Source organism: Rathayibacter sp. AY1C7, from assembly GCF_002931865.1.
Lineage (GTDB): Bacteria > Actinomycetota > Actinomycetes > Actinomycetales > Microbacteriaceae > Rathayibacter.
This window is the reverse complement of record NZ_PSWB01000028.1, coordinates 1-46319: the sequence shown is the minus strand read 5'-3', so window position 1 is coordinate 46319 and position 46319 is coordinate 1. Positions and strand designations below refer to the sequence as shown.

Below are 46319 nucleotides of genomic sequence, written 5' to 3'. Positions count from 1 at the left end.
GATCGGCGGCTTCGCGATGACGGGGAGCGCGGCGGCGGCCGGCCCGGCCCGCCTCCGTGCCGGCCGCCGCCGCGCTCCCCGTCATCGCGAAGCCGCCGATCCGCAAGCTCGCGAAGGACCTCGACGTCGACCTCCTCGAGGTGCAGGCCACCGGCCTCGCCGGCGAGGTCACCCGCGACGACGTCATCCGCCACGCCTCCCAGGCCAGCGTCTTCCGCAACATCCAGACCCCCGCCTGGGGCGACGACCGCGAGGAGCGGATCCCCGTGCGCGGCGTCCGCAAGGCGATCGCCGCCGCGATGTCGACGAGCGCGTTCACCGCGCCCCACGTCAGCGTCTTCGTCGACGTCGACGCGACCCGCACCATGGAGTTCGTCAAGCGCCTCAAGAACTCGCCCGACTTCGCCGGCGTCAAGGTCTCGCCGCTGCTCATCATGGCCAAGGCCATCATCTGGGCCGTCCGCCGCAACCCCACCGTCAACTCCGCCTGGACCGACACCGAGATCGTCGTCCGCCACTACGTCAACCTCGGCATCGCCGCGGCCACCCCGCGCGGACTGCTCGTCCCCAACGTCAAGGACGCCCAGTCGATGAGCCTCCTCGAACTGGCCCAGGCCCTCGAGAAGCTCACCCTCGACGCCCGCGACGGCAAGACCACCGCCGCCGACATGCAGAACGGCACCATCACCATCACCAACATCGGCGTGTTCGGGATGGACACGGGCACCCCGATCCTGAACCCCGGCGAAGTCGCGATCATCGCCCTCGGCACGATCAAGCAGAAGCCCTGGGTCGTCGACGGCGAGGTCCGCCCCCGCTTCGTCACCACGGTCGGCGGCTCCTTCGACCACCGCGTCGTCGACGGCGACGTCGTCAGCCGCTTCGTCGCCGACGTCGCCAGCGTGCTGGAGGAACCGGCGCTGCTCTTGGATTGAGCGGGCGGTGCTAGATCGAGCGGATTCCTCCTTCGTCGTTATCCGCTCCGCGGTCGGCTGTACGAGGTGGGGCGTTTCGTGGAGCGGGGAGCGTACCGCTACGGCGAATCGCTGGAACGCGATTCGGCGGTGAGCTCGGCGGTGCTCGACTGAGCGGATTCCTCCTTCGTCGTCATCCGCTCCGCGGTCGGCTGTACGAGGTGGGGGCGTGTCGTGGAGCGGGGAGCGTACCGCTACGGCGAATCGCTGGAACGCGATTCGGCGGTCAGCTCGGCCCTGCGGGCGAGCGTGCGCTGACGTGGCTCGGCCCTGAGGGCGAGCGTGCACGGATGCGGCTCGGCCCTTCGCTGTCGAGGGAGGGCGGGTGGTCTCCGCTGAGGGTGCGGTGGGCGCCTGCGACGGCCCGGGGCACGGGCGGCGGCTGCGCCGGCGGGAGCGGGGAGAGCGGGGGAACGGCAGCGGTCAGCGGGGGGAGACGGCGAAGGAGTGCAGGGCGAGGGCGTCGCTCAGGCGGGCGGCGACGCGGGCGCCGCGGACGCTGGTGCCCTGGGGGTCCAGCGGCGGGCTGACGACGGCGGCGCCGAGGCGACCGGGAGCGGAGAGGACGAGGGCGCCCGAGACGCTCGACTTGGCGGGGACGCCGACCGCGCGCATCCAGCGGCCCGAGCCGTCGTAGACGCCGCACGTCGCCATGACCGCGACCACGTCGCGCGCGACCGAGGCCGGCACGACCCGCTCGCCGGTCCCCGGGTGCACGCCGCCGAACGCGAGCGTCGCGCCCATCGCGGCCAGGTCGCGGACGTCGACCAGCACGGCGCACGCCCGGGCGTACGCGGAGACGGCGTCGTCGGCGCTGCGGTGCAGGGTGCCCTCCGCGCGCATCAGGTGCGCGAGGGCGTGGTTCCGGTCGCCGAGGAGGTGCTCGTCGGCGGCGACGCTCTCGTCGACGGAGAGCGGGCGGCCGGCGAAGGCGGAGAGGCCGCGGAGGATCCGCTCGCTCCGGCCGTCGGCGTCGCCCCCGTCGACCAGGGCGGCGGTCAGCAGCGCTCCCGCGTTGACCATCGGGTTCGGCGGGCGCCCGGTGCCGCTCTCGAGCTTGAGGGCGTCGAAGGCCTCGCCGGTGGGCTCGATGCCGACGCGGTCGAGCGCGTCGCCGCCGGTGTCGAGGAGCGCGAGCGCGAACAGGAACGGCTTCACGGCCGACTGGATGCTGAACCGCGCCTCCGCGTCGGCGCTCGCGCGGACGGACCCGTCGGGCAGGACGAGCGCGATCGCGCAGAGTCCCGGATCGGCGTCCGCGAGCGCGGGGATGCTGTCGTCGACCTCGCCCCCGTCGTCCGGCAGCACCTCCCGGCGCAGCGCCTCGAGGTCGCAGGCCAGGGGATCGGGGAGGGGGCTCATCCGTCCACTCTGTCAGGGCGGGGAGCCCGTCGCGTCCCGGGTCTCAGACGAGCCCGAACTCCGCGTCCAGCGCGTCCAGCTCCGCGGCGAACGACGCGCGCAGACTCTCCTTCTCGTCGGCGGGCAGCCAGGAGGCCTCCGCTCCGGTGAGCGCCATCGCGCGCAGCTGAGCGGCGGTCGCGCCGATCGGGCCGGCGGCGAGGCGGTACTCGTCGGCGAGCGTGGTCGGGAACATCCCGGGATCGTCGGAGCACGGCACGACCCGCAGTCCCGCGTCGAGCATCGCCCGGATGGACGCGCGCCGCCAGGGCCGCCAGGAGCGGCGCGAGGTCGTCGAGGCGACGGTGAACACCACGCCCTGCTCGCGGACGCGCTCGACGACGGCGGGGTCCTCGAGGACGAAGTAGCCGTGGTCGATCCGGTCGCAGCCCAGCAGATCGAGGCAGGTCGTCGTGTCGGCCGCGGTCGGGGCGTGCTCGGAGGAGTGGGCGGTCCGTCCCAGGCCGGCCTCCCCGGCGAGGCGGTAGGCATCGGCGAAGCGCTCGGGCGGACCCGCCGTCTCGAGGTTGTCGAGCCCGATCCCCGCCACGTACTGGTGGGGGTGGCGGACGACCTCGCGGACCAGCTCGAGCGCCTCCTCCCCGCTGTGGCCCGCGGCCTGAGCCGGGACGGTTCGCGACGGGGCCCGCGGGACCGCGCAGCTCCGGGAAGCCGGACGCGGTCCCGCGGGTCGGACGCCGCTACGCCGTGAGCGCGACCGCCGTCCACGAGACGGGCGGGAGGGTCAGCGTCAGCACGCCGTCCTCGAGCGTCGCCGGGGCCTCGCGCAGGCGCACGCGGTCCTGGTCGTCACGCGTGTTCTTCGCGTAGGGGTCCTCGTCGAACAGGGCCACCGCCTCCGCGATGCTCGAGACTCCGAGGCCGCTGACGTCGACGGTGACTTCGATCGGCTCCGTCTGCGAGCGGTTCACCAGGAAGACGGCCGCGCGGCCCTCGTCGACGGTGGCGACGGAGTCGATGAGCGGAGCGTCGCCGTGACGGGCGGTCGAGTAGGTCCCCGCGTCGATCCGGGGGCGCAGCACCGAGCCGGAGGCCAGACGCGCGGTGGTCGAGAACGGGAAGAACGTGGTCTGGCGCCAGGCGGCTCCGCCCGGCTCGGTCATGATCGGCGCGATCACGTTGACGAGCTGCGCGAGGGAGGCGGAGGTGACCCGGTCGGAGTTCTTCAGCAGCGTGATCATCAGGTTGCCGAGGACGACGGCGTCGGCGACGGAGTAGACGTCCTCGAGCAGGCGCGGGGCGTAGGCCCACTCGCGGGTGCTCTGGTCGCCCTCGGCATCGGCCTTCTCCTTGGCCTGCCACTCCTCGAGGTACCAGACGTTCCACTCGTCGAAGGAGAGCTTGATGTCCTTCGTCTTCTTGAGCTTGAACTTCACGTGGTCCACGGTCGCCGCGACGGTGGCGATGAAGTACTCCATGTCGAGGGAGGAGGCGAGGAAGGAGCCGAGGTCTCCGTCGTACTCCTGGTAGTAGGCGTGGCACGAGACGTACTCGACGTCGTCGTACGCGTGCTCGAGGACCACGCGCTCCCACTCGCCGAAGGTCGGCATCGACGAGCTCGACGAGCCGCAGACGACCAGCTCGAGCGAGGGGTCGGCGATCTTGAGGGCCTTGGCGGTGCGGGAGGCGAGCTTGCCGTAGTCGTCGGCGCTCATGTGGCCGACCTGCCAGGGGCCGTCCATCTCGTTCCCGAGGCACCACATGCGGATGTCGTAGGGCTCGGTCCCGCCGTTGGCGATGCGCTGGTCGGCGAGAGCGGTGCCGGCCGGTCCGTTGGCGTACTCGAGGACGTCGAGCGCCTCGAGGACGCCGCGGGTGCCGAGGTTGACGGCGTACATGATCTCGCTGCCGGTCAGCTCCGCCCACTTGGCGAAGTCGTCCAGCCCGACCTCGTTGGTCTCGAGCGAGTGCCAGGCCAGGTCGCGGCGGCGGGGGCGCTCGGAGCGCGGGCCGACGCCGTCCTCCCAGCGGTAGCCCGAGACGAAGTTGCCGCCGGGGTAGCGGATCGTCGTGGTGCCCAGCTCCTTGACCAGCTCGACCACGTCGAGGCGGAAGCCGTCCTCGTTCGAGGCGGGGTGGCCGGGCTCGTAGATGCCGTCGTACACGCAGCGGCCGAGGTGCTCGACGAACGAGCCGAAGAGGCGCGGAGTGACGGGGGCGACGACCGCGGCGGGGTCGAGGCTGATGCGCGCGGTGGCGGCGGGGGCGTCGGTCATGAGGGCCTTTCGGGCTTCGGGCTCCCGCAGCGGGCTCGGCGGCGAGCGGTCTTTCTAACGTTGTACACGATGGTCCGCCCCGGCTCGGCCGCTGTCAAGAGCGGCACGGGGCCCACCCGCCTCGCTGCGTGCCGCTCCCGAGGTCGGCCGACCTCCTCCCGCGTCGACCCTCCCCGCCGCCGCTCAGCGCACCTGTGCTCGACTGGGCGGGTGCCCTCCTCCGATGCCGTCACCGACGCCTGCTCCGAGCTCGCCGACCGCGCCGACGCCCTCGCGGCGTCGCATCCCCGCCCGCGGGCGTTCCTCGCGGCCGTCGCGAAGGACGTCGCCGGCATCCGCAGTGCCCCGCTCGGCGCCCTCGACCTGGCGCACGGCGGCCGCAACCGGGTCCGGGGGAAGGGCTTCCGCCGCCCCTACGACGACGGCACCCGCGGCCAGGCCCGCCACTTCGCCGGCGTCGCGGGCGCCACGCTGTACCTCGGCGGCCCGCTCGCGCACCTGTTCCTCCGGACCGTCGGCGGCGACGTCCGCGGCTCGGCCGACGACCGGCTGACGACGCGGGCCGTGGAGTGGAGTCGGCTCCTCCGCCGCGGCGAGCTGGCCGTCGCGGACGCGGGAGCGTGGATCCGCCGCGAGATCTGCGGCAGCGGGACCTGCGCCTAGGCCCCGGCCGACGCCCGGCCGACCGGCGGGTCCTCCGCGATCGGCCGGCCCGCGGTCGACTCCCGGGCGACCACGGTGAACGCCGCCTCGTGGAGCGTCCCGGGGCCGGTGCGGGTGCCCTCGATCCGGGCCTGCAGCACCTCGACCGCGGTGCGCGCGATCTCGTCGCGCCCCGAGTCCACGGTGGAGAGGCTGGGGGAGGAGTAGCCCGCCTCGTCGATGTCGTCGAAGCCGATCACCGCCACCTCCTCGGGCACGCGGACCCCCGCCTCCTGGAGCGCGCGGACCGCGCCGAGTGCGAGGGTGTCGTTGAGCGCGAACACGGCGTCGAAGTCGAGCCCGGAGGCGAGCACGCGGCGCATCGCCTCGGCGCCGCCGGAGCGCCGCCACGGGCCCGAGACGCCGATCATCCGCTCGTCGTAGGCGATGCCGGCCTCGGCGAGCGCGGCGCGGTAGCCCTCGAGGCGGAGCGACGCCGAGCTGACCGCGGCGTCGGGGTGCGTCCCGAGCGCCACGATCCGGCGCCTTCCGGAGGCGAGCAGGTGCGCGGTGGCCGCGTGCGCCGCCGCAGTGTTCTGCATGGTGACGTGGTCGACCAGCCCGGTGAAGATCCGCTCGCCGAGCAGCACCAGGGGGAAGCCGACCGCGAGCGCGTCCTCGTCGGCGAGGCCCAGCGGGCTGAAGAGCAGCCCGTCGGTGAGCTGCCGGCGCTCGCTCGCCAGCACGCTCCGCTCGCGCTCGGGGTCGCCGCCGGTCTGCTCGATCAGCACCGTCAGCCCGCGCTCGTCGGCGGCGCGCATCACGCTGTCGGCGAGCTCGGCGAAGTAGGGGAGGCTCAGCTCCGGCAGGGCGAGGCCGATCACGCCGGTGCGGCCGCGGCGCAGGCTCCGCGCGGAGAGGTTGGGGCGGTAGCCCAGCTGCGCGATGGCCGCCTGCACCCGGGAGCGGGTGGCCGGGCGCACGTGCGGATAGTCGTTGATCACGTTCGAGACGGTCTTGATCGAGACGTCGGCGGCGCGGGCGACGTCGTGCAGCGTGACGGCCACGGTCCTCCCTCCGCTCGGCCCTCACGCTACCCCGGGGCTCCGCTCCGGCCTGTCGCGGATCGACGCCGGGGCGGCGTGCGGGCGGAGCGCGCCGCCGGAGCAGGACGCGCCCCGCGGCCGATCAGGTGTACCAGCTGGGCTCGGGGACGGTGTCGAGCAGGGCGAAGACGCCGACCTCGCGGCGCTTGTAGGGCAGCGGATCGTGCAGGGAGTGGGTGCGGAGGTTCCGCCAGTAGAGGTCGAGTCCGACCGAGCTGGCGGAGGCGCGGGCGCCGGTCAGCTCGAAGACGCGGGTCGCCGTCGCGAGGCCGTCCTCCACGATCCGCGCCTTGGCCGCGGCGATCCGCACGGCGATCTCGCCGCGGCGCCGAGGCGTCAGCTCCTCGCGCGGAGCGTGCAGCGCGGCCGAGAGCGCGGCCCCCGTCGCGTCGATCAGCGCCTCGTCGGCCCAGAGCCGGGACTGCAGGTCGCCGTATCCCTCGAGCACGTACCACTCGTCGCCGGCGCGCTCCTTGTCGTCGCCGCCGTACGGCCAGGCCCGGGTGCGCTCGCGGGTGTACTGCGCCGCGCGCTCGAGCGCTCCCTGCGCGATGCCGAGGTAGAACTCGGCGAAGACCTGCTGGATGACGGGCACGTTGAGGGTGTTGTAGACGAGCGGACGGTAGACCTTGTCGACGAAGCCGGCCGCCGCCGCCCACGGCACGCGGACGCCGCGGATCTCGACGGAGCCGGACTCGGTGAGCCGCTGGCCGAGGCTGTCCCAGTCGCGGCCGAAGACGATCCCCTCCTGATCGGTGGGGACGATCGCGAAGAGGTGGGTGTCCGTCCCCTCGAGCACCCCCTCGAGCACGGTCAGGTCGCTGACCACGCCGCCGGTCGAGAACGACTTGCGGCCGGTGAAGACCAGCTCGTCGCCCTCCTCCCGCACGGTGAGGTCGGAGTCGCGCGGGTTCACCGCGCCTCCGTAGAGGAGGTCCCCCTCGGTCGCGAGCTGCTCCACCGCGATGATCTGCTCAGGGGTCCCCACGAGGCGGGCCGCCCAGGCCCAGAGGTAGTGGTAGCCGAGCAGCTGGCCGATCGAGCCGTCGCCGCGCGCGACGGTGCGGACGACGCGGAGGGCGGTGGTCCACTCCTGGGCGCCGCCGCCGTGCTCGGCGGGCCCGAGCAGCGTGACGAGGCCGGCCGCCTTGAGCAGGGCGACCTCGGCGAAGGGGGCGGCGCCGGCGCGGTCGCGCTCGAGGGCGTCGGTCGCGAGCACGACGGCGACCTCCTCGGCGCGGACGAGCCAGGCGTCAGGGGAGTCGGGCCGGGGTGCGGCCGACCAGTGCTCGGCGGCGGCGCCGATCGTCGTCGCGGCGTCGGCGCCGGCAGTCGTGGGTGCGGTGGTGGTCACGGTGTCCTCGTCTCGTCGGGGGGCGGTGTGCAGCGACTGTGCCAGGGGCGAGGTGTCCGGAGCGAGGCGCGTGTCGCCCCGTGTCCGCGTGTGTCCGCGGATGACCGGCGGGCGCCTCCGCACGATTTTGACAATCGTTATCAATAGCCGTTAGCGTGGGGGCACCCGCCCGGCCCCTGACCCAGATCGGCTCACCGTGAAGACCCGCCTCCTCGCCCTCACCGCCCTCCTCGGCGGCACCGCGCTCGCCCTGAGCGGCTGCTCCGGAGCGGGCAGCGCCTCCGACAGCTCCTCCGCCGCCGCCGCGGGCGGGCCCGTGAAGGTCGTCGCGTCGACGAACGTCTACGGCGACCTCGTCTCGAGCATCGGCGGCGACCTGGTCGAGGTGACCAGCATCATCGACAGCCCGGACAAGGACCCGCACGAGTACGAGGCCACCGCCCGCGACCAGCTCGCCGTGTCCGGCGCGACCCTCGTGATCGAGAACGGCGGCGGCTACGACCACTTCCTCGACACCATGATCAGCGCGGCCGGCACCGAGGCCCCCGTCATCACGGCGACCGTGATCGCCGGCCTGGAGGACGTCCACGATCACGCGGAGGAGGAGTCGGAGGGCGGGCACGAGCACGCGGAGTTCAACGAGCACGTCTGGTACGACCTCTCGGTGATGAAGGAGGTCGCGGGGCGGATCGGCGACGAGCTCGCCGCGCTCGACCCCGACAACGCCTCCGCCTACTCGGCCAACCTCGCCACGCTCGACGAGGGGCTCGACGCCCTGATCGCCCGTGAGAGCGAGCTGAAGGGCACGCTCTCCGGCCGCTCCATCGCGATCACCGAGCCCGTCCCGCTGTACATGACCGATGCGCTCGGCCTGACCGACGCGACTCCCGAGGCCTTCAGCGAGGCGGTCGAGGAGGGCACCGACGTCCCCGCGACCACGCTCCAGGAGACGCTGGCGCTGTTCTCCGGCAAGGCCGTCGACGCGTTGATCTACAACGAGCAGACCGAGGGCGCGCAGACGGACGCGGTGCTCGACGCCGCGAAGGCCGCCGGGATCCCGGCCGTCCCCGTCACCGAGACGCTGCCCGAGGGCGACGACTACACCGGCTGGATGACCGCCAACCTCGACGCGATCGAGGGAGCCCTCTCCCAGTGAGCCACGACTCCCCGACCAGGCCCGTCTCCCCGGAGGCGGGCCCTTCGGCGTCCGTGCTGCGGCTGCGCGGCGCCGGCCTCCGCTTCGGCGACCGCGAGCTGTGGAGCGGCGTCGACCTCGACGTGCGCGCCGGCGAGTTCGTCGCGGTGCTCGGCGCGAACGGCTCCGGCAAGACGAGCCTCCTGCGCGCGGTGCTCGGCCAGCAGCAGCTGAGCGCGGGGGAGCTGCAGGTGCTCGGCGAGCCCGTGCACCGCGGCAACCGGCGCATCGGCTACATCCCGCAGCAGAAGCTCGCCGACGAGGGCACTCCGCTGCGCGCCCGCGATCTGCTCGGGCTCGGGATCGACGGCCACCGGTTCGGCCTGCCCCTGCCCTCCCGCTCCCGGCGTGCGGCCGTCGACGCGCTGCTCGAGGCCGTCGGCGCCACAGCCTTCGCCGACGCCCCCATCGGCAGCCTGTCCGGCGGCGAGCAGCAGCGCGTCCGCGTCGGCCAGGCGCTCGCGGGCGACCCGGCGCTCCTGCTCTGCGACGAGCCGCTGATCGCGCTCGACCTCGCCCACCAGCGAGCGGTCAGCGAGCTGATCGACCGGCACCGCCGCGAGCGGAACCTCGGCGTCCTCTTCGTCACGCACGACGTGAATCCGGTGCTCGGCATGGTCGACCGCGTGCTCTACCTCGCCGGCGGCCGGTTCCGGATCGGCACCCCCGACGAGGTCCTGCGCTCGGAGGTGCTCAGCGAGCTCTACGACGCACCCGTCGACGTGATCCGCGCCCGGGGCCGGGTCATCGTGGTCGGCGCCCCCGACCACTCGCACGTGCACGAGCACGAGGAGGGGCAGTCGTGACGGACGTCTGGTCGCAGATCTTCGACTTCTCCGACTACGGAGCGCTGCTGTCGCTGCTGATGAACTCGGTGATCGCCGGCGCGGTCCTCGGAGTGGTCGGCGGGCTCATCGGCGTCTTCGTGATGTCGCGCGACATGGCCTTCGCGGTCCACGGCATCAGCGAGCTCTCGTTCGCGGGGGCGTCCGCGGGGCTGCTGCTGGGCGTCGGCGTCGTCGAGGGATCGATCGTCGGCTCGCTGATCGCGGCCGTCCTGATCGGCGTGCTCGGCTCGCGCGCCCGCGACCGCAACTCGATCATCGCGGTTCTGATGCCGTTCGGACTCGGCATCGGCATCCTCTGCCTGGCCCTCTACCCGGGCCGTAGCGCGAACAAGTTCGGCCTGCTCACGGGTCAGATCGTCGCGGTCGACGACCCGCAGCTCGGGTGGCTGATCGGCATCTCGGTGGTCGTCCTCGTCGGTCTCGCGCTGATCTGGCGCCCCCTCACCTTCGCGAGCGTCGACGCCGACGTGGCGGCCGCGCGCGGCATCCCCACCCGGGCGCTCTCGATCGCGTTCATGCTCCTGCTCGGCCTCGCGGTCGCCGTCTCGGTGCAGATCGTCGGCTCGCTGCTCGTGCTCGCGATCCTGGTGACGCCGGCGGCCGCGGCACTGCGCCTGTCCGCCTCGCCGGTGATCGTGCCGCTGCTGAGCGTGCTCTTCGCCGTCGGCGCGCTGGTGGGCGGCATCCTGCTCGCGCTGGGCGGATCGATCCCGATCAGCCCCTACGTGACGACGATCTCGTTCGCGATCTACGCGGTCTGCCGGATCATCGGCCGCAAGGGCGTCCGGCGCTCCCGGCTCGCCGTCGGCGGGGGGCGGTAGCGTGGCCCGGGTCGTGCGGAGTGGAGGTGGTCCAGTGGTCAAGCGCAACACGTGGCAGCGCGAGGCGGTGCGCGAGGCTCTCGGGCGTCGCGAGGACTTCGTCAGCGCCCAGGGCCTGCACAGTGCGCTGCACGCCTCCGGCTCGCCGATCGGGCTCGCGACGGTCTACCGCGCGCTCTCGGACCTGGCCGTGGAGGGCGAGGCCGACTCACTGCAGTCGCCCGAGGGCGAGAGCCTCTACCGCGCCTGCACGCCGGGGACGCACCACCACCACCTGATCTGCCGCCGCTGCGGGCTGACGGTCGAGATCGCGGCCGACGAGGTCGAGGAGTGGGCGCGTTCGGTCGCGTCGCAGAACGGCTTCACGGACGCGCACCACGTCGTGGACGTCTTCGGGCTCTGCGCGGCCTGCACCGCGGGGCTCGCCGAGGCCTGAGGGTGGTCCGGCCGGGAGCCCGTCCGCGGGCGACCCTGGCCCGGCATTCGGCTCAGGCCGGAAGGAACACGCCGATCGACCGGTCCTTCACCACGGAGCCGGCGGGCAGCACCCGCCCGCTCATCGCGAGGTAGACGCCCGGCGGCAGCAGCTGCACGGCGGCCACCGCGGTGCCGAGGTTGAACGCGGCGTCGCTGTCGAGCATCCGTGCGGGCTGCATCGCGCCGGTGAGGACGACCACCCGATCGCGGACGACGCCGAGGGCCTCGGCCGTCGCGGTCATCGTGTCGGTGCCGTGGGTGAGGACGATCCGGTCCTCCTCGGCGGCGAGCACCCGCTCGCGGATGAGGGCCCGATCGGCGTCGTCGAGCTCGAGGCTGTCCTTGGCGAGGACCTCCTCGACGCGGAACTCGAGCGTGGTGAGCACCGGGGCGAGCAGGCGCGGCACCATCGGGGCGCCGATCTCGAGCTCGCCCGCGAGCGAGTACTCCTTGTCGACGGTGCCACCGGTGGTGAGGACGAGGATGCGGTCAGTCACGCGATCAGACTAGGCGCCGCCTCCGACACCGGCACGTTCGTGCGCAGTGGCCGCGCCACGGCGGCGGCGGCGGCCCGCATCGGGAACGATGGAGCGCATGACATCCTCCTCCCCGTCCCTCCTCCGCACCGGCGCCAAGGTGCTCCTCGGCTCCGCCCTCCTCTTCGCGGGGGTGAGCCACCTCACCCGCAAGCGGGAGGAGTTCCAGGCGCAGGTGCCCGAGTGGGTGCCGCTGGACAAGGACGCGGTCGTGCTCGCCTCGGGCGTGGTCGAGATCGGCCTGGGCGCCTCGCTGGTGCTCGCGCGCCGACGGGCGCCGCTGGTCGGAGCCGCGGCCGCCGCCTTCTTCACCGCGATCTTCCCGGGCAACGTCTCGCAGTGGGTGACGCGGACGAGCGCCTTCGGCCTCGACACCGACCGCAAGCGCGCCGTGCGCCTCGCGTTCCAGCCGCTGCTGGTGGCGTGGGCGCTCTGGTCGACCCGTCGTCCGCAGGGCTGATCCCTCTCATCGGATCCCGCTCGCCGGGCGGCACGACGCCGGCCGTGAGCGCGTGCCGCCCGCCTCGGAGGATCCTCCTCAGCCGCCGCCCTGCTGCGCCTCGGCCAGCAGCGGCGCGAGCAGCTCCTCGATCCGGCGCCGCGCCCCCTCGGCGTCGCCCGCGGCGATCGCCTCGACCAGCTCGGCGTGCTGCCGGGCGTGCACGTCCTCCTGGCCGACGACGTCCTCCTCCAGCACCGACTCGAACATGCCGGTGAGGCCGTCGTAGAGCTCGACGAACAGGTCGTAGTGGGTCGCGACGACGACGGCCCGGTGCAGCGCGGTGTCCGCGGCGATCCGCTCGGCGAGCTCCGGCGCCTCCCACGAGCGGGCCCGGCGGGCCAGCAGGGCGCGGAGGGAGGCGACGTCCTCCCCGGTGCGGCGCTCGGCCGCCAGCGCGGCCGTCGCCCCGTCGATCGCGAACCGCAGCTCGAGGCCCTCCCGGCGGGCGGCGCTCGGGATGCGGCGGCGCAGCGATTCGGCGAGCTGCGAGCGCGCGGTGACGAACGTGCCGCGCCCCTGCTCCCGCCGCACGAGGCCCGCCTGCACGAGGGCCTGGACGGCCTCGCGGACGGAGTTGCGTCCGGCGCCGGTCCAGCGGGCGAGCTCGGCCTCCACCGGGATCCGCTCGCCGACGGCCCAGCGGCCGGAGCGGATCTCCTCGTGGAACAGCGCCGTGACGTGGTCGATCACGCTCTCGCGCTGGAACGGCGCCGCGGGGCTAGACTCGCCAGGATTCATCCCATCATCCTATCTCTCGGGGACTCCATGACCGCAGCACCGACGCTCCGCGCCACCGCCCTCCTGGCCCTCGCCGCCATCGCGATCACCGCGCTGAACCTCCGCACCGCCGTCACCGGCTTCAGCCCGCTGCTCGACACGATCGGCGCCGATCTCGGCTTCGGGCCCTCGCTCTACGGGGCGCTGGGGACGATCGTCACCGCCTCCTTCGCTGTCTTCGGCTTCGTCGCCGCGGCCGTCTCGCGCCGGATCGGCCTGGAGCGCACGCTCGCGATCGCGACGCTGGTGACCACACTGGGCATCGCCCTCCGCGCGCTCAGCCCGAGCCCGGTCGCTCTGGTGCTCTCGACCGTCGTCGCCTTCGCGGGCGTGGGCACCACGAACGTGCTCATCGTGCCGATCGTGAAGCGGTACTTCGCCGAGCGGATCAAGACGGTCAGCTCGCTCTACCTGGCGCTGCTGCAGGTGGGCCAGTTCGTCGCTCCGCTGGTCGCGGTGCCGCTGGCCTCGACGGCGGGGTGGCGCTGGGCGATCGGGATCTGGGCCGTGATGACGGCCGCGGCCTGCCTGCTCTGGGCGGCGCTCGCGGCCCGCGGAGGAGGCGGGGCGGCTCCGGCCGCCGCCGGCGGCCGCGTGGACGGGGCGTGGCGCACGCCGCTGCTCTGGGCGATGGTGCTGATGCTCGGGATGACCGGTCTGCACACCTACGGGATCATCACCTGGCTGCCGACGATCCTCGTCGACGCGGGCGCGGATCCGGCGCAGGGCGGGGCGCTGCTGGCGCTGTTCTCGGTGTTCGGCCTCGCCGCCGCCTTCGTGGTGCCGCCGCTGACTCTGGGGATGCGCAACCCGGTCGTGGTCGTGGTGGTGTGCTGCGTGCTGCTCGCCGTCGGCTACGCGGGCCTCGTCGTCGCTCCGCTGGAGGGTGCCATGGCGTGGGTGGTCTGCCTCGGGCTCGGCGTCAGCACGTTCCCGATGACGCTGACGCTCGTGAACGCGCGGACCCGGACGACCACCGGCTCCTCGACCCTCTCCGGCGCCACGCAGGGGCTCGGCTACGGGCTCGCCTGCCTCGGCCCGCTGCTGATCGGCGTGCTCTACGAGGCGCAGGGGGACTGGAGCGGCGCGTACGCGCTGCTGTTCGCCGGAGTGGCGGTGCTGCTGGTCAGCGGGATCGTCGCGTGCCGTCCGCGGTTCCTCGAGGACGAGGCGGCGCTCCGCCGGGCCTGAGCGGCGGCGCTCAGCGCGACGCGGCCGGAGCGAGCGCGGAGACGATCCGCTCCAGCCCGAAGCGCCAGGCGCTCTCCACGTCGCCGCCGAGGGTGAAGGCGCCTGGTGGAGAGCGCCTGAGGCGCGGAGCCGCTCAGGAGGCGGGGACGAGCTTCCAGCGGTCGGCGAGGATCTCGAGGCCCTTGTCGAAGGTCGCCGACCACGCCGTGACGTCGTGGGCGCTGTCCGGCACCTCGAGGTAGGTGGCGCTCATGCCGGCGGCGACGGCCGCGGCGTAGACGGTCTTCGCTCCGGGGAGGAACGAGGTGTCCTCGGCGCCGACTCCGAAGATCGCGACGGTGCCGGTGTAGGGGGCGTTCGCCGCGAGGACGTTCACCGGCTTCGCGGCCTCGTAGGCGGCCTGGTCGCCGCCGAACCCCTGCGCGACCGTCGCCGCCTCGCTGCCGAGGGTCGGCGCGAGCTCGCCCGAGGCGTCGACGATGTTGCCGAAGAGCGACGGGTGGCCGGCGCCGAGCTGGATCGAGCAGGTCCCGCCCTGCGAGAGGCCGCCGATCGCCCAGTGCTGCGCGTCGCCGAGCACCGGCAGGTTGGCGCGGATCCAGTTCGGGACGTCGACGGTGAGGTAGGTGGCCGACTTCCCGAGCGGCGAGTCGACGCACATCGGGTTCCTGTCGGGATCGCCCAGCTGGTCGGGCGACACGACGATCGGCGCGAGGCCGGCGTGCGCGGCGGCGTAGGCGTCGAGGGTCTGCTGGAACTTCTCGGTCGAGAGCGGATCGGAGGGCGACCCCGGCTGCCCCGAGAGCATGATCATCACCGGCAGCAGCGGCGGTGCCGCGGTGAGGGCCGCGGGCGGGAGGTAGACCACGGCGTCGCGGGCCGGGAAGCCCGACGCGGTGGCGGGGATGGCGACCGTCGAGACCGAGCCGACGGCGGGCATCCCGGCCGGGGCCGTCCAGGTCGCGAGGTCCGAGTGCGGTCCGTCCGCGGCGGCGACCGGCACGGAGGAGTCGGAGTACGCGCTGATCCCGAGCGCGCTGCGCACCGTGGGGTACTGGCCGAAGTCGATGTTGACGGTCATCGCGGCCGCCGCGACGACGAGCACTCCGGCCGCGAGCGACGCGAGCACCCCGCGCGCGCGCCGGCGAGCGATCGCGTGTCCGAGGACGACAAGGGCGACGCCCAGCCCGCCGATCCCCAGGCCGATCGCGACCCGGGTGACCGGCGTGAAGTCGACGCCGAACGGGCCGTCGGGCCCGTCGACGAGGGCGGCCAGGGCGGCGCCGCCGATCAGGCCCAGGAGGAGGACCGCGACGGCGATCCCGCCGCGCCGGGAGCGCCCGCGGCGGGGAGCGCGGACGTGGGCGGCGAGCAGGAGGAGGAGCGCTCCGATCGCGAGCACGTAGACGGCGACGACGAGGGGGCCGGAGACGAGGCTCAGGTCGAGGAGAGAGGTCATGCGTCGATCCGGTCGGAGGGTGCTCGGGCGGGCGTCAGTCTGGCGGCGGTCTCTGGAGGAGAGCCGGGAGCTGTCGGGAGCGATTCTCCTCCCCGGGCGCGAATCCACCGAGCTCTCCACCGATCGGGCGCAACCCCGCGCGCCGCGCCGCCGCTCCCGCCTAGCGTGGGACTCCCGACGCACACCGCGCCCTCACGAAGGAGCCCGCACCATGACGCAGCACCCCCGCCTCGAGACCTCCTCCCGCGAGGCCCGCGCATGAGCCGCGGAGTCGCCGTCGTCACGGGCGGCACGGCCGGGCTCGGACGCGCCACGGTCCGCGAGCTCGCCTCCCGCGGCTGGGACGTCGCCGTGCTGGCGCGCGGCGAGGACGGACTGGCGGCCACGGTGGCCGAGATCGAGCAGAAGGGCCGGCGCGGGCTGGGCATCCCGACCGACGTGGCCGACCGCGAGGCCGTCGAGTCGGCGGCCGACCGGGTCGAGGCCGAGCTCGGCCCGATCGAGCTGTGGGTCAACGACGCGATGGTCGGCGTCTTCGGCGAGTTCCTGTCGACCGAGCCCGCCGACTTCGAGCGCGCCGTGGGCGTCAACTTCTTCGGCTTCGTCAACGGCACCCGCGCAGCCCTCTCCCGGATGACCCCGCGCGACCGCGGGCACGTCATCCAGGTCGGCTCCGCCCTCGCGCACCGGGGCATCCCGCTGCAGGCCGCGTACTGCGCCTCCAAGTTCGGCGCCCGAGGCTTCACCGAGGCCGTCACCGCGGAGCTGCTGCACGCGAAGAGCCGCGTGCGCCTGTCCGAGGTCGACATGCCGGCGCTCAACACCATCCAGTTCAACTGGGTGAAGTCGCAGCTGCCGCACCACCCGCAGCCCGTGCCGCCGATCTACGAGCCCGAGGTGGGCGCGATCGCGATCGCCGACGTGGCCGACAAGCCGCGCCGCCGCACCTGGGTCGGCGAGCCGACCGCTGGCACCATCCTCGGCGACCGCTTCGCCGGGCGCTTCATGGACTGGTACCTCGCCCGCAGCGCCTTCGACGGTCAGCAGGCCCCCGACAAGACGGAGCCGATGCTCCCGAACAACGTGTATGAGCCGGTCCCCGGCGATCACGGCGCCCGCGGCCTCTTCAGCGACCGCGCGCACACCATGACGCCCCAGATCTGGATGATCCGCCACCGCGCCCTGAGCTACGCGGGGGCCGCCGCGGCCCTCGCCGCCGGCGCCGCGGGCGTCGTCTCGGCCCTGCGGAGGAAGTGACCGTGGTCGACGCCGTCGTCATCGGGGCGGGCCCCAACGGCCTCGCCGCCGCGGTCACGCTCGCGCGGGCCGGGCTCTCGGTCACCGTGCTCGAGCGCAACGAGACGATCGGCGGCGGCGCGCGCACGGCGGAGCTGACGCTGCCCGGCTTCCACCACGACGTCTGCTCGGCGGTGCACCCGATGGCACTCGCGTCCGGCTTCTTCCGCGCCTTCGGGCTCGACCGGCGCATCGAGCTGGTCGTCCCCGAGATCTCGTACGCGCATCCTCTCGACGGCGGCCGCGCGGGCATCGCCTACCGCGACCTCGACCGCACGGTCGAGGCGCTGGGGCGCGACGGAGCGGCGTGGCGCGCCCTGATGGGACCTCTCTCCGAGCGGGCCGACCGCGTCGCGGGCTTCACCAACGACGCGCTGCTGCGGATCCCGACGGACCCGAGCGTGCTGATCCGCTTCGGACTGCGGGTGCTCGAGCAGGGCACCCCGGTGTGGAATCTGCGCTTCCGCGAGGACGTCGCCCCGGCGATGTTCTCCGGGGTCGCCGCGCACTCGATCCGCCCGATGCCGAGCCCGTCGACGGCCGCGGCCGCCCTGGCGCTCGGCGCCTACGCCCACGCGCGCGGCTGGCCGGTGCCGATCGGAGGCAGCCAGTCGATCGTCGACGCGCTCGCCGACGACCTCCGGGCGCACGGCGGCACCATCGAGACCGGCGTCGAGGTGACCTCGCTCTCGGAGCTGCCCCCGGCCCGCGCCGTGCTCGTCGACGGCACGCCGACGGCGCTGCTCGCGATGGCGGGGGACCGGCTGCCCCCGGCGTACGCCGCGGCCCTCCAGCGCTTCCGCTACGGCAACGGCGTGGCCAAGGTCGACTTCGCCCTCGACGGACCGGTGCCGTGGACGAACCCGGAGCTCGCCGGCGCGGGCACGCTGCACGTGGGAGGCAGCCGCGCCGAGATCGCGGCCGCCGAGCGCGACGTGAAGCGCGGCCGGCACAGCCGCAGCCCCTACGTGCTGGTGGCGCAGCCCTCGATCGCCGATCCGACCCGGGCGCCCGAGGGCAAGCACGTCCTCTGGGCGTACACGCACGTCCCCCGGTACTCGCCCGCCGACCAGCAGGAGGCGATCACCGCCCAGATCGAGCGCTTCGCCCCCGGGTTCCGCGACCGCGTGATCGGCGCCTCCTCGATGACCGCCCGCGACATGCAGGCCTACAACCCGAACTACCTGGGCGGGGACATCGCTGCCGGAGCCGCGAGCGTCGCGCAGCTGCTCTCGCGCCCGGTCCCCACGACCGACCCGTGGCGGACGCCCGCGAAGGGGCTCTACCTCTGCTCCTCGTCCACCCCGCCCGGGCCGGGCGTGCACGGTATGGCCGGCTGGCACGCCGCCCGCAGCGCGCTGCGGCACGAGTTCGGGGTGCGCGAGTCGCCCGACCTGTCGCCGGAGGCGCACCCGGCCTGAGCCGCCGCCGATGCGCTGCGCCCGTCGCCGCCCCCGGCCTGCCAGGCTGAGGGACGGCGCCGCCACGCGCCCCACCACCACTCGAAGGAGTCCGCGATGTCCCGCACCACCCGCGTCGTCCACTGCCCGCCCGAGTCCGTCTTCGCGGTGCTCGCCTCCGGCTGGCTGTTCCCGAGCTGGGTCGTAGGCGCGTCGCGGATGCGGAAGGTCGACGCCGACTTCCCGCACGTGGGCTCGCAGCTGCACCACTCCTTCGGCCTCTGGCCGCTCGTGATCGACGACCGCACCACGGTCCTCGAGTGGGACCCGCCGCGCCGGATGGTCATCCAGGCCGCCGGCTGGCCGCTCGGCGAGGCCCGGGTGCGCGTCGAGGTCGAACCGCACGCGCGCGGCGCGAAGGTGCGGATGCACGAGGCGCCCGTGAAGGGCCCGGGCACGCTCGTCCCGAAGCCGCTGATGCACTCGTTCCTCTGGATCCGCAACCGCGAGGCCGTGCGCCGGCTCGCCCACATGGCCGAGGCGGGAGCCGCGGGCCGCACGCTTGCGCCCGCCTCGCTCCCCTCGCCCGCCGACCGTGCCGGGATCGACCGGCCGAAGCACGTCTGGGCGCGCCTGACCGGAGCGATCGGGTCGATCGCGGTCGGGACGCTCGTGGTCCGCGGCGTCCTCGCGGCCGTGCGGCGCGCCCGGAGCTGACGGGCCCGGACCCGACGGCGCCCGGAGTCGGCGGCGCCCCGGAGACGACGGCGCCCGGGTCGGACGCCGCTCGGCTCGGACGCCGCCCGAGTCAGACGATCCGCTCGACCAGCCGCACGTGCTGCACCGCGACGCGCTTCGGCTCGCCCGCGAAGGCGGCGTCGCGCTCGGGCGAGGCCAGGTACGCCCGCTCGACCTCGGCGAACGCGTCGGCGTCGCCGGCCGTGCTGACCGCCCAGACGAACTCGTTCACCTCGCGGTCGGCGTAGGCGAACTCGATCCGGAAGCCGTGGGCCTCGCGCGCCGGCACGATCCGCTCGGGGAACCAGGCGAGGAAGTCGTCCATCACCCCGTCCATCAGCTCGTAGCGTCGGAGTTGGATCGTCCTGGTCTCGGCTGCAGCGCTCATGCTGCGACGGTACCCGCCCGGCGGCCGCGCCGTCGCCGCGCTACGCTCGCCGCCGACAGCCCCACGACGAGGAGGACAGCACGGACCCCCGCCACCGCTCCCTCGCGCTGCTCGTCGCCGGCTGCTTCTTCATGGAGAACCTCGATGCCACGATCGTGACGACCGCCGCGCCCGTGATCGCCGCCGACCTGGGCGTCGACTCCGCCGCGGTCTCGATCACCGTCACCGCGTTCCTCCTCACCGTCGCCGTCCTCATCCCGGCCTCGGGCTGGCTCAGCGAGCGCTTCGGCGTGCGCCGCGTCTTCACCAGCGCGATCGCCGTCTTCACCCTCGCCTCCCTGCTCTGCGCGCTCAGCCCCACGCTGCCGCTTCTGGTCGGCGCCCGGGTCCTGCAGGGCGTCGGCGGCGCGCTGATGGTGCCGGTCGGCCGGCTCGCGGTGCTGCGGGCGACTCCGCGGGAGGGGATCATCCACGCCATCGCGATCCTGGTCTGGCCGGGACTGGTCGCCCCCGTGATCGCGCCGTTCCTCGGCGGGCTGCTCACGACCGTCGCCTCCTGGCACTGGATCTTCCTGATCAACCTGCCCCTCGGGGTCGTCGCGTTCGCCATCGCGCGCCGGATCGTCCCCGCCACCGCCGAGAGCGCGCCGCCCCCGCTCGACGTCACGGGGCTGGTGCTCGTCGCGGTCGGGCTCGGCTCGCTGGTCGGAGCGGCGGGGCTCCTCACCGGCTCCGAGCTCGACGGGCGGGCGGTGGCGCCGCTGCTCGTCGGCGCGGTCGTGACGGCGCTCGCCGTGCGGCACCTGCGCCGCGCCGAGCATCCGCTCGTGCGGCTCGACGCCTTCCGCTTCCGCACCTTCCGGGTCGCCAACGCGAGCGGATCGCTCTACCGGGCGACCGTGAACGCGGTGCCGTTCCTGCTCCCGCTGCTGTTCCAGGACGCGTTCGGCTGGAGCCCGGTGCAGGCCGGCTCCGTGGTGCTGGCGCTCTTCGCCGGCAACCTGGCGATCAAGCCGGCCACGACTCCGCTGCTGCGGCGCCTCGGCTTCCGCGGGGTGCTGGTCGCGGCGAGCGCGGTCGGGGCGGCGTGCATGGCGGCGATGGCGTTCCTCGAGCCGGCGACTCCGGTGGCGCTCGTGGTCGCGCTGCTGGTGCTGAGCGGAGTGGCCCGCTCGGCGGGCTTCACGGCCTACAACACCGTCACGTTCGCCGAGGTCCCGCAGGAGGGGATGTCGGGCGCGAACACCCTCAACGCCACCACGCAGCAGATCGCGGCCGGCCTCGGAGTCGCGGTGGGCGCGGTGGCGCTCGCCGTCGGCACCGCGATCGGGCCCGGCCTCGTCCCGTACCGCGTCGCCTTCCTCGCCCTCGCGGTGCTGACCCTCGTGCCGCTCGCCGCCGCCGCCCGGCTCCCGCGCGACTCCGGGAGCGCCCTCACCGCCTGACCCGCGCGGGCGTCAGGCGAGGCCGAGCGCGATGCCGTCGAGGATGTCGTGCGCGGTCGAGTGGACCCGGTCGACGCCCGGCGACGCCTCGTGGACCGCGCGGAGGACCTCGCCCCAGACCAGCGCGCCGGCCGCCAGCACGTCCTCGCGCCCCGGGCGGACCCAGGGGAGGGCCGCCGTCCCCTCCGGAGACAGCGCGGCGAGCTCGTCGCAGGCGGCGAGGACGTCGGAGAGGGGGAGGGACGTCTCGAGCGCGGCGCGGTCGGTGGTGCGGAGGACGTGCGCGGTAATCGTGAGCACGGTCGCGGCGACGCCGACGACGCTCCGGGCCTGCGAGAGGTCGACGGAGGAGGCGGCCAGCGCGGCGCCCACGTCCGCCCGCATCGCCGCGCGCTCGCCCTCCGTCGGTGCGGCGGCCCGGCGGTGGCGCTCGGTCAGGCGGACGCTGCCGACGTCCATCGAGTGCGCCTGCTCCGGCTCCGCTCCGCCGAGCACGAGCTCGGTCGAGCCGCCGCCGAGGTCGACGACCAGCACGGGCCGGGCGGAGTCGACGGCCGAGACCGCGCCGCGGAAGGAGAGCCGCGCCTCCTCCTCGCCGGAGATCGTCTCCGGGGTGACGCCGAGGATCCGCTCGACGGCGGCGAGGAAGTCCTCGCGGTCGGCCGCGTCGCGGGTGGCCGAGGTGGCGACGAAGCGGAGGTGCTCGGCGCCGGCCTCCTGCGCGGCGGCCGCGTACTCGCGGGTGACGGCGAGGGTCCGCTCGAGCGCGGCCGGGTCGAAGCGGCCGGTGCGGTCGACCCCGCGGCCCAGCCGCACGAGCTCGGTGCGGCGCTGGACGTCCCGGAGGCGGCCGCCCTCCACGTCGGCGATCAGCAGGCGGAGGGAGTTGGTGCCGCAGTCGAGCGCCGCGACGCGCGTGGGGGAGGACATCCGCCCATTCTGCCCGCGAGGCCCGGGCCGGAGGCGGGCGATAGCCTGGGGGAAAGACGAAGGAGCCGCCCGTGCACGAACACCACGTCCGCGTCCACCGCAGCGACGAGGAGCTCCCGCGACACGGGCAGCTCGCCCACGCGCTCGCCGAGGTCGCCGCCGATCCGGTCGAGATCGACGACGAGGTCGCCGAGATGGTGGTCAACCGGGTCATCGACAACGCCGCCGTCGCCACCGCGTCGCTCCTGCGCCGCCCGGTCGTCGCCGCCCGCGCGCAGGCTCTCGCGCACCCCGCCTCCATCGGCGGCCAGGGCTCGGTCGTCCTCGGCGTCGACCCGGCCCGCCGGGTCTCGCCCGAGTGGGCGGCCTGGGCCAACGGAGTCGCCGTGCGCGAGCTCGACTACCACGACACGTTCCTGGCGGCCGAGTACTCGCACCCGGGCGACAACATCCCTCCGCTGATCGCCGTCGCCCAGCACGCGGGCATCGGCGGGGCGCAGCTCGTCCGCGGCATCGTCACCGGCTACGAGGTCCAGGTCGACCTGGTGCGCGCGATCAGCCTGCACCGGCACAAGATCGACCACGTCGCGCATCTCGGCCCCTCGGCCGCGGCCGGGATCGGCACGCTGCTCGGCCTCGACGTCGCGACGATCGAGCAGGCCGTCGCGCAGGCCCTGCACACGACGACCGCCACGCGGCAGTCGCGCAAGGGCGAGATCTCGAGCTGGAAGGCGTACGCGCCGGCCTTCGCGGGGAAGATGGCGATCGAGGCGGTCGACCGGGCTATGCGCGGCGAGACCAGCCCGTCGCCGATCTACGAGGGCGAGGACGGCGTCATCGCCTGGATGCTCGACGGCGCCGACGCGAGCTACGACGTCCCGCTGCCCGACCGCGGCGAGGCCAAGCGCGCGATCCTCGACACGTACACGAAGGAGCACTCGGCCGAGTACCAGGCGCAGGCGCTGATCGACCTCGCCCGCCGCCTGCACCGCACGCACCCCGAGGCCGCCGATCCCGAGCGCGTCGAGCGGATCGTCCTGCACACCTCGCACCACACGCACTTCGTGATCGGCTCGGGCGCGAACGACCCGCAGAAGTACGACCCGGCCGCGTCCCGCGAGACGCTGGACCACTCCGTGCCGTACATCTTCACGGTGGCGCTGCAGGACGGCGCCTGGCACCACGTGCACAGCTACGCCCCCGAGCGGGCCGCCCGCGCCGACACCATCGCGCTCTGGCACCGGGTCACGACGCAGGAGGACGCGGAGTGGACGCGCCGCTACCACTCCACCGATCCGGGCGAGAAGGCGTTCGGCGCGCGCGTCGAGATCCTGATGACGGACGGCACGACGATCGTCGACGAGATCGCGGTGGCGGACGCGCATCCGCTGGGCGCGCATCCGTTCAGCCGCGAGCAGTACGTGTCGAAGTTCCGCACGCTCGCCGCCGACGTGCTCGAGGAGTCCGAGATCGAGCGCTTCCTCGACCTCGCGCAGCGCCTGCCCGAGCTGACCCCGGAGGAGGTCGGCCGCCTCAGCGTGATCGCCGCTCCCGGCGTCCTCGCCTCGATCGAGCCCCCGCGCGGCCTGTTCTGATCCCTCCGCGGGAGGGTCGTCCGCACGCACGGTGACGCGCGCACGGACGGCCTCCCGCGGCGGGGAGCGCCGTCGTCAGGCGGTCTGCTCGGCGACCCAGTCCTGGATCTCGGCGATGAAGCGCCGGCGCGAGAAGACCCGGGTGCGAGCCCGGAAGGCGTCGACGTCGAGCGCGAGCGCACGCCGCAGCAGGTCGCTCCAGTCGGGATCGCCCTCGAGGTCGGCGATGACGCCCCCGCCGGCGAGGGACACGCTCTCGCGCACTCCGCCGATGTCGGTCCCGATGACCGGCGTCCCGCAGGCCATCGCCTCGACGGGCATGATCCCGAAGTCCTCGACGGCGGGGAAGACGTACACGAGCGCCTGCGCGTAGAGCGCGCGGATCAGCTGGTCGGAGGGCGAGATGACGAAGGTCACGTCGGCCCGGATCTCCTCGGCGTAGGCGCGGAGCCGCGCCTCCCAGGGGCCGTGCCCGGCGATGACGACCGGGAGCCCGGTGCGGGCTCCGGCGTCCATGACCTTCTCGAGGCGCTTGTAGGGGACGAACCGCGAGGCGCCCAGGATGAACGGCCGGGCGAGCGAGTCGAGGAGGCGCAGCTCGTCGTCGTCGAGCGGGGAGCGCCAGTCGGTGATCGTCGAGAGCAGCTCGGTGTTCACCGGCGGGTAGATGACCCGCGACGGCTGGTGCCACGCGTCGCGCACCCGCTGCCCGGTGAAGAGGCTGTTCACGGCGATGGAGGAGGCCTCGGCGGCGCGGAGGCGGTCGATCGGCTTGAGGAGCAGGCTCGCGGTGCGGGCGGCGAGGCTGCTGCCGCGGCCGTCGCGGTCGGGCTCCCAGATGTAGCGGGCCGGGGTGTGCGCGTAGACGAGCTTGCGGGTCGGTCCGCTGGTGCGGACGTGGTGGGCGAAGAGGTGCGAGCTGACCAGCACCCACTCGCGGGAGGCGCCGACCGGGAGCCGCCACGTGGGCAGCATCGCCGGCAGGGCGAGGACCTTGTGGCGGCGCAGCGGCGTGCGCGCCAGCCAGGACTCCGAGACGGGCCTGCCGACGACCTCGGCGCAGTCGCTCCAGAGGACGCGGACGTCGGCGTCGGCGAAGGCCTCGGTCATAGCCTCGAGCACGCGCTCGGCGCCTCCGCGGCGCTCGACCCACTCGTGCACGATCAGGCCGGAACCGACCGGCGGGACGGATCGGGAACGGGTGGTCGCGTCGATGACGGCAGTGATGATGGGCCCCTTCCCCCGGGCGTGCGGTGAGGATCGGGCGGCCATCCGGAGACGGGAGCGGCTCCGAATGCTTATCCGTCGTCGGTGACCGATCAGCAGTGCAGTAGAAGCTAACCGGCTCGTGGAGAAGGAATCGAAAGGCGAGTACGAGTCGTCGCAGAACGACGGGGAAAGGAGAGTCCGATAATCCGGATAAGCCGCGAGCGGAATGGCGAGGATCGTCTGGAATGCGTCGCGGAGGCGCTATTCCCTCGGAGATCACAACGATGGAGGAGAGTCGCGGAGAAGAAGAAGTCACTCTTTCAGTGACTCCGTGCCGGAAGGATCAGGAGACGCCGATGCGCTGCAGGGTCTGCCACCGCCACTGGTCGCGGACGCCCTCGCGGACGGTGCGCACCGCCCGCCAGCCCAGCTCCCGCTCGGCGCGCGCCGGGTCGGCCCAGCTCGCGGCGAGGTCGCCCGGCCGGCGCCCCACGGCCCGCCACCGGACCGTCTCCCCGCTCGCCCGCTCGACCTCGTCGATCAGCTCGAGGACGCTCGTCGGCGAGCCCGTGCCGAGGTTGTAGACCCGGTGCCCGGGCCGCGCGCGCTCGAGCGCCGCGACGTGCCCGGCCGCGAGATCGCAGACGTGGATGTAGTCGCGCAGCCCCGTGCCGTCGGGGGTCGGGTAGTCGTCGCCGAGGACGTCGACGCACCGGGAGGGGTCGCCCGCGGCCCGCGTCAGCACGGGCAGGAGGCTCCCCGGCGCCGTGGCCGGATCCTCGCCGATCCGCCCCGACGGGTGCGCGCCGATGGGATTGAAGTAGCGGAGGCTGACCCCGCGCAGGAGGGGATCGGCGCGCGCGGCGTCGCCGAGGATCTCCTCGATCACGCGCTTGGTCGCTCCGTAGGGGCTCGCCGCGCTGAGCCCGGCGGGGGAGTCCTCCCCGACCGGCATCGCGCCGCCCGGGCTGTAGACGGCCGCCGAGCTCGAGAACACGACGGTGCGGATCCCCGCCTCCGCTGCGACCGAGAACGCCGCGGTGGCGAGCCCGACGTTGACCGTCCAGTACTCGAGGGGCCGCCGCACCGAGTCGCCGACCGACTTGAGCCCGGCGAGCAGGACCAGGGCGTCGACCGGGCCGTGGGCGGCGAGGAAGCGGGTCAGTGCGGCCGTGTCGCGCGCGTCGGCGATCAGGCGGGGGACCACCGAGCCGGTCAGCTCCTCCACCGTGTCGAGGGTCCGCTCGCTCGCGTGCGAGAGGTCGTCCACGACCAGCACCTCGTGGCCGCTCTCGAGGAGCGCGACGGCGGTGTGGCTCCCGATGTAGCCCGCTCCGCCCACCAGAAGGACCCGCATGCGGGGGAGCCTAGATCGGCTCCCGCACGGCGTCGGCGCCGCTGCCGGGCCCGCGGGTCCGTCGATCCGCGCCGCCGTCACCCGTGCGCGGGACGCCCGCTGCCGCGGTCGTAGCCCGCGATCGCTGCGGACTCGACGGCGAGCGCGACCAGCTTCTCGCCGACCGGGCGGGGCACCACTCCGAGCGCGGCGTCCGCGAATCCCGCGACCAGTGCCGTCCGCCGCTCGCTCCCGCCGCGGGCCAGGAGGCGCACGGCCGCGTCCCACGCGCCGGCTGCGGGCACCGCCTCCCGCACCTGCTCGGGGTGCAGCCGCTCGAAGGTGCGGCGGGCCGCCCCCGAGAGGAACGCGCGCCGGCTGCGGACCGCCGCCGAGACGGAGGCGCCGTGGTGCAGGGCCTCGGCGCCGGGCTCGATCCGCACCGGCACTCCCAGGCGGTGCAGCCGGTAGCCCCAGTCGACGTCCTCCCAGCCGTACTCGCGGTAGTCGGTGCTGTAGCCGCCGACCCGGTCGTACGTCGCCCGCGTCACCGAGACGTTGCCGCCCCAGTAGCGCCAGGAGGCGTCGGGGCCCGCCGCGTAGGCGCCGCGGCGGAAGCGCTCGCCGGCGGGCCGGCCGTAGGCGCGGGAGTAGGCGGTGCCCGGATCGACGTCGGGGCAGAGGCCGACGACGCCGACGACCGCGTCCCGGTGGGCCCCGACGTGCGCGGCGGCCCAGCCCGGGCCGGGCTCGAGGTCGTCGTCGCAGCGGATCAGCACGTCGCCCCGCGCGGCGTCGAAGCCGGCGGTGAGCGCGGCGGAGCGCCCCCGGTTCTCGGGGAGCACGACGCGGCGCACGGGCACGGGGGAGGCGTCGAGGGCGCGCTCGCTGGCATCGACGACGCCGTCGAGGACCACGACCACGTCGAGGTCGCGGTGGGTCTGAGCCGCGAGGGCGGCGAGGAGGCGGGGCAGGCGGGCCGCACCCGCGTAGCTGGGGACGACGACGCTCGCGACGCTCATCGGGACTCCTCGCCGCGCGGGCTGCTCTCGACCAGGAGCAGCTCCTCCAGCCCGCTCAGCACGCGCGCCAGGTCGTCGGCGATGGCGCCGGGATCGGTGGCGTGGAGGCGGGCGAGCCGGTCGGCCAGGCCGGAGAAGTCCTGCGGCTCGTCGTCGAGCGCCCGCCAGGTCGCGGCCACGCTCTCGCGCAGCGCGTAGGGGCTGCCCATCGGGGAGACGTCCAGCGGGAGCACCAGGACGCGCCCGTTCAGATCGACGGAGGCCGTGTCCGGGCGGCGCCGCCAGAGAAGGAGCCGGGGGTCCTCTGCCATCTTCTCCGCGTCCTCTCCGCTGATCACCGCCAGTGCGAGTAGAAATCCGCCAGCGCCTCTTATCGCGACGCCTCTCTCGCTATGTTTGCCGCCGACGCGCCAAGGGGTGTACGTCGAGCGACAGCACCGGAGGGCCGCCAATGTCGGAGTCTAATCCGCTCGCATCCAGCGATATCAGCGATAAGAGCGAGAAGAAGAGCGCGAATTCCGCGGGCGTCTTCGCACGGCGGACGGTCGTGGCCGGAGCGGTCTGGTCGGTGCCCGCGGTGATGCTGGCGCAGTCCGCCTCCGCTGTCTCGATCAGCTGCTTCCCGGTGGGGACGGTCTTCCAGGCGGTCGCCCGCGGACGCCTCCTCAGCGGCTTCCTCGGCGGCGTGAACCTCGACAATGTCGCCGGTGTCTCGGGCGTGACGGCGACTGCGCCGGCGTCGGGACCGAATCCGCCCGACCCGGTCGTCGTGACGGGCGGCGTCAACGCCACGGTACTGAACGGCATCGCCGTGAACGCGACCGGGCTGACCGGCACGCTCTCCTCCCTCCTCACGCTGGCGGCTCCCGCCGGCGTCGGCACCCTCAACCAGTACGCGGAGGCGAGCACCACCGGCACCGTCCGCGGAGCCTCCGGTGCGATCACCAATGCCGGCCAGCTGGCGCTGACCCCGACCTCGGGGAGCTACCCCGACTTCGGCACCGTCAACCTGCAGGCGATCCTCGCCGCCGTCGGCAGGCCGGATCTGTCTGACCTCCTGACCAACGTTGCCGGGCTCACCCTGCAGATCGGCGCCGTCACCGGACGCGCTGCTCTTCAGTCGGCCTGCGTGCCCGGGTCGGACAACCTGCAGCGCGACTACCAGATCACCAGGCTGAACCTGGTGCTCACGTCGACGGCGCTGACAGCTCTCGTCACCGCGGTGAGGAACGCCCTTGCTCTGATCGAAGACATTCGTGTTGCCACGGTCGCTGTTGTCACGGTCGACGTCGCCGCCATCCTGGCGGGAAACCTGCCCGGCGGAGGTCAGCCGATCCAGGCGAGCCTCGGGACGACTCCGGCGACGCTGACGATCGATCTCGCCTCGCTTCTCGGTCCTGCTCCCGGGCAGCCCGGGAGCACGCAGTTCGGCTCCTACTCCGCCTTCCTCAACAACCTGCCACCGAACTCGACTCTCCTCGTGGACAGCGGTCTCGGCGTTCCGGCAGCTGCCCTGACCGCTTTCACGACGACTCTGGTCACTGTTCTCACGCAGAGGCTGCGCGAGAACATCAGGATCCTCGGGATCCCGCTGAACGGCCCTGGCGTGCCCGCCAACGTCTTGACCCTGGTCCTGAACGTGCTGAACCCGCTGCTCGCGGCCCTGCCGGCTCTTGTCGGAGCCGTTGTCACCACCGCGATCACCCCGGTCTTCGCCGCCCTGCGGGACGTCATCCAGATCGACGTCAACGCGCAGAACCGCTCGACCAACCCGACCGGGCCCGCCGCCCTCGAGGCGCTCCCCGTCGGCCGCTACGACGTCGCGGCGCTCTACATCCGCGCGGTGGGGCTCGTGAACCTGCTCGACCTGTTCATCGCCCGCGGCTCCGTCGGGCCGAACGTCCGCACGGGCTAGCCGCGCGCTCGGCGCCGTCAGGCGCCGTGGACCACGAGGCCGTGCTCGACCATCGCGTCGAGCACGGCCTCGACGTGCGCCCGGGGGTCGCCCGCGGGCGGGGCGCCGTGCTCGGCGACGACGGCCCCGGTCAGCGCGTCGACCGTCGCGGGCGTCCCGAGAACGCGCCACAGCACCGGGCCGATCCCGGTCAGCGTCTCGACCCGCTCGTCGAGGAGGCAGCTGACCACTCCGTCGCGCTCGACCCACTCGACGCCGGCGGCGCGCGCGAGCAGGCCCGGGCCGGGCGCCGCCGGATCGGCCTCCGGCGCGTCGGCGACGACCGACGACGGCTCCCCGATCCGCTCGAGGAGGGGCAGCACCGTCTCCGCCTCGCGGTAGCGGAGCACCTGCGCCCCGCCGACGGAATCGAGCAGCCCGGCGAGCTGGTGCAGCGCCGCGGGCAGCCGTGCGAAGTGGCTCAGCTCGGGCAGCAGCACCGAGAGCGCCTCGTCGAAGGCGATCGGCTCGAGCCGGGGCTCCGCCGGGCCGGACGGGTCGCGGGCGATCAGGAGCAGGGCGGCCAGGCGCAGCGGAGCGTCCGGCAGCGGCTGCAGGCCCATCGCGGCGGGGGAGCGGTGCCGCTTCCAGTCGCCGCCGTCGAGGAGGGCGACGGGCTTCCGGAACGGCAGCACCCGCCCGTCGCGGCGGACGGCGAGCGTCTCGTCGGTCACGTACCCGTACCGCCGAGCGGCGAGGCTCACGAGGGTCGACTTCCCGGCACCGGGCCGGCCGACGAACGCGACGACGCGGCCGTCGGTCAGGGCGACCGCCGAGGCGTGAACGCTGAGCAGCCGGCCCTCGCAGGCGTCGGCCGCCGCGAGGGTGAGCGCGGCGCCGATGTGCTCGGCGAGGGCGTCCTCGGTCGGCTGCGCGATCACTCCGGGCTCCCCGACCGGCTCGGTCAGCGACACCCGGTACTCGGAGCCCGGGCGATCGGCGTCGTCGTCCACGTCGTTCCACGACTCCTCCACCTCCGCCACGAAGCGGTCGGGGACGGTGTCGTCGAAGGTGAAGCGCACGCCGAGCCCGAAGGGGGCGCGGATCAGTCGGCGGGTCATGTCAGGTCCTGTCCGTCCGTCGGAGGTGGTCCCACGCGAGCGGAGCTGTGCGGGCGCCGCGGCGCAGCCGCCGCCACCAGCCGGCCGCCACGTCGATCCGGCGCGGGCCGATGGCGGGGTCGGCGGCGCGCAGGGCGTGGGGAGCGGGGAAGACGGCGCGGGCGAGGAGCAGCGGCCGCTGCCGCCAGCCGGCCGCGCGCACGGCCTGCACCCACCCCGCGGAGGCGTGGGGCGAGCTCGCGTTGATCCGCCACGCCCGCAGCTCGGCCGCGGGCACCTCCCCGGCGCGCGCGCGGATGCCGAGCGCATCGAGGAAGGGCTGCGCGGTCTGGACGGCGCCGAGCTCCTCCGCCGCCGCCCGGAGCGGAGCGTGCAGCTGCGCGCGGGCGGCCACCGCCTCGACGAGCAGGTCGTAGTCGGAGGGCCGCGTGAGGCGCGGGTCCGTGATCTGCCAGGCGTCGCGGAGCGCGTGCAGCGCCAGCACGAGCGCCGAGTCGGCGACGCTCGCGGTCGCGACCGGACGGCCGGCCAGCTCCACGATCCGGTGCCGGCTCCACAGCGCCTCGAAGGCGTCGCGCGGCGGCACGAGGAATCCCGGCCACCGCCAGTGCACGTCGATGTCGACCGGCCACGCGGCGTGCCGGTAGGAGCGCGAGTGCTTGGCCGCGAGCGTCGGTCCGTCCGGCCAGGGCCGCTCGGTCCAGCCGTCGGCGGCCAGGAGGGCCAGGATCCCGGGCAGGTCGTCGGGGGCGACCAGAAGGTCGACGTCGCCGGAGGCGCGGGGCGGCCGGAGCCGGTCGGCGGCGGCGGTCGGTCCCTTGAGCACGAGTGCGCGCAGGCCCGCCGCGTCGGCCCGCCGGTGGACGAACGCCGACACGAGCGGCACGGCCTCGTCGGCCCAGAGAACGCCCACGAGCTCCATCCGGTCAGTATTCCAGCGCTCCCGCGGCCCGCGGAGCCCGGCCGGGCCCGGTGGAGCCGGGCGCTCGTCTCGGTGAGGATGGGCGCGCGGGCCGCGGGGGCACCGCACGGAGGCGGGCGGGGCGGCGGATGATCCACGGGGGAGCGGGCGGCGCCGGGCGGCCTCCGGTGGCGCTCGCGACCAACAACGGCGACATCGGCGGCGGCGAGGTGATGCTGCTGAGCATCGCGGAGGCGCTCGAGGCGCTCGAGGTGCCTGTCGTGGTCGTCGGCCCCTCGGAGCCGCGTGCGCTCGTCGCCGCCGCCCTCGCCGCCGGCCACCGGGTCGTCGAGCTCGAGGCCGCGGGCAGACCCGCCTGGATGCGCGCGCTGCGGCGCTGGGACGCGTCCTCCCGCGAGGGCGTGCTGTGGTGCAACGGGCTGGTGCCGGCCGTGGCGACGGCAGGGCGTCCGCGGCGGATCGTGCACCTGCACCAGCGCCCGTCCGGCCTGCAGCGGCTGCTCGCGCCCGTGGCCCGCCGCGGCGCGCTGGCGACCCTCGTCCCCTCCCGCTACCTCGCGGGGGTCGTCCCCGGGTCGACCGTGCTGCCGAACTGGAGCCGCCGCGTCGACCTGCCGGAGGCGCGGCCGCGGGAGGACGGGACGACCGTCCTCGGCTTCCTCGGGCGTCCCTCGCTCGCGAAGGGGGTGCGGGTCCTCACCGAGGCGCTGGCGCTGCTGGAGGCCGGGGAACCGGGCGCGTATCGCCTGGTGCTGGCGGGCGAGCCCCGGTTCGTGGCGGAGCGGGAGCGTCGCGAGGTGGAGGCGGCCCTCGCTCCGGTCGCCGCTCTGGTGGACCGGCCGGGGTGGATCGAGCCCGGCGACCTCTTCTCGCGGATCGACCTCCTGGTGGTGCCGTCGGTGCAGCCGGAGTCGTTCGGCCTGGTCGTGACGGAGGCGATGTCGGCCGGCGTCCCCGTGGTGGTGAGCGATGCCGGTGCGCTCCCCGAGGTCGTCGGCCCGTCGATCGACGCCACGTTCCGAGCCGGGGATCCGCGGGCTCTGGCCGAGCTGATCAGAGCCCGGAAGAAGAGAGGACTATCGGAGTCGCGGGAGAGGGATCGTGCCCGCTGGAACGATTCCTACTCCCCGTCCTCCGGGAAGTCGGCTATCGACGGACTTCTGGCGCGGATGGCCCTCTCCGATGATTCCTGATCCTCCCGCCAGGAGACCGATCCACTTTCCGAGGAATGCCGCGGGGAGCCTCTCCTCCTCCCTCGGGAAAGGACGACGATGACCCGCGAACCGGAAGTCCTCAGAGTGCTCGGACTGTTCCTCAAGCACCCGACACTGCGCCTGGCTCCGGGTGAGCCCTTCGCCCGCGGGAGGCTGCCGTACCGGGCCGACCTCCTCCGGGACGACTCGACGCGGCTCCTCGTCCCCGGTCACGCGTCTCGGCCCGCGCACGTGAAGCTCCGCGACGTCGTGGAGCACCGCACGGGGCTGAACGTGGACACGCAGCTGCGCGCGCTCCGGGCGGTCCGCTCGGCCGACGCGGTGCTCTGCGTGCTCGAGCCGGAGGCGGGCCTCCCCGCGCTGCTCCGGCGCGCGCGGCTCGGGCCGTACGGCCGCACGCCGCTCGTGGTCCTCTCCTGCTGGTGGGCGGAGGAGCTGCTCACCGGCTCGCCGCAGCGGCGCCGACAGGTGGTCCGGCTGCTCCAGGGCGTGGACCGGCTCGTCGTGCTCAGCGAGAACCAGCGCGAGGTCTTCGCCCGCCACGGCGTCGATGAGCGGCGGATCGCACCGGTCCTCTTCGGGGTCGACTCCGACTACTACCGGCCCGTTCCTCCGCGTCCGAAGCGGTTCGAGGTGCTCGCCGTCGGGGTCGACCGCGGGCGCGACTTCGACTCGCTGGTCGCCGCCGCCGAGCGCCTGCCGCACCGGCGGTTCGACATCGTGACCACTCCTGCGCGGCGGCCGTCCCGGGCGCTGCCGGCCAACGTCGTCCTGCACGATCCCGTCCCGGTCGGTCGGCACCGCGACAACCTGCGCGACGCCGAGCTCGTCGTCGTCACCAGCCACGACCTCGCCTACCCGACGGGCCAGAGCGTCCTCCTGGAGGCCTCCGGCTGCGGGACCTGCACGGCGGTCACCGCGAGCGCCGCGATGACCGGCTACGTCCGCGACGGCGAGACGTCCTTCTCGCTGCCCCTGCACGATCCAGCGGGGATCGCGGCGGTGCTGGAGGCGGTGCTGAGCGACGACGGGAAGCGGGCCGAGGTCGCCCGCGCGGGCCGGGAGCGGGTGCTGGCCGAGCTGAACGCGCGGCACATGTGGGCGGGCGTCCGCGCGGTCCTCCGCGACGCGGTCCGCGAGCGCGGCCGCGTCTGAGCGGCGGTCGGCCGGGGCCCCACCAGGCGACCTCCGTCGCGCCGGGAAGGGCCCGCCGACCGGGACCTCCGCGCCCCGGACCCGTGGATCCGCGCCGGATCGGGCGGACGCGGGAGGCGCTACTCCGGCGGCAGAGCGCGGGCGCGAGCGGACCGCTCCGCGAGCAGAGCGAGACCCGCGCCGATCACGACGAACGAGATCGGGGCGAAGAACACCTCGCCCAGCTGCGTCGCGCACAGCAGCACCAGGATGCTCGCCGCGCCGACCGCGTGCCCCGGGCGGCTCCCGGCCCCGGCGGCCGTCGTCGCGAAGCCGGCCACGAGCACGGTGCCGACGACGCCGACGAGCAGCACGACGCCGCCCTCGGCCATCAGCGCCAGGTAGGAGTTGTGGAAGAACCAGTCGATCCCGTCGACCCGCGCGGTCGCCTCGCCGAGTCCGGAGCCGGTCCACGGCGAGAGCGCCGCCTTGTCGACCGAGGCGTCGAGGATGCGGGCGCGCAGGGCGTCGGAGCCGGCCCGCTCCACCCCGTAGTCGCCCGCCGTCGCCAGGTTCCGCTCGGCCCAGAGGAACAGCAGGACGAGGCCGCCGCCGAGGAGCGCGCGGAAGAGCAGGCGCAGGTACGGCGCCGCGACGAGCCACACGAGCGCGCAGGCGTAGGCCGCCATGGACGTGCGGGAGTCGGTGGCGACGACCGCGGCGGCCCCGAGCGCGAGCACGCCGACCCGCAGCCACAGCCGCGAGCTGAGCGCCGAGACCAGCAGCGCCGCCGCTCCGTAGACGAGACCGGCCACGTTCTTGTCCTGGAGGAAGCCGGTCAGTGCGCCCTGGTAGCTGTCCGGGGCGAGTCCCGCGACGAACAGCACAGCGTTCAGCGACAGGGCCGCGGCGAGTCCTTTGAGCCCCGAGACCACGTCGATCCGCCCGCTCGCGAGGAAGCCCGCGGCGAGCATGACGAGCGCGATGTTCGCCGCCCGGCGCAGGGCGTCGAGGCCGTCGAAGGACGAGCCGGCGAGGACGAAGGCGAGCAGTGCGAGGCACAGCCACGGGTACCAGGCGGCCCGTCCGAGACGGCGGGTGGGCCGCCGGAAGAGGCTGACGAGGACCAGGGCGGCCAGCGCCGTCTGGGCCAGCGGGACGCTCCCCGGGAGGAAGGGGGTGGGGAGCCGGTAGACCAGGAGGCCCATCAGGACGGCATCGAGTATCCGAGTGGAATGTGCTATCGGAAAGGCCGCGTGAACGAGCGGGTAACGCCTCTCGACGACGATCTCTCCCCCTGGCGCGGACATGTCGTCATCCTCGCAGAAAGGGCCTCCCGAGGGGTCGGGGACCGCCTAGGGAAAGGCGCTCCGCATTGCTAGCGTGACCGACACCTCAGCATCGTCGTGCGGCGCATGCGCGGCACGCAGAAAGGTGCGCAGTGACTGTCGTCGATCTCATCGCATTCATCCGGCGGAACTGGCGGACCCTCGTGGTCGCCGTGCTCGTCGGAGCCCTGGCGATGGCCGCCTTCTCGTTCCTCACTCCGAAGGTCTACGAGTCGAGCTCGGCCGGATTCGTGATCGCCGCGAGCGACGGCAGCTCGGCCGATGCGATCAGCGGGTCGCAGACCGCGGTGACCCGGGCCAACGCCTACCTGCCGCTGATCTCGAGCAGCGCCGTCTCCGAGCGGATCGAGGCCGACCCGGAGGCGAACCCCGGCGGGGAGGCCCTGAGCGGCCGCCTCACCGCGAGGGTCGCTCCGGGCAGCACCCTGATCGAGGTCACCGCCGCGGCCGGGACCGCGCAGAACGCCGCCGCCCTGGCCAACGGGGCGCTCGCGGCGCTGGCGGCCGTCATCACCGACATCGAGACGCAGTCCACCGCGGACCGCACACCGCAGATCACCGTCGTCCCGCTCGAGAACGCGGAGCCGCCCGCCGCCCCGACGAGCCCCGACTGGGTGCGGAACATCCTGCTCGGCGCCCTGGGCGGGCTCGTTCTCGGCTTCGGTCTCGCCTTCCTCCGCCGGGCCCTCGACATCCGCGTGCGGACCGTCGACGACCTCACCGAGCTCTTCGGCGTCGGCGTCCTCGGCCGCATCCCCAAGGCGGGACGCCCGGGCCGGACCGGCGGCCGCCGCGGCACCGACGCGCTCACCGCGGAGGCGTTCCGCTCGCTCCGGACGGGCCTGCGCTTCTCCAGCGTCGACGAGGAGACGCGCAGCGTCGTGATCACCAGCGCCAACCAGGCCGAGGGCAAGTCCACGATCGCCGCCGGACTGGCCCGCGTCACCGCGGAGTCCGGGCAGCGCACCCTCCTGGTCGACGCGGACCTCCGCCGGCCCTCCGTGGCGCGGATGCTGGACATCGACGGCGCCATCGGCCTCAGCGAGGTCCTCAGCCACCAGATCCCCGTGGACGACGCGATCCGCCCCACCGGCACCGCGGGCCTCTACGCCCTCCCGGCCGGGCACATCCCGCCCAACCCGTCCGAGATGCTCGGCTCCGAGGCGATGCGCGCCCTGGTCGCGCGCCTCTCGAAGGACTACTTCGTCATCATCGACGCGCCGCCCGTGCTGCCCGTCACCGACGCCTCCATCGTCGCGACCGTCGTCGACGGCGTCGTCTTCGTCGTCGCCTCGAACCAGACGCGCCGGCCCGAGGTCGTCGCCGCCCGGCGGATCGTCCAGCAGGTCCGCGCCCGCGTGCTCGGCACCGTGCTCAACATGGTCACCGCCCGCGACGGCGACACCGGGTACTACTACTACGACCGCAAGAACGCGTACTACGCCGAGCCGCAGCCGGCGACGGGGCGCAAGCGCGCGGCGACGGCACCGCGCCGGTCCGAGCTCGCCCCGGTGGAGTCGCGAGCCCTGCCTCCGCAGACGTCCCGCCGGGCGGCTCGATGAGCGGGCGCCTGCTCCTGCTCTGCCATGCGAACGTGGCCCGGTCGCCCTCGGCCGAGCTGATCGCGGCGCGCCTGCTCGGCGCCGGCTCCGACTGGCGGGTCGAGAGCGCGGGAACGCACGCGGAGGTCGGCCGCGGGCTCGACCCCGAGCTCAGCGATGCGCTGCGGGCCCGCGGGCTCTCCACGGCCGGGCACCGCGCGCGCCAGGTCGACGGCCGGATGCTCGCCGGCACCGACCCCGTGCTCGTGTTCGAGGCGGGCCAGCGCGAGTGGGTCACCCGCCACTTCCCGGCCGCCGCGCGGCGCACCACCACGGTCCGCCGGGCGGCGCGGCTGGCGGGAGCCGCCCCCGGCGTCCCGCTCCTGCGGCTGCTCGCCGACGACACCGCCCCCTACGGCGCCGAGGACGACTTCGCCGACCCGTTCGGGCGCGGACCGGACGTCGCCGCGGCGGCCGTCGAGGACATCGACGCCCTGCTCCGGGTGATCCTCCCCGCTCTCGGCGCTCTGCCCGTCGGCGCGGAGCCCCCGGCCGCCACCGTCCGGAGCACCCGCCGCTCGCTCCGCCGGGATCGCGCCGCCGAGACGGTCGCGAGGTGACCGCCGAGGGGGTGAGCGTCGTGATCCCGCACTACGGCGACCCCGCGCCCGCGCTCGCCCTCGTCGAGCGGCTCCGCAGCCAGGAGTCGCCCCCCGCCCTCGAGATCGTCGTCGTCGACGACGCCTCCCCGGTCCCGTTCCCGGCCGGGAACGACGGAGTGGAGGTCGTGCGGCGCGAGCGGAACGGCGGCTTCGGCGCCGCGGTGAACACGGGCGCCGCCCGGGCGCGCCACCCGCTGCTCCTGGTGCTCAACAGCGACCTCGTCGTCGGACCCTCCTTCCTCCGCGACCTGCTCGAGGCGGGACGGCCGTGGCTGCCCGCGGTCGTCGCTCCGGACCTCGTCGACGCGGGCGGGGAGCGGCAGTGGGTCGGCCGGCGCTTCCCGCGGCTGCGCCACTACGTCGTGGAGTGGCTCACTCCGCTCGCGCGCTGGCGCCCGCGGCTGCACGCCGCCGTCGGCCACGACACCCGGTGCGCCCCGGGCGCGACGGTGCCGGTGGACTGGGTGGTGGGCGCCGTGATGCTGCTGCCGGTGGCCGAGTTCCGCGCGGTCGGCGGGTTCGACGAGTCCTTCCACATGAACTGCGAGGAGGTCGACCTCCAGCGCCGGCTGCGCGAGCGCGGCGTGCCCTCGGTCTTCGCCGGCTCCGTCGTCGCCGAGCACACGGGAGGCGGCTCCTCCGACCCCGCGCGCCGGCTGGTCTGGCTGGTCGCCTCGCGCCTGCGCTACGCCCGCAAGTGGGGCGGACGCCCCGCCGCCCTCGCCGCGGCCCTGCGCGCCGCCTCCGCCGTGAACCTCGCCGCCAACGCGGTGCGCGCCGCCGCCGGCAGCGACGTGCGCCCGCTGGCCGTCCTCCGGCGCGAGCTCCGGCTCGTCGCCGCCGCCGAGGCGGCGTCCCGGTGAGCGGGCCCGTGCTCGTGGTGAGCCCGGTCTTCCACGGCTACTGGGAGGCGCTCGAGTCGGCGCTGGCCCACCTGGGCGACGACGTGGTCGTCCACCGCTACGACGCCGCGACCGGGCTGGCCCACGTGCGCGACGCGCTCGGCCACCGGCTCCCCGGGGGCCGGCTCCGGCGCTCGTCGATGCGCGCCGAGACCGACCGCGCGATCGCGGCGCTGCGCGCCGTCCGGCCTCGCGCCGTCCTCGTGGTGAAGGGCGACTCCCTCGGCGACGCCTGGTGGGAGGAGGTCGGCCGCGCCGGCGTCCCCGTGGTGCTCTGGCTCTACGACGAGCTCCGCAACATGGGGCACCCCGTCGACCGCCTGCGCTCCCTCGCCGGGGAGGCGGTGTCGATCGTCAGCTACTCCGCCGCCGACGTCGCCGAGCTCGCCCGCGCGGGGGTTCCGGCCGGGCACCTGCCCGACGCCTTCGACTCCCTCCTCTCCTTCCGTCCCCGCCCCTCCGCCGCGGTGACCTTCGTCGGCGCCCGCTACCCCGAGCGCGAGCGCGTGCTGCGGGAGCTCGCGGCCGGCGGGGTCGCGGTCGAGGCGTACGGGCGGCAGTGGTCGCGCCATCCCTGGGACGTGGCGCGCACCGGCCGCTGGCGCTCGGCCGGCGTCCCCGCCCGCCGCGACGTCCCGCGGGCGGGCTACTACGGAGTGATGGCCGGCTCGACCGCGACCCTGGCTCTGCACGGCGCGGGCCACGGCGGACTCTCGATGCGCGCCTTCGAGGCGCCGGGCGTCGGGGCGCTGACCCTGATCGACCGGCCCGAGGTGGCGGAGTTCTACGAGGTGGGCAGCGAGGTGCTCGTCTTCGAGGAGCGCGACCAGCTCGTCGAGCACGTGCGGCGGGCGGGCGCGGACCCCTCGTGGGCGCGGCGCATCCGCGAGGCGGGCGCGCGCCGCACCGGCGCCGAGCACACCTTCGTGCACCGGATGCGGGAGGTGAGGGCCCTGTGGCGCTGACGCACCCGACCGACCTGGAGGCCTGGCGCCGCTGGCAGCGCGGCCGCGACCCGCTGCGCACCGCCCGGGCGGCGCTGCGGCGCTCCGAGCCGACCCGCCTGGTGCTGCACGTGCGCGGCGACCGGCCCGCCGTCCTGCTCGCGGTGGAGGCGTCGACGGCGAGCGCCCTCGCCTCGACCGCGGCCTCGCTCGCTCCTCTCGGCGGGGCTCCCGCGGCGGTCCTCGCTCCCTCCGGAGCCGGCGACGCGCTGTCCGGGCTGCTGCCGGGCCGCTGGAGTGCGCACCCGGTCGACCCGGAGGCGGACCCGCCCGCCGAGCTGCGGAGCCTCCGCGCCGTGATCGCCACCGGCCACTTCCTCGCGGCGGGAGCGGCCGCCCACCGCTGGTCCGCGATCCTCGGCGCCCGCTTCCTGGTCGTGCAGCACGGGCTGCTCACCCCCTCCGCCCCGCCGCTCCCGCCCGGAGCGACACTGCTGGCGTTCTCGGAGGAGGACGCGGCCTTCTGGACCTCCGGCCGCAGCGACGTGGAGACCGAGGTCGTCGGCAGCCAGCTGCTCTGGACCGCGTCGCGCCGCCCGCGTCCCGAGAGGCTCGAGGAGCGGCCCCTGTTCCTCGGCCAGCTGCACGGCGCGGAGCTGCCCCGGCGGACGGCCGCGGCCACCGCCTCCCGCTTCTGCCGCGAGGCGGGCGCCGACTACCGCCCCCACCCCGCCGAGGTCGACCGCCGCTCGCGCTGGCAGCACGCGCGGTGGGAGCGCCGCGGCATCCGGGTGCTCCGCGGCGGCGACCTCGCCGCGCAGGCCCGGCCGGTCGCCTCGATCTTCTCGACCGGGGTCCTCGAGGCCGCGGCCGCCGGGATCCCCGCGTGGGTCGTCTGCGAGGACCCGCCCGCCTGGGTGCTCGAGTTCTGGAGCCGGTACCGGCTCGCGCGCTGGGGCGGGCAGACGCCGACCGCGGCTCCGCCCGTCCCGGCCGTCGAGCCGGCCGTCGCCGTCGCCCGCCGGGCACTCGCCATCGCCGAAGGAGGCACCCCGTGACCGTTCTCTGCGTCATCCCCGTGCGCGGGGGCTCGAAGGGCGTCCCGCGCAAGAACGCCCGCCCCGTCGCTGGCCGCCCGCTGGTGGTCTGGAGCATCGAGCAGGCGCTCGCCGCCGGTCTCGACGTGCTCGTGTCGACCGACGACCCCGAGCTGGCCGCGATCGCGGAGGGGGCGGGAGCGGACGTGCCGTTCCTCCGGCCCGCCGAGCTGGCGCGCGACGAGACGGCGACCGAGCCCGTCGTGCTCCACGCGATCGAGCACCGGGCCGCGCTGGGGCGCCGCCCGGACGCGGTGATGCTGCTCCAGGCGACCTCGCCGATCCGGCTCCCGGGCACCCTCGCCCGCGCGCTCGAGCAGTTCGCCTCGACGGGGGTCGACTCGCTGGTGGGCGTCGTCCCGCAGACGCCGTTCCTCTGGCGGCTGCAGGAGGGGTCCGCCGTGCCGCAGTACGACGTCACGGCCCGGCCGCGGCGCCAGGACCTCGCCGAGGCCGACTTCTTCTACCGCGAGACCGGGTCCCTCTACCTCACCCGCACCGAGGTCTACGAGCGCGAGAACAACCGGATCGGCGGCCGGGTCGGCCTGTTCGTCATGGACGAGGCGGAGGGCGGGGACATCGACACCGAGGCGGACCTCGCGGTGGTCGAGCAGACCCTCCTCAGCCTGTCGGCGGGAGGCGGCGCATGATCATCGACCGGCACCTCGCCCCGTTCATCGTCTTCGCCGAGGACCCGGTGCTCACCGCGCTGGCCAAGATCAACGCGAACAAGCAGCGGATCGTCTTCTGCGTCGACGGGCACGGGATCCTCCGCGGGTCGGTGTCCGACGGCGACTTCCGCCGCTGGATCATCGCGAACCCGACGGCCTCCCTCGACGTCCCGGCCCTCGCCGTCGCGAACACCGCCGTCCGCACGGCGGGAGCGGACGAGCCGGCCACCGCGATCGCCGCCCGGCTCGGCCGCGACGGGATCAGCCACCTCCCGCTCGTCGACGACCGCGGGCACCTCGTCGCGATCGCGGTCGAGGGCGATCGGGCGCTGCGGATCGGCCGCCACGAGGTGGGCGACGGCCACCCGGCCTTCCTGATCGCGGAGATCGGCAACAACCACAACGGCTCGGTCGATCTGGCGCGGCGGCTGGTCGACCTCGCGGTCGAGGCGGGCGCCGACGCGGTGAAGTTCCAGCTGCGCGACCTCGACTCCCTCTACCGGCGCGCCGGCGGGGCCACCGCGGGGGAGGACCTCGGCGCCCAGTACACGATCGACCTCCTGCGCCGCTTCTCGCTGCCCGCCGAGCCGCTCCTCCGGGTCTTCGACCACGCGGCCGACGCCGGGATCGACGTCCTCTGCACCCCGTGGGACGCCCCGAGCGTGCAGGCCCTCGTCGACTACGGGATCCCGGGCCTCAAGATCGCCTCGGCGGACCTCACCAACCACGGGCTGATCGAGGACGCCGGCACCCGGGGACTGCCCCTGCTGCTCAGCACCGGGATGTCCCGCGAGTCCGAGATCCTCGAGTCGGTCGCGCTGCTGCGCTCGCTCGGCACCTCCTTCGCCCTGCTGCACACCCAGTCGACGTACCCGGCGCCCTACCGCGACCTCAACCTCGCCTACCTCGACCGGCTCGCCGAGATCGGCGGCGGCGTCGTCGGCTACTCCGGCCACGAGCGGGGCTGGCATGTCCCCGTCGCCGCCGTCGCCCGCGGGGCCCGCATCGTCGAGAAGCACTTCACCGTCGACCGGGGGATGGAGGGCAACGACCACACGGTGTCCCTGCTCCCGGACGAGTTCCGCCGCATGGTCGGCGAGATCCGCGACATCGAGGACTCGCTCGGCACGCGCGACGCCCGATCGGTCTCGACGGGGGAGTCGATGAACCGCGTCTCGCTCGCGAAGTCGCTGGTCGCCTCCCGCGACCTCTCGATCGGGGACGTGGTGCGCGCCGCCGATGTCGTCGTCCGCAGCCCCGGCCGGGGCCTCCAGCCCAACGAGCTGCCGCAGCTGCTCGGCCGCGCCCTCCACCGCGACGTCGAGGAGGGCGGGTTCTTCTTCGCCGGCGACCTGCGCGAGAGCACGCCGTCCGGCCGGCCGTTCCGGTTCCGCCGCCCCTGGGGCCTGCCGGTGCGGTACCACGACCACGCGGCGCTCGCCGCGGAGTCGAACGCCGACTTCCTCGAGTTCCACTTCTCGTACCGCGACCTCGAGATCGAGCCGGACGACGTGTTCACCCGCCGCCTCGACTCCGGCTTCACCACCCACCTGCCGGACCTGTTCGCGGGCGACTTCCTCGTCGACCTCGCCTCCTTCGACGACGACGTGTGGGAGCGCTCGATCGCGGAGGTGCAGCGCACCGTCGAGACCACCCGGAGCCTCGCGCGCTGGTTCCGCCAGGAGGAGGACCCGATGATGGTCGTCACGATGGGCGGCTTCACCCGGCACGCGCACGTGGCTCCGGATCAGCGCGCTCCCCTCTACGAGCGCGTCGCCGACGCCCTCGAGCGGATCGACGCGAGCGGCGTCCGCGTGCTGGCGCAGACCCTCCCGCCCTACCCGTGGCTCATGGGCGGGCAGCAGTTCCACAACCTCTTCGTGGACCCGCGCGACACCGCCGAGTTCGCGGCCGCGACCGGCACGCCGCTCTGCCTCGACGCCTCGCACACCAAGCTCGCGGCGAACCACCTCGGGCTCGCCTTCTCGGAGGCGGTGGCGCTGCTCGCTCCGCTCAGCGCGCACCTGCACCTCGTCGATGCGACGGGTGTCGACGGCGAGGGGGTGCAGATCGGCGAGGGCGAGATCGACTGGCCGGACTTCGCGGCGTCGCTCGACGAGCTGGCGCCCGGGGTGCCGTTCATCCCCGAGATCTGGCAGGGGCACGTGAACAGCGGCGAGGGCTTCTGGACCGCGCTCGAGCGGCTGGAGGAGTGGCTGTGACCCCGCTCGCGCTCTGGACGGTGCCGGTCGGCGAGTTCGGCGGGGTGGCCCGCCACGTCCTCGACGCCGCCCGGCACGGGATCCCCGGCCACCGGCTCGTCGTGCTCTGCCCGGAGGGAGCGCTCGCCGAGCGGCTGCGGGAGCAGGGCTCGGCCGTGACGACCGGGCGCTTCGGAGTGTCCGCCGGCGCCGCCGCCTCCGTGGCGACCCTGCGCGCGACCGCGGCGGCTCTCCGCCCGGCGATCGTCCACTCCCACCTCGCCCACGCCGACCTCGTGGCCGCGGCGACCCCGCTGCCCCGCGGGGTCCACCGCGTCACGACGGAGCACGGCATCGCCGGGCCCGAAGTCTACCACCGCACCGCCCTGCGGGCGCGGACGACCGCGGCGGCGCACCACGCGCGGCTGCGGTCCTTCGACGGCGCGATCGCCGTCTCGGAGGCCACCCGCCGCACCATGATCGAGAAGTGGCGGCCGAGCCTGCCGGTGCAGGTCGTGCTGAACGGAGTCGACGCCGCGCCCCGCGACCGCGAGCCGGGGGAGCCGGGCTCCCTCCGGGTCCTCTCGCTCGCGCGCCTGGCGCCGGAGAAGCGCCTGGACGCGCTGCTCGAGGCCTTCGCGGTGCTGCACCGGCGCGTCCCCGGCGCCACGCTGACCGTCGCGGGCGAGGGACCGCTCGACGGCGCCCTTCGCGCCCGGGCCGAGCGGCTCGGCCTCGGCGACGCGGTGTCCTTCCCCGGCTTCACCGATCCGGAGGCGGCGCTCGCCGCGGCGGACGTCGTCGCCCAGCTCTCGGTCTGGGAGAACTGCTCCTACACGCTGCTCGACGCGGCCGCCCGCGGGATCGGCGTGGTCGCCTCCGCGGTGGGCGGGAACCCCGAGATCGTCGAGCGGGACTCGCTGGTCGACGCCGACGACCCGGAGGCGGTGGCCGCGGCGCTGGAGCGGCAGGCGTCGAGGGCCGCGGCTCCTCGCGCCGTGCGGGACGTCGCCGCCATGTGCGGCGGGATCGCCGCCGTGTACGAGGGGGTGGCGGCGTGAGCGGCGGGTCCCTGCGACCGGGACTGCGCACCCTCCTCTCGCTGGCCGGTGCCGCCTCTCCGGGCTGGATCACCGCCGCCGTCGCGGGCTCCCTCGCGCTCGCGGTCCTCGACACCCTGGGCGTCGCCGCGATGGTGCCGCTCATGGCGCTGCTCACCGGGACCGACACCACCACGGGCGCGCTCGGCGTCCTCTCCGGCGTCCTCGGCTCGACGGACGTCCAGACCCTCCTCCCGATCATCGCCGGCTTCGTCGCGGTCGTCTTCGTGCTCAAGAGCGCCGGGACGATCGTCTTCCGGTGGTGGCTGCTCGGCCGCACCACGCGGATCTCGGCCGACGCTGCGACGGAGCTGCTCCGGCGGTACGTCCTCGCGCCCTACGCCGTCCACCGCTCCCGGCGCCTCGCCGAGGTGTACCGGACCATCAACGACGCCAGCGCGCAGGCGGCCGGCGTGCTCCTCGGCGTGATCGGCATCGCCTCCGACCTGCTGGTGCTCGTCGCGATCGTGGCGATCCTGCTGGTCGCCTCGCCGGTCGCGACCCTGTTCGCGGCCGTCTTCTTCGCGGTGCTGCTCGGCGGCGTCCAGGCGCTCCTGCGGCGGCGGCAGGGCCGGATCGGCGAGGAGATGGCGGAGGCCGCGCTGGAGTCGTGGCAGTTCCTGCTCCCCTCGCTCGACGGGTTCCGCGAGGCGCGCCTGACCTCGAGCGCGGCGAGCCTGGTCGCCGGCTTCAGCGGGGCCAAGCGCCGCAGCGCCCAGGCTCTGCGCTCCCTCTCGCTCGTCTCGGAGCTGCCGAAGTACCTGCTCGAGATCGGCTTCGTCGTCGCCGTCGTGGGCGTCTCGGGGATCCTCGTCGCCACCGGCTCCGGCGCCGAGGCGCTCTCCGTCCTGGGCGTCTTCGCGGCCGCCTCCCTCCGCGCCCTGCCGACGCTCAACCGCGTCTCGGCCACGTTCGCGATCGTGCGCAGCGGGCAGGCGGGGCTGCGGATCGTCTCCGAGGCGGCCGAGGAGCTCGCCTCCGAGGGGGCGCACGACGAGACGCCCGGGCCGGGCGGCCGCTACTCCGGCGACATCGCGCTCGAGCACGTCACGTACCGCTACGCCGACTCCGACGTGGACGTGGTGCGGGACGTCTCGCTGGTGATCCAGCGGAACGCCACGACCGCCTTCGTCGGATCCAGCGGCGCCGGCAAGAGCACCCTCCTCGACCTGGTCCTCGGCCTGCTCCCGCCCACGAGCGGCCGGATCCTCTGCGGCGGGCGGCCGATCGACGAGGACCCGGCGGCCTGGTATGCGGGGCTCGGCGTGGTGCCGCAGGACGTGTTCCTCCTGGACGCGACCGTCGCCGCGAACGTCGCCTTCGGGGTGCCGGCGGCCGAGGTCGACCACGAGCGCGTGCGCGAGGTGCTGCGGACGGCGCAGCTCGAGGAGTTCGTCGGCGGGCTGCCGCAGGGTCTGGACACCCGCGTGGGCGAGCGCGGCGTCCGCCTCTCCGGCGGCCAGCGCCAGCGGCTCGGCCTCGCCCGGGCGCTGTACCGGCGCCCCTCGGTCCTCGTCCTCGACGAGGCGACCTCGGCGCTCGACAACCGCACGGAGCACGAGATCTCGCGGGCCGTCGCCGAGCTGCACGGCAGCATGACCGTCCTCGTGGTCGCCCACCGGCTCTCGACCGTGCGCGGCGCCGACCGGCTGCTCTTCCTCGACGGCGGCCGGATCGAGGGGGCCGGCACCTTCGAGGAGGTGCGGGCCGCGCACCCCGGCTTCGCCCAGCTCGTGGCGCTCGGAGAGCTCTCGTGAGCGGGGGAGGCCCGCGGTGGTGACGCTCGGCGACGTCCGCTCCGCGCTGCTGGCGCCCCTCCGCCGACGGGGCACGACGGTGCTGCTGCCCGGCGAGTCGTTCGGGGTCGGGAACCTCGCCTACTTCTGGCTGCAGGCCCACGCCCGTCGGAGCCGCGGGGTGCCGACCGCGGTGCGCGCGACGCGGAGGACCGCGGAGTGGGCGGAGGTCTTCCCGCGGGTCCTCGAGGAGCTCGTGGTGCCCCCGGCGGAGATGTCGTTCTTCAGCCCCCGCGAGCTCGGGAGCGTCCACCAGGAGCTCGGCGTGGAGTTCACGACGGATGAGCTGGCGGACTTCGTCGCGACGATGCTGCTCCCGCCCGGCGGCCCGTTCACCGCTCTCGCGGCGGCGGCGCGATCGGAGGCGGACCTCACCGTGAACATCCGGCGCGGCGACTACTACAGCGTCCCGGCCTTCCGCGGCCGCTACTCCTTCGACGTGGTCGAGTACGTCGACGCGGCGCTCGCCCTGGCCCGCGAGCGGGAGCCCGTGCGCAGCGTCCTGATCGTGTCGGACGACCTCGACTGGTGCCGGGTGAAGCTGGCCCGCGTCCTCGAGGGCGTCGAGGTGCGCTTCCCGGGGGCGGGGACGCCGGTGCCGCAGCAGCTCGCCCTGCTGGCCGCGTCCCGCCGCCTGGTGCTGACGAACTCGACCTTCTCGTACTGGGGCGCGCATCTCGGCGACCACGTGCACGGCGGCGCCGACGTGATCGCGCCGTGGTTCCACAGCCGCGCGTGGAACGGAGGGGCGGCGACGCAGCTCGACCCGCGCTGGCGGGTGGTCCGCGACCTCCCCGGCGGCTGGGACGGCTGACGCGGCGCGTCCAAGGCGGGCGGCTGCGCGGGGCTCGCGGGCGCCCGCCTTGGACGCGCCGCGTCAGCCGTCCCAGCC

General features: G+C 74.7%; 41 protein-coding genes and 2 pseudogenes. 26 read left to right on the top strand and 17 right to left on the bottom strand.

Translation table 11 applies throughout. The features are described from left to right. Window positions 1-44: 44 nt before the first annotated feature. Window positions 45-935: pseudogene (locus C5C69_RS14095) on the top strand (dihydrolipoamide acetyltransferase family protein); the annotation flags it as partial. Between the two features lie 462 nt (window positions 936-1397). On the opposite strand, the gene glsA reads toward C5C69_RS14095, so the two are convergent. From glsA to C5C69_RS14080, 3 genes and pseudogenes are all read right to left on the bottom strand, one after another. After that, the gene (gene glsA / locus C5C69_RS14090) at window positions 1398-2336 is read right to left on the bottom strand and encodes a glutaminase A (RefSeq protein ID WP_104233555.1); all 939 of its coding nucleotides are present in this window, start codon (window positions 2334-2336) and stop codon (window positions 1398-1400) included. Between the two features lie 43 nt (window positions 2337-2379). Further along, window positions 2380-2973 (bottom strand): annotated as a pseudogene (locus C5C69_RS14085) (adenosine deaminase); the annotation flags it as partial. Window positions 2974-3076: 103 nt separating this feature from the next. Further along, on the bottom strand, window positions 3077-4612 hold the full coding sequence (locus tag C5C69_RS14080) for an alpha-N-arabinofuranosidase (RefSeq protein ID WP_104233557.1): 1536 nt from the start codon (window positions 4610-4612) through the stop codon (window positions 3077-3079). Between the two features lie 210 nt (window positions 4613-4822). Between C5C69_RS14080 and C5C69_RS14075 the strand changes: the two genes are divergently transcribed. Continuing rightward, entirely contained in the window at window positions 4823-5275 is a 453-nt protein-coding gene (locus tag C5C69_RS14075; RefSeq protein WP_104224546.1) for a hypothetical protein, read from the top strand. Here the strand turns inward: C5C69_RS14075 and C5C69_RS14070 are convergent. Then, window positions 5272-6321, bottom strand: a complete 1050-nt coding sequence (locus C5C69_RS14070; protein WP_104233558.1) for a LacI family DNA-binding transcriptional regulator — start codon at window positions 6319-6321, stop codon at window positions 5272-5274. The two genes, C5C69_RS14075 and C5C69_RS14070, sit on opposite strands and share 4 nt — an antisense overlap. Before the next feature lie 121 nt (window positions 6322-6442). After that, window positions 6443-7714 (bottom strand): acyl-CoA dehydrogenase family protein, encoded by a 1272-nt coding sequence (locus C5C69_RS14065; protein ID WP_258065460.1) that lies wholly within the window; start codon window positions 7712-7714, stop codon window positions 6443-6445. Window positions 7715-7910: 196 nt separating this feature from the next. Between C5C69_RS14065 and C5C69_RS14060 the strand changes: the two genes are divergently transcribed. Genes C5C69_RS14060 through C5C69_RS14045 form a run of 4 tightly spaced genes read left to right on the top strand, consistent with a single transcriptional unit; the run spans window position 7911 to window position 11014 of the window. Next, window positions 7911-8870: a metal ABC transporter solute-binding protein, Zn/Mn family gene (locus C5C69_RS14060; RefSeq protein WP_104258168.1), complete on the top strand. Its 960-nt coding sequence runs from the start codon at window positions 7911-7913 to the stop codon at window positions 8868-8870. Beyond that, window positions 8867-9715 carry a metal ABC transporter ATP-binding protein gene (locus C5C69_RS14055; protein WP_104227225.1) on the top strand — a complete coding sequence of 283 codons (849 nt, stop codon included), beginning with the start codon at window positions 8867-8869 and terminating at the stop codon, window positions 9713-9715. Before C5C69_RS14060 ends, C5C69_RS14055 begins: the two co-directional genes overlap by 4 nt. Window positions 9716-9774: 59 nt before the next feature. Then, on the top strand, window positions 9775-10578 hold the full coding sequence (locus tag C5C69_RS14050; RefSeq protein ID WP_104233592.1) for a metal ABC transporter permease: 804 nt from the start codon (window positions 9775-9777) through the stop codon (window positions 10576-10578). A gap of 34 nt (window positions 10579-10612) precedes the next feature. Next, window positions 10613-11014, top strand: coding sequence for a Fur family transcriptional regulator (locus tag C5C69_RS14045; protein ID WP_104224542.1), 402 nt, complete (start codon window positions 10613-10615; stop codon window positions 11012-11014). A gap of 52 nt (window positions 11015-11066) precedes the next feature. On the opposite strand, the gene C5C69_RS14040 is transcribed toward C5C69_RS14045, so the two are convergent. Beyond that, window positions 11067-11552 (bottom strand): asparaginase domain-containing protein, encoded by a 486-nt coding sequence (locus tag C5C69_RS14040; RefSeq protein ID WP_104224541.1) that lies wholly within the window; start codon window positions 11550-11552, stop codon window positions 11067-11069. Between the two features lie 88 nt (window positions 11553-11640). On the opposite strand from C5C69_RS14040, the gene C5C69_RS14035 reads away from it, so the two are divergent. After that, entirely contained in the window at window positions 11641-12051 is a 411-nt protein-coding gene (locus C5C69_RS14035) for a hypothetical protein (RefSeq protein WP_181067813.1), read from the top strand. Between the two features lie 78 nt (window positions 12052-12129). On the opposite strand, the gene C5C69_RS14030 is transcribed toward C5C69_RS14035, so the two are convergent. After that, a complete protein-coding gene (locus C5C69_RS14030; protein ID WP_104233561.1) occupies window positions 12130-12831 on the bottom strand; it encodes a FadR/GntR family transcriptional regulator in 702 nt (233 codons plus the stop codon). 27 nt (window positions 12832-12858) lie between these two features. Here C5C69_RS14030 and C5C69_RS14025 point away from each other — a divergent pair, with 27 nt between their 5' ends. Beyond that, window positions 12859-14061: an MFS transporter gene (locus C5C69_RS14025; RefSeq protein ID WP_104233562.1), complete on the top strand. Its 1203-nt coding sequence runs from the start codon at window positions 12859-12861 to the stop codon at window positions 14059-14061. A 133-nt stretch (window positions 14062-14194) separates the two neighbouring features. Here C5C69_RS14025 and C5C69_RS14020 read toward each other — a convergent pair whose 3' ends face one another. Further along, complete coding sequence (locus tag C5C69_RS14020) at window positions 14195-15520, bottom strand: esterase family protein (protein WP_104258167.1); 1326 nt, start codon at window positions 15518-15520, stop codon at window positions 14195-14197. A gap of 258 nt (window positions 15521-15778) precedes the next feature. Here C5C69_RS14020 and C5C69_RS14015 point away from each other — a divergent pair, with 258 nt between their 5' ends. The 3 genes from C5C69_RS14015 to C5C69_RS14005 all read left to right on the top strand — a co-directional run bounded on the left by C5C69_RS14015 (window position 15779) and on the right by C5C69_RS14005 (window position 18933). Continuing rightward, complete coding sequence (locus tag C5C69_RS14015) at window positions 15779-16777, top strand: SDR family oxidoreductase (protein WP_104233564.1); 999 nt, start codon at window positions 15779-15781, stop codon at window positions 16775-16777. Between the two features lie 2 nt (window positions 16778-16779). Beyond that, on the top strand, window positions 16780-18237 hold the full coding sequence (locus C5C69_RS14010) for a phytoene desaturase family protein (RefSeq protein WP_374953123.1): 1458 nt from the start codon (window positions 16780-16782) through the stop codon (window positions 18235-18237). Window positions 18238-18333: 96 nt separating this feature from the next. Further along, window positions 18334-18933, top strand: coding sequence for an SRPBCC domain-containing protein (locus C5C69_RS14005; protein WP_104233566.1), 600 nt, complete (start codon window positions 18334-18336; stop codon window positions 18931-18933). Window positions 18934-19024: 91 nt separating this feature from the next. Here C5C69_RS14005 and C5C69_RS14000 read toward each other — a convergent pair whose 3' ends face one another. Continuing rightward, complete coding sequence (locus C5C69_RS14000) at window positions 19025-19342, bottom strand: NIPSNAP family protein (RefSeq protein ID WP_104224531.1); 318 nt, start codon at window positions 19340-19342, stop codon at window positions 19025-19027. A gap of 131 nt (window positions 19343-19473) precedes the next feature. On the opposite strand from C5C69_RS14000, the gene C5C69_RS13995 reads away from it, so the two are divergent. Continuing rightward, window positions 19474-20787 (top strand): MFS transporter, encoded by a 1314-nt coding sequence (locus C5C69_RS13995; protein WP_104258166.1) that lies wholly within the window; start codon window positions 19474-19476, stop codon window positions 20785-20787. A 12-nt stretch (window positions 20788-20799) separates the two neighbouring features. Here the strand turns inward: C5C69_RS13995 and C5C69_RS13990 are convergent, their stop codons facing one another. Beyond that, on the bottom strand, window positions 20800-21717 hold the full coding sequence (locus C5C69_RS13990; RefSeq protein WP_104258165.1) for an exopolyphosphatase: 918 nt from the start codon (window positions 21715-21717) through the stop codon (window positions 20800-20802). Between the two features lie 71 nt (window positions 21718-21788). Between C5C69_RS13990 and C5C69_RS13985 the strand changes: the two genes are divergently transcribed. Beyond that, window positions 21789-23312 (top strand): MmgE/PrpD family protein, encoded by a 1524-nt coding sequence (locus C5C69_RS13985; protein WP_104251037.1) that lies wholly within the window; start codon window positions 21789-21791, stop codon window positions 23310-23312. Window positions 23313-23387: 75 nt separating this feature from the next. On the opposite strand, the gene C5C69_RS13980 is transcribed toward C5C69_RS13985, so the two are convergent. The 4 genes from C5C69_RS13980 to C5C69_RS13965 all read right to left on the bottom strand — a co-directional run bounded on the left by C5C69_RS13980 (window position 23388) and on the right by C5C69_RS13965 (window position 27190). Beyond that, window positions 23388-24584 carry a glycosyltransferase gene (locus C5C69_RS13980; RefSeq protein WP_104251036.1) on the bottom strand — a complete coding sequence of 399 codons (1197 nt, stop codon included), beginning with the start codon at window positions 24582-24584 and terminating at the stop codon, window positions 23388-23390. A gap of 280 nt (window positions 24585-24864) precedes the next feature. Further along, a complete protein-coding gene (galE, locus tag C5C69_RS13975) occupies window positions 24865-25878 on the bottom strand; it encodes a UDP-glucose 4-epimerase GalE (protein WP_104251035.1) in 1014 nt (337 codons plus the stop codon). A gap of 77 nt (window positions 25879-25955) precedes the next feature. Then, window positions 25956-26879, bottom strand: a complete 924-nt coding sequence (locus C5C69_RS13970; RefSeq protein ID WP_104258164.1) for a glycosyltransferase family 2 protein — start codon at window positions 26877-26879, stop codon at window positions 25956-25958. After that, window positions 26876-27190, bottom strand: coding sequence for a hypothetical protein (locus C5C69_RS13965; RefSeq protein WP_146079661.1), 315 nt, complete (start codon window positions 27188-27190; stop codon window positions 26876-26878). The genes C5C69_RS13970 and C5C69_RS13965 overlap by 4 nt, the downstream gene beginning before the upstream one ends. Before the next feature lie 140 nt (window positions 27191-27330). Here C5C69_RS13965 and C5C69_RS13960 point away from each other — a divergent pair, with 140 nt between their 5' ends. Continuing rightward, window positions 27331-28794 carry a choice-of-anchor G family protein gene (locus tag C5C69_RS13960; protein ID WP_146078506.1) on the top strand — a complete coding sequence of 488 codons (1464 nt, stop codon included), beginning with the start codon at window positions 27331-27333 and terminating at the stop codon, window positions 28792-28794. A gap of 17 nt (window positions 28795-28811) precedes the next feature. Here the strand turns inward: C5C69_RS13960 and C5C69_RS13955 are convergent, their stop codons facing one another. Beyond that, on the bottom strand, window positions 28812-29894 hold the full coding sequence (locus tag C5C69_RS13955; RefSeq protein ID WP_104258162.1) for a hypothetical protein: 1083 nt from the start codon (window positions 29892-29894) through the stop codon (window positions 28812-28814). A 1-nt stretch (window position 29895) separates the two neighbouring features. Then, window positions 29896-30816: a nucleotidyltransferase family protein gene (locus C5C69_RS13950; RefSeq protein ID WP_104233575.1), complete on the bottom strand. Its 921-nt coding sequence runs from the start codon at window positions 30814-30816 to the stop codon at window positions 29896-29898. A 128-nt stretch (window positions 30817-30944) separates the two neighbouring features. Here C5C69_RS13950 and C5C69_RS13945 point away from each other — a divergent pair, with 128 nt between their 5' ends. Both C5C69_RS13945 and C5C69_RS13940 read left to right on the top strand, forming a co-directional pair. Continuing rightward, window positions 30945-32009, top strand: coding sequence for a glycosyltransferase family 4 protein (locus C5C69_RS13945; RefSeq protein ID WP_104258161.1), 1065 nt, complete (start codon window positions 30945-30947; stop codon window positions 32007-32009). Between the two features lie 78 nt (window positions 32010-32087). Further along, the gene (locus C5C69_RS13940) at window positions 32088-33185 is read left to right on the top strand and encodes a glycosyltransferase family 4 protein (RefSeq protein WP_146078507.1); all 1098 of its coding nucleotides are present in this window, start codon (window positions 32088-32090) and stop codon (window positions 33183-33185) included. A gap of 119 nt (window positions 33186-33304) precedes the next feature. Here C5C69_RS13940 and C5C69_RS13935 read toward each other — a convergent pair whose 3' ends face one another. After that, window positions 33305-34372 (bottom strand): O-antigen ligase family protein, encoded by a 1068-nt coding sequence (locus C5C69_RS13935; RefSeq protein WP_104258159.1) that lies wholly within the window; start codon window positions 34370-34372, stop codon window positions 33305-33307. A gap of 233 nt (window positions 34373-34605) precedes the next feature. On the opposite strand from C5C69_RS13935, the gene C5C69_RS13930 reads away from it, so the two are divergent. From C5C69_RS13930 to C5C69_RS13885, 10 genes are read left to right on the top strand one after another with little or no spacing between them, the layout of a single operon-like run. Next, entirely contained in the window at window positions 34606-36075 is a 1470-nt protein-coding gene (locus C5C69_RS13930; protein WP_104238360.1) for a polysaccharide biosynthesis tyrosine autokinase, read from the top strand. Beyond that, entirely contained in the window at window positions 36072-36674 is a 603-nt protein-coding gene (locus C5C69_RS13925; RefSeq protein ID WP_104258158.1) for a hypothetical protein, read from the top strand. The genes C5C69_RS13930 and C5C69_RS13925 overlap by 4 nt, the downstream gene beginning before the upstream one ends. Continuing rightward, a complete protein-coding gene (locus tag C5C69_RS13920) occupies window positions 36671-37579 on the top strand; it encodes a glycosyltransferase family 2 protein (protein WP_104258157.1) in 909 nt (302 codons plus the stop codon). The genes C5C69_RS13925 and C5C69_RS13920 overlap by 4 nt, the downstream gene beginning before the upstream one ends. Next, window positions 37576-38583 (top strand): glycosyltransferase, encoded by a 1008-nt coding sequence (locus C5C69_RS13915; RefSeq protein WP_104258156.1) that lies wholly within the window; start codon window positions 37576-37578, stop codon window positions 38581-38583. The genes C5C69_RS13920 and C5C69_RS13915 overlap by 4 nt, the downstream gene beginning before the upstream one ends. Then, window positions 38574-39620 carry a hypothetical protein gene (locus C5C69_RS13910; RefSeq protein ID WP_104258155.1) on the top strand — a complete coding sequence of 349 codons (1047 nt, stop codon included), beginning with the start codon at window positions 38574-38576 and terminating at the stop codon, window positions 39618-39620. The genes C5C69_RS13915 and C5C69_RS13910 overlap by 10 nt, the downstream gene beginning before the upstream one ends. Next, window positions 39617-40309: a cytidylyltransferase domain-containing protein gene (locus tag C5C69_RS13905; RefSeq protein WP_104258154.1), complete on the top strand. Its 693-nt coding sequence runs from the start codon at window positions 39617-39619 to the stop codon at window positions 40307-40309. The genes C5C69_RS13910 and C5C69_RS13905 overlap by 4 nt, the downstream gene beginning before the upstream one ends. Further along, window positions 40306-42552 (top strand): N-acetylneuraminate synthase family protein, encoded by a 2247-nt coding sequence (locus C5C69_RS13900; protein ID WP_104233585.1) that lies wholly within the window; start codon window positions 40306-40308, stop codon window positions 42550-42552. Before C5C69_RS13905 ends, C5C69_RS13900 begins: the two co-directional genes overlap by 4 nt. Beyond that, window positions 42549-43592 carry a glycosyltransferase family 4 protein gene (locus tag C5C69_RS13895; RefSeq protein ID WP_104233586.1) on the top strand — a complete coding sequence of 348 codons (1044 nt, stop codon included), beginning with the start codon at window positions 42549-42551 and terminating at the stop codon, window positions 43590-43592. The genes C5C69_RS13900 and C5C69_RS13895 overlap by 4 nt, the downstream gene beginning before the upstream one ends. Then, window positions 43589-45388, top strand: a complete 1800-nt coding sequence (locus C5C69_RS13890) for an ABC transporter ATP-binding protein (RefSeq protein WP_104224510.1) — start codon at window positions 43589-43591, stop codon at window positions 45386-45388. The genes C5C69_RS13895 and C5C69_RS13890 overlap by 4 nt, the downstream gene beginning before the upstream one ends. 16 nt (window positions 45389-45404) lie before the next feature. After that, window positions 45405-46241, top strand: coding sequence for an alpha-1,2-fucosyltransferase (locus C5C69_RS13885; RefSeq protein ID WP_104258153.1), 837 nt, complete (start codon window positions 45405-45407; stop codon window positions 46239-46241). Window positions 46242-46319 lie beyond the last annotated feature (78 nt).

Coding starts and splice junctions, on each gene's coding strand:
- glsA (WP_104233555.1), bottom strand. CDS start 2,336: ATGAGCCCCCTCCCCGATCCCCTGGCCTGCGACCTCGAGGCGCTGCGC.
- C5C69_RS14080 (WP_104233557.1), bottom strand. CDS start 4,612: ATGACCGACGCCCCCGCCGCCACCGCGCGCATCAGCCTCGACCCCGCC.
- C5C69_RS14050 (WP_104233592.1), top strand. CDS start 9,775: ATGAACTCGGTGATCGCCGGCGCGGTCCTCGGAGTGGTCGGCGGGCTC.
- C5C69_RS14035 (WP_181067813.1), top strand. CDS start 11,641: ATGGAGCGCATGACATCCTCCTCCCCGTCCCTCCTCCGCACCGGCGCC.
- C5C69_RS14030 (WP_104233561.1), bottom strand. CDS start 12,831: ATGAATCCTGGCGAGTCTAGCCCCGCGGCGCCGTTCCAGCGCGAGAGC.
- C5C69_RS14025 (WP_104233562.1), top strand. CDS start 12,859: ATGACCGCAGCACCGACGCTCCGCGCCACCGCCCTCCTGGCCCTCGCC.
- C5C69_RS14020 (WP_104258167.1), bottom strand. CDS start 15,520: ATGACCTCTCTCCTCGACCTGAGCCTCGTCTCCGGCCCCCTCGTCGTC.
- C5C69_RS14015 (WP_104233564.1), top strand. CDS start 15,779: ATGAGCCGCGGAGTCGCCGTCGTCACGGGCGGCACGGCCGGGCTCGGA.
- C5C69_RS14005 (WP_104233566.1), top strand. CDS start 18,334: ATGTCCCGCACCACCCGCGTCGTCCACTGCCCGCCCGAGTCCGTCTTC.
- C5C69_RS14000 (WP_104224531.1), bottom strand. CDS start 19,342: ATGAGCGCTGCAGCCGAGACCAGGACGATCCAACTCCGACGCTACGAG.
- C5C69_RS13995 (WP_104258166.1), top strand. CDS start 19,474: ATGGAGAACCTCGATGCCACGATCGTGACGACCGCCGCGCCCGTGATC.
- C5C69_RS13990 (WP_104258165.1), bottom strand. CDS start 21,717: ATGTCCTCCCCCACGCGCGTCGCGGCGCTCGACTGCGGCACCAACTCC.
- C5C69_RS13980 (WP_104251036.1), bottom strand. CDS start 24,584: ATGGCCGCCCGATCCTCACCGCACGCCCGGGGGAAGGGGCCCATCATC.
- galE (WP_104251035.1), bottom strand. CDS start 25,878: ATGCGGGTCCTTCTGGTGGGCGGAGCGGGCTACATCGGGAGCCACACC.
- C5C69_RS13970 (WP_104258164.1), bottom strand. CDS start 26,879: ATGAGCGTCGCGAGCGTCGTCGTCCCCAGCTACGCGGGTGCGGCCCGC.
- C5C69_RS13965 (WP_146079661.1), bottom strand. CDS start 27,190: ATGGCAGAGGACCCCCGGCTCCTTCTCTGGCGGCGCCGCCCGGACACG.
- C5C69_RS13960 (WP_146078506.1), top strand. CDS start 27,331: ATGTCGGAGTCTAATCCGCTCGCATCCAGCGATATCAGCGATAAGAGC.
- C5C69_RS13955 (WP_104258162.1), bottom strand. CDS start 29,894: ATGACCCGCCGACTGATCCGCGCCCCCTTCGGGCTCGGCGTGCGCTTC.
- C5C69_RS13950 (WP_104233575.1), bottom strand. CDS start 30,816: ATGGAGCTCGTGGGCGTTCTCTGGGCCGACGAGGCCGTGCCGCTCGTG.
- C5C69_RS13945 (WP_104258161.1), top strand. CDS start 30,945: ATGATCCACGGGGGAGCGGGCGGCGCCGGGCGGCCTCCGGTGGCGCTC.
- C5C69_RS13940 (WP_146078507.1), top strand. CDS start 32,088: ATGACCCGCGAACCGGAAGTCCTCAGAGTGCTCGGACTGTTCCTCAAG.
- C5C69_RS13935 (WP_104258159.1), bottom strand. CDS start 34,372: ATGGGCCTCCTGGTCTACCGGCTCCCCACCCCCTTCCTCCCGGGGAGC.
- C5C69_RS13925 (WP_104258158.1), top strand. CDS start 36,072: ATGAGCGGGCGCCTGCTCCTGCTCTGCCATGCGAACGTGGCCCGGTCG.
- C5C69_RS13900 (WP_104233585.1), top strand. CDS start 40,306: ATGATCATCGACCGGCACCTCGCCCCGTTCATCGTCTTCGCCGAGGAC.